This is a genomic window from Paraburkholderia sp. GAS82 (assembly GCF_050436285.1).
GTDB classification, from domain to species: Bacteria; Pseudomonadota; Gammaproteobacteria; order Burkholderiales; family Burkholderiaceae; genus Paraburkholderia; species Paraburkholderia phenazinium_B.
The window spans coordinates 229,601-287,271 of sequence record NZ_JBNDLX010000004.1; the positions used below are offsets into that span (position 1 = coordinate 229,601).

The following is a 57,671-nucleotide window of genomic DNA, read 5'->3' on the forward strand; positions in this document are numbered from 1 at the left end:
TGCGTCCGGCGGCGCCGCTCGCGCCGGCAGCGATCGAACGTTACGCGCGAGTCTGCGGTTTTATCCCCGAGCACGGCGTGCCCTTGACTTTCCCGCATCTGCTCGCCTTCCCGCTGCATCTGCTGATGCTGACCGATCCGGCCTTCCCATGGCCCGCGCTCGGGCTCGTGCATCTCGCCAATCACGTGCGGCTGCGCAGACCGCTCGCGTACAACGAGGCGTTGCGGGTCGAGGTCGAATTCGGCGCCTTGCTGCGTCACGACAAGGGTCAGGCGTTCGTACTGCATACGCGCCTGTACCGGCGCGGCGAAGCGGTGTGGGACGGCGACAGCGTCTATCTGAAGCGCGGTGCAGCCCCAATGGGCGATCCGCTAGCCGCACTCGAGATCGAACGCGACACGTTGCACCGAGTGGCACGCTGGCAGCTTCCTGCGCAACTCGGGCGGGACTACGCACATGCTTCCGGCGACTACAACCCGATTCATCTGACCACGCTGACGGCCAAGGCATTTGGTTTCCCACGCGCCATCGCACACGGCATGTGGACGCTCGCGCGCAGCGCCGCCGCGCTGCAGCCGCCCAAGCCGCTCGCCGAAGCGGTCATCAGCGCGGAATTCAAGCTGCCGATGCTGCTGCCCGGCGACGCCTCGTTATGGACCAGCTCACCCTCGCCCAGCACACGCGAACTGGAAGTGCGTGACGCGGCTGGTGACAAACCGCATTTGCGCGGCCGCTTTCAATGGACATCTCTATGAACCGGCCACCGTCATGACCCATCGTTCGCCCTTTTGAGCTCGCGGTGCGCCATACCCGCAAAGCTGCAAACGGCCCATCCACGCACCAGTCGCGGCCACCGCTCAACCCGATCAACCCGCCTTACCCTGCAAGGAGTCACGCATGTCCCACCCGCTTCCCGCTGTGCGACGCGTCGCCATCATCGGCGGCAACCGGATTCCGTTTGCGCGTTCGAACACCGCCTACGCGAGCGCCTCGAACCAGGACATGCTGACCTTCACGCTGCAAGGGCTGGTTGACCGCTTCAACCTGCACGGCGAGCGCCTCGGCGAAGTGGCAGCGGGCGCGGTCATCAAGCATTCGCGCGACTTCAACCTCACGCGCGAGTCGGTCCTCTCCACCACCCTCGCGAAAGAAACCCCAGCCTACGACGTACAGCAGGCCTGCGGCACCGGCCTGGAAGCTGCCATCCTCGTTGCCAACAAGATCGCGTTGGGACAGATTGAAGTGGGCATTGCAGGCGGCGTCGATACCACCTCGGACGCGCCGATCGGCGTCAACGAGCGGATGCGCAAGATCCTGCTCGAAGCGAATCGCGGCAAGACGCCTGGCCAACGGGTCGGCGCACTGACCAAACTAAGGCCCGGCATGTTCTTCAAACCGCTCCTGCCGCGCAATGGCGAACCGCGCACCGGCCTCTCGATGGGCGAGCACTGCGAGCTGATGGCCAAGCGCTGGAGCATTGCGCGCGAGGCGCAGGACGAACTGGCCTACGAGAGCCATCGCAAGCTCGCCGACGCCTACACACGTGGCTTTCTCAACGATCTGATGACGCCCTACAAAGGCCTCGCGCGCGATAACAACCTGCGCGCCGATCTGACGCTGGAAAAACTGGCCGGCCTGAAACCCGTGTTCGACCGCGATGCCGGCACACTAACTGCCGGCAATTCGACGCCGCTCACCGACGGCGCCTCCGCGGTGCTGCTCGCCAGCGAAGCGTGGGCTGCAGAACACGGCCTGCCGGTGCTCGCCTATCTGAGCTGGTCGGAGACCGCTGCGGTCGACTACTTCGACAAAAAAGAGGGCCTGCTGATGGCGCCCGCCTACGCCGTGCCACGCATGCTGGCCCGTGCCGGACTCAGCCTGCAGGACTTCGACCTGTACGAGATTCACGAAGCTTTTGCGGCCCAGGTGCTATGCACGCTCACAGCGTGGCAGGATGATGAGTACTGCCGCACACAACTGGGCTTATCCGGAACGCTCGGTGCGATCGACCGTGCGAAACTGAACGTCAATGGCAGCTCTCTCGCCACCGGTCATCCATTCGCCGCAACCGGTGGACGAATTGTCGCCGGCCTCGCGAAGATGCTTGCACAGCTCGACAAACCGGCTGGCACAGCGCGCGGTCTCATTTCGATTTGCGCAGCGGGCGGCCAGGGCGTTGTTGCGATTCTCGAACGCTAGCTCCCGCCATGCATTTTCACCGTACATAGCCAGCCATAGGCATACATAACGGACACAGACGAAGCGTTTCGCTTCAGGAGACAAAAGATGAACCAACCTATCCAGTCGGCGCCTACCGCGCCTCTCGATGCCAAACCGGCACCGCGCGCACCGAATACCGACGGCATCTGGTATGCGTCGTACCCAGCGGATGTGCCACACGAAATCGACGTGCGGCAGTACGAATCGATCGTGCAGTTCTTCGACGAATGCACCACGCAGTTCCGCGAACGGGTTGCGTATGTGAGTGTCGGCGCCAATCTGACCTATGGAGAACTGGCGCGCAAGGCCACGGCTTTCGCCGCATGGCTGCAGGACATCGGCGTCAAACCGGGCGAACGGGTCGCCATCATGCTTCCCAACACCTTCCAGTATCCGGTCGCATTGTTCGGCATCCTGAAGGCTGGTGCGGTGGTGGTCAACGTCAATCCGCTCTACACGGTGCGTGAACTGGCGCATCAGCTGAAAGACAGCGGCGCGCAGACCATCATCGTGTTCGAGAACTTCGCGAAGACCGTCGAACAGGCGCTGCCTGGCACACGCGTGCAGAACGTGGTGGTCACCGGTCTCGGCGACCTGCTCGCCGACGGCCTGAATCTCAAGGGACGGCTACTCAATTTCATGCTGCGGCACGTGAAAAAGATGGTGCCGAAGTATCACCTGCCAAAGGCGGTGCGTCTGCTCGACGTGCTCGCCATCGGTTATACAAAACCACTGACGCCAGTGCGTCTCACGCAAGGCGATCTGGCGTTCCTGCAATACACGGGCGGCACGACCGGCGTCGCCAAGGGGGCGATGCTCACGCATCAGAACATCATCGCCAACCTGCTGCAGGCGAAGGTCTGGTCGCAGGGGCAATTGAGCGGCGAGATCGAGACCGTGCTCACCCCGCTGCCGCTTTATCACATCTATTCGCTGACCGTGAATGCGATGATCTTCATGGGGCTCGGCGGGCGCAACATCCTGATCGCCAATCCGCGCGACACCAAACGCGTGATGATGATCATCCGTCACGAGAAATTCACCGGCATCACCGCCGTCAATACGCTCTACAGCGCGTTCCTCGAAAACGAGGAGTTCAGAAAGCGCGACTTCTCGAACCTGAAACTCGCCATGGCCGGCGGCATGGCGACGCAAAAGGCTGTCGCCGAGCGCTTCAAGGCGGTGACAGGCAAGCCGATCATCGAAGGCTATGGCCTCACCGAATGCTCGCCGATCGTCTCGATGAACCCGGTGGACCTGAAGAACCTGCGCGATTGCGAAGGCTCGATCGGCCTGCCGGCGCCCTCCACCCAGGTGCGCTTCAAGAAAGACGACGGTGCCTGGGCCAATATCGGCGAAGCGGGTGAACTGTGCGTCAAGGGTCCGCAGGTGATGAAAGGCTACTGGAACCGGCCCGACGAAACCGCCAAGGTCTTCGACGAAGATGGCTGGCTCGCTACCGGCGACATCGGTGTGATGGATTCACGCGGTTTCATGCGCCTGATCGACCGCAAGAAAGACATGATTCTCGTCTCCGGCTTCAACGTCTATCCGAACGAAATCGAGGATGTGATCGCCATGCACCCCGATGTACGCGAAGTGGCGGCTATCGGTATTCCCGACCCCGCGCAGGGAGAACGCGTCAAGGTGTTCATCGTTTCGCGCAATCCCGCGCTGACCGCTGAGAAGGTCATCGAGCACTGCCGCAAGAATCTGACCGGCTACAAGGTGCCGAAGGCCGTCGAGTTCCGCAGCGAACTCCCGCAGACCAATGTCGGCAAAATCTTGCGGCGGGCGCTACGCGACGAGGAACTCGCGAAAGAAAAGCGTGCCTGAGAGGAAGCACGCCTCGAACGGCATGACCGAGCGCGATTCCGCCAACACTGGATCTGGAGGGAGATGAATGAAGCACTGCCGCTCGTGCAGCCTGGATCGCCGTCTGGATTACCTTCCCCCCCTTGACGATGGGTGTCGCTTGCATCCATCGCTCAAGCCTGCTCCGGCCGCATCAGCACCGGCGCTCAGGCGCACCGCGCACCTGCTGCGGCGCGCACTGGCCTCCTCGTTGCTCGCCAGCGCGGCGCTGGGTTTGGCGCCTGCTGCGGCATTCGCGCAATCGGCCCCGCAACCCGCCAGCGCGCCGGCCTCGGCGGACGCCGGTGCTGCCAGCACCGCGCAGGCACCCTCCACGCCGCCATCGCAGGCCGGCAAGCTGACCCTCGACCAACAGGTGCACTGGTTGCGGCAGGCGCAGGAAAGCGGCGAACTGGAAAAGCTCGACGATGCGCAACTCACGTCGTTGTTCCAGTCGCTCGATCCGCTCACGCTGCCGCGTTTGATCAAGGACGGGCCGAACGGCTACCCATCGTACGAATTCACGATGCTGCGCTGGGAGCGTCTCAAGGGCGAGTGGCCCGACAAGCCCGATCACATGCTGGTGCGCATCGCTCACGACCCGCTGCGAATCTACGCGAAATGGTTGCCGGATGGCGCGCATGCAGGCCAGGAGATCATCTACGACGAGTCCAAACGGGCCGATGAAATGTATGGGCACCTGGGCGGCATACTGGGCGTGATGCCGTTGTGGACTTCGACGACAGGCGCATTGGCTCGCTCGCAATCGAACCACCAGGTGCGCGATCTCGGCACCGAATACATCGCCGGCCAGTATCTGGATGAAGGGAAAAAATACGTCGAGGCAGGCGTGCCGCGCTCTACCCACATCAGTGTGCAAACTATCGAAGGGGTACGGGTCGTTACCTTCACATACGAAACGCCGATCGGTCAGCCGCAGTTCTATGCGAAGAAAGAAACGCTCGGGCTCGATTTGCGGCATCCGTATTTCCGCACGGCCGAGTCCTACGCGAACGACGGGAAGATCTTCGAGAAGATCGTCTTCGAGAGCATTACGCCGAAGACCTTCGACGATGCGACGTTCGATCCGAAAAACCCGGCTTATAAGTTCTGAGCGATAACGGCGGTGCTGCCACCGGCACCACCACTTCAGCTTTCGCGCGGGCCCATCAGGAATGCAATCGCGGCGCTGCCTCTCGCGTACTGATGACGGGAGTGTTCGACCATCCGGCCCGAACGCAACGCAAGTTGTTCAAGCACGAAATGATCGGATGCGCGCGTGACGCCGACCAGCAAACCTGGCGTCGCAGCGAGCCGCGGTGCAAGTGTCGTGTACCAGAGCATGCCGATGTCGTCGCCGGTTTCGAAAACCGGCATCGCGCCGTGGCCCGCATCGACTGAGAACGCTCTCGCGTCCACGAGGCTGGCATCCACTACCGCGACTGTGGTGGGCGCGCTAGCGGCGCGAGCCATCCACGGCCAGGCAGAACCTGTCGTAGAGAGCCACGCGCCGGTCATCAAAAATGTACGCCTGTCCATCGTTCGTACCTGCGTGATTCACTCAGACGTAAGCCTTCATCGCATCCGCCGTTGCGCCTTTGCGCCGACATCTGTACATCACTCACGTATATCCACGCCGGTCACGCCACGCCGCCGGCCATACACCCTGTTTCCCAGGCGAAAGAATCCCGGCTGGATCCAGCGCGTCCTTGATCGTTTCCGACAAACGCAGCAAGGCGCCGTCGTTAAAGTTGTACTGCGCCGCTGCAAAATCCATATACGCAAGATGCGTTCGATACTCGCCATATCCGGCCGCGCGCGCGTCGCTGATCAGCACGCGCAGCAGATCGCCCGCGAGGTCCGCCTGCTGCGCGTCGTCGCGATCGAAAATCGCGGCAAAAATATGGTGCAAATGGCGCGTGCCCACCGTGAAGCCACCGTAGTAATCGAAGCCGTACTCGGTCGCGCGCGCCTTCGCCATCGTGTATTGACGCATCGCATCGCGCCCGGTCGCGGGACATATCGGCGAGAAGTCCACATGCGCACCCGCGCCGCCGCGCCAGTCGAGCATGCGGAACGCGGTCATCGCGGGAATGCCGGACATGTTGCGGTCACCGCCACCGGACGGCTGCGCATCCCCGCTATAGCGGCTCGCCAGAAAGCGGGCCTGCGGCACCTGTGCGAAGGCACGCTTCACAAGCGCGTACTGCGCGTCGATCACCTCCGGTGTGCCGTACAGCGCGAAGTGCAGATTCCACCGGCCGACCTTCAGGTGCTCGAGCATCGCCGCAAGCGCGCTTTCCGGCATCGCGCCCGGGCCGTCATACCACTGCGTCCGCGACGTGATACCCGCCGCGCGGCGCAGGCCGCCTTCGATCACCGCGTTATTGCGAATCGTCTCAGCGAGGCGCAGCGGCCGCAATATCTCGACAATCGCTTCGAGGTCCTGCTCATGTTGAAACTGGATTTCGCCGAGCAGATAAGCGGGCGGCGCGGGCATCAACCACACGCCCATTTTCGTGACCACACCGTAGTTGGACTGCATGAACATCGCGTCAAACGATGGTCCGTAGCCCGGCTGATAGGTCTGCCAGGAGGTGCCGATGTCGATCCCTCCCATTCCTGTGCGCACGACATCGCCGTTAGCCAGCACGATCTCCATGCCGCACTGGGTGGCAGCGTGATCGCCGTACGACGTGTAGCCGAAGCCGCGTTCCAGCGTGTTGCCGATCACGCTGCCCCAGCCGGCCGCCGGCGGATCGACCCACAGCCGGTAGCCCTTGCTGCGTAGCCAGGCGTACAGATCGAAGTAGCTGACGCCGGGCTCGACGAGCGCGTAAGCCAGCGTTTCGTTAACCTCAATAATGCGGTTCATCCGCTGCAGATCGAGCACCACTGAGCCCGTCAGCCGCGGCGCGGCGCCGCCATAGGCAAAGTTGCGGCCGGTGGACACAGTCCATAGCGGAATACGGTAGTGCGTCGCGATGCGCAGAATGGCCTGGATCGCTTCGACCGAATCCGGCCGCAGCGCGGCAGATGCAGAGAACGCCGCAGCCTGACCGGGCGCGAACGGATCGCGATACGACGCGAGGTCGATCCCGGAGGACACGACGTTCTCCTCGCCGACAATCGCCGTCCATTCGGCAAGCGCCCGGTCGAACTGGGCTTCCGCGATATTCGGCGGCAAGATGCGTGTCAAAACGTCTCCTTCACTGTCACTACCGGCGCATCCCGCCTCCGCCGCCCCAACCGCCATGCATGCCACCGCCACCGTGCCAGCCGCCGCCGTGCCAACCGCCGGCCGGCCTGCCGCCACGGAATCCCACCCGGCTGAAGTGAATATGATCCAGCGCATAGCGGTGATGAAACCGGTCGACGAAAATAAACGGCCCACCGAATCCGACGGTCACGACGCCGCTCCAATACCACGGATCGTAGTACGGATAGAGTCCCGCTGGATACAGCGCCACGGCATTGTCGTCGCCCTGCACGATCTGCCAGGTGCCGTCCGGTTGCTGGCACGCGAGTCCGGTGATCTGCTGCATGGAGCCATTGATTTCGGCCTGACCCGCGACCGTCTGGCATGGCGGGCCGTCCTCACTGGATTGCGCTGCTACCGGCCCCGCACACGCGACACACAAGGCTAATACCGCCCAACGTCCTTTGATATAACGCATGATTCCGTCCTGTCCCGACGCTTCGGTGTTGCGTCCGCACTCGCGGCCGTCGCCGTAAAGACCACGTCGTTTCGCCTCGCATCCGCCCATGCGGCTGTCTGCTCAAAACCGCGCAAGCGGCGCAAGCAGAAGCCGCATTAGCATGGGCTTGCAACGAGTAAACGAAATGCCGGACAACGCTATTCCGATGATGCGCCGGGCGCGCGGCCCGGTTGCGTTACATCATGTTTCAGCAGGCGTTGCCGCCAGGTGTCGGGCGGCGCGCCAGCCGCGCCGGTCTATTCTTTCCACGACGACGGTTTGCCGCCCAGCGAGCCGCACACGTCAATGGCGATCTCGCGTAGCTTGCCCTCCGAGATCGGCCCCGACAACGCGTAGCCCATGTGGCTGTTCACCCAGTAAAAGGTGCGCCGGTTGCCTTCGCGAAACAGGCGAAACGCAGTTTCATCGTCTGGAATCCCGGTCACATAAAGCGTGAGCCGCGCGCCGTCTGAATTCTCGTACATGAACTGCGCCGCCGGCCCCGCTTCGCCCGGCAGCAGGCGACCGCCCACCAACGAATAACCGTACTCCTGCAGCGACGGCACCGAGAGCGGCCTATTCAGCCGTTTCGAGAGCCAGCTAATCAGATGTTGTTCTTCGCTAGCCGCGACCTCGACCGGATGGCGCTGCTCGGGCGTATAGACCGCATAGGCGACGTCCGCGCGTCGGGCGAAGCTCAGCGGCTGCGCGCCGATCCAACCGCTCGGCAAGCGCGACGCGAGCGGTCCCGCTGCGAGCGCGAGGCCCGCGCCCGCAGCCAGCCAGCACGCCGCGAGACTGACGCGGCGCCACCACGGCGGCGGCACGCGCACGACTACGAACGACGGCGCGCCATCGCTCGCATCGCGCTGGGATACACCGCCGCACAAGGCCTGCAAGGCAGATTTCTGCGCCCGCCACGCTTCCACCCGCGCGGCCGCCTCCGGATCGTCGGCGAGATGTTCGAGAACGGCCGCGCGCGTGCCTTGCGGCAACTCACCGTCGATGAACGCCGAGAGCGCGCGCAAATCCGCCGGTTTCAGCGAATCGGGAAGAGCGGAATCGTGGTCGTCTTGGCTCATCACGGCGTTCTCACTACTTTCAACGGCGTGGGGATGCGCGCCGGCCCTTCGGTCAGCAGCACACGCATGTGCTCGCGGGCACGGGACAAGCGCGACATCACCGTGCCAATCGGCACGCCGAGCGCAATCGACGCCTCCTGATAAGTCAATTCCTCGACGCACACGAGCAGCAGCACTTCGCGCTGCTCGATCGGCAGACAATACAGTGCCCGTTGCAAATCGCGCAATACCAGCCCGTCTACTTCGCCGGGCGGCGCTGCGAGATCGCGCCACGGCGCGGTTTCCTCATCGACCGTGACCTCGCGGCGCACCCGCAACTGATCAATGTAGAGATGCCGCAGGATCGTCAACAACCATGCGCGCAGATTGCTGTTCGGCCGGAACGCCGCCCAGCGTGCAAGCGCGCGCTCGGCGGTGTCCTGCACCAGATCGTCTGCCCATGCGGTATCGCCCGTCAGTGCGCGCGCATAGCGGCGCAACTGCGGGAGCCATGAAATCACTTCCGCTTCGAACTTCACTCAGCGAACGGCGCGCGCGGGCTGTTAATAACCGCCAGTGCTGCTCGTGCTTCCGCCGCCGGACGAATCCGCTGTCGTGCAAGCCGTGGTGCCGAAGGCTGTTAGCGCGAGCGCCACGATGACGCACGCGGTTGAAACCAGTTGGGACAATTTCATATGCAGTCTCCTGACGACACCCGCTTTGGGCCCCGCGCCGGTTTGCGACCGGATGCCGGGATGTTGCGGTGTGTCATGCGTTGAATTGCCACGCGACGGGCGCAGCGGACCGTGACCGCCGGCGCGTCGAGACTGGCCCGCCTGCAGGGCCGTCCGGACGCGGGCTAAGTCGAAGCAGGGCGCCGCCGAACACGCCGCCCATGCAACGTTAACGCCGCGACAGCAGGTTTATTCCGCCCTCTTGCAGATAAAGCGCGGCAAGGCGGAGCGGCGGCAATGCCGGGAGCCGGGCCAGCCTTCCTCCGCCAGAGTCCTGCCAGATTGGTAACTCAACGTTACGAGGGTCAGTTATCAGATGCTTCTATCCGCGCAAGCCGTTATAGTGGACGCAGAGAACGCTCCCCCCGCGCGCTTTTCCCTGAAAAGGGTAGAATCGCGGCGAGCAACTGTCCTTCTTACCTGACTTGTCCATGGCATCCGCAGAATCGCATCCGCAAAACGACTTCATGAACGCAGCGCGCAAAGAAAGAAAGCGCGTCGAGATCTATCTTGTCAACGGCATTCGCCTGACGGGGTGTATTGAGTCGTTCGATCAATATCTGGTGATGCTGCGCACGCCGGTCGGCCTGCAAGGCATCTACAAGCGCGCCATTTCGACCATCCAGCTCGACACCGGCACGCGTCCCGCGCCGCGGGCCGGGCGGCCGTCGCACGGCGAGCACACCACGCGCGGCCCGCATGGCTCGCGCGAGCCGCGGGAACACCGCGAACCGCGTGAGCCGCGCGAATCGTATGGCGCCCAGCCGCCTGCCGAGCGCACGCCGTCTTCTGACCGGGCGCCTTCGGACGGCCCGGTAGTGGTCACGCGCCGCCGGCGCCTGTTCGGCACGGGCAATGGCGACGGTAACGGCAACAACAACGGTCAGGAATAGGTCGTGTTGCAGAGGCGGGCCGGCTGGTCCGCCTTGCTTGATCCGCTTGACTGGCCAGCTACGCTGGCCTGAGTGGCTCGCCCGGTTACCCCACCGCTTCAGCCGGCCGATTGCGCCGCATTCCCCAGACGCTGCAAGATCTGTTCAAGACGCACCCCCTGCTGGTGCGTCAGTTCGTACCCGGCTTTGACCGCGAGCACACGCCGGCGCCAATAGCCGGCGTTCAGGATGCGCTGCATGGGTTGCTGTGTGGCCCAGTCGAGGTGCTCCAGTTCCGCTTCCACGACATGCAGTGCGTTTAAGCGTTGCGCCTGCCGCGATCCGTTCGATTCCATAGCTGCGCCACCTCGTCTTTGAGCCGCCCGGATGCGACCGATGCCGGCCGTCTCTCGCGACACACCCAAGACGAGTCACAAGGCCCAAATTTCAAGCATTTTTGTGACGTTTTGTGGCTTCGTGCGGCGCATCGGCCCACAGAAAAGCCGTGGAACGCGGCGCCGGGTTTGCGCTATCCTGACTATTCGACACTCTTTGCGGAGCACGACATGTCCAAGCCGAAGCCACACGCGCCGCCGCCCGCCCAAACGGCCGAAGACCGTCTCGATGAGGCTCTCGACGAAACCTTCCCCGCGAGCGACCCGATCGCTGTCGATCCCACCGAGCGGCCGCATCCCACGCCTGTGCCTCCAGCAACCCCTCACCCCGACAAAGCAAAGAAACACCACTAGACACCGCGTCTGCGCGGTAAGCTGCCGCACGCCGCGCCTGTCTTTGACTTACTGCGCCCTACAGCTGCCCGCGCAATAGCACGCAGCATGAACGCCACCGAACCACCCTGCCCGCTCCCGCAAGAAGGAACGACAGCATGTCCAGCGACACCGCCCGCGGGCTCACCCGCGCCCCCGCGCGTTTCCTGCGCGAACGCGACGGGCACGAGGCCCACGTTACCAACGTCGAACTGTTTTTCGACCTGATCTACGCGTTTGCCGTCACGCAACTCTCGCATCGGCTGATGCATAACCTGAGCGCGTTCGGCGCGCTCGAAACGCTGGTCCTGTGGTTCGCGGTCTGGCTCGGCTGGCAGTACACCTGCTGGGTCACCAACTGGTTCGATCCCGAGCGCATCCAGGTCCGTCTGCTGCTGTTTGCGGTGATGGTGATCGGCATGGTCATGGCCGCGAGCCTGCCGCTCGCCTACGGCGAGCGCGGCCTCGTCTTCGCGATCAGTTACGTGGTGATCCAGGTGGGCCGTAGTCTGGTCGTGCTGGCGTTTCTGGGCCGCGACCATGCGCTCACCGCGAACTTCCGGCGCATCTGCGGATGGCTCGCGATTTCAGGCGTCGCATGGATCGCGGGAGGTCTGCTCGACGGCATGCCGCGCTTCGCCTGCTGGAGCGTAGCGGTGCTATGCGAGTACCTCTCGCCGATGTTCGGCTTCCCACTACCGGTGCTTGGCCGCTCGACCAGCGCGGATTGGCGAACCACCGAAGGCGGCCACATCGCCGAGCGCTGCCAGGCATTTGTGATTCTCGCGCTCGGCGAGTCGGTGGTGGTGACGGGCGGCACGCTGTCGGATCTGGCCACATGGACCGCGCCTTCGATCATCGCGTTTCTGGTGTGCTTTGCCGGCAGCGTCGCCATGTGGTGGATCTACTTCGACACCAGCAGCAGCGCCGGCAGCCGCGCCATCGCAAGCTCGCGCGAGCCTGGCCTGATGGCAGCCTATTTCCACTACGTGCACGTGATCCTGATAGCCGGCGTGATCGTGTCGGCCGCCGCCGACGACCTCATCATCCTGCATCCGCCCGAGCGTATCGACTGGCCGACGGCGTGGCTGCTGCTCGGCGGCCCGGCCATCTACGTGGCGGGCAACGGGTTGTACAAACGCGTTGTCTATGGCCTGTTTCCGCTATCGCACGTGGTGGGGCTGGTGCTGCTCGCGCTTCTCGCGCCATTCGCATTTCACACCGATCTGCTCATGACGGGCGGCCTCACGACTGTCGTGATGATCGTGGTAGCCGCCTGGGAGAGCGTATCGCGCCGCGGCTCGACGCAGGCTGAGGAGCCTGCTAGCGCGGAGTAACCGCGCGCGTCGCTCCCGACTGGCGGCTACCCTGCGGCAGACAGGCGAACGGCCGGCGCGTGGCACGCGACGAACGGCGCCGCAAAAGCAACAAAACCCCGCACGGCGAACCGGGCGAGGTCATGTTTTACTGCGACGGCGATGAACCTGGCGTTACGCTCAGTGCTGCGTCCCGGTCGTCGGCAAGCCGCTATCCAGTTGACGCTGCAGTTCCTGCACCTGACGCTGCGCATCGCGCAACTGGGCCTGGGCGGCACTCTTCTGCTGCGCAAGCGCCGTGGCTTCGGCACGCGTCTGCTGCTGCTGATTGTCGACGATGTTCTGTTGCTGACGCGCGACAGTAAGGTCGGCCTGCAGACGGTTGGCGCGGTCTTGGGACAACGCGATCATCCGGTCGGTGAAGGCCTTTTGCGCCTCCAGCCGGGTGCGGCGGATCTCGATATCGGACAGCTGCATGGTCTGACGGGCGAAGTCCTTGTAGATCATCTCGGCGCGCGTTTCGTCCCCGGTCTTGATGACTCGCCAGAAGGTTTTCTGCTGGAACAGCGCGACGTAGTACGTCATTTCCTGCGGGTAGAACAGCATGCTCGCGCCGTAGCTACCGTTGTACGTCGTGCGCAATTCCTTCAGATCCGAACCCCGGATCATCTGCTGCAATTCCGCGACGTTGCCGGCGGCGGATTGCTTTGCCTCGTCCGCTGTCAGCGCTGCGCTCTGCCCTTGCTGGTCCTGGGTCGTGGCGGGCAACGGCGCTGTCGTACCCGGCTGGGAAACGACCGCGGCGCTTGCTCCGCTATCCGGCAGAGACTGCGCATAGATGCCCTGCACAGTCCCGAGCGTTATCAGAGCGCCCAAGGCAATCTGTCGAAGTTTCGACTTGTGGTCCATGTAATTCCTGCTTGAACAGTTTTTGTTTTGTTACATCTTGTCTCATTATTACTCACTTTCGCGGGTTTCGGGCTCCTCGTCGAAAATTTGATACTTACGCATTTTCTCCCAAAGCACCTTGCGGCTGATGCCCAACGTGCCGGCCGTATCTTGCCTGCGCCAACCGTTTGCTTCAAGCGCCGCGAGCACGCGGTTGCGTTCGGCCATGTCCCATTTGCTGCGGTCCACCAGCACTTCTGCCGCGCTCTCCGCGGGCACCGGCTGGCTACTGCGCGCGAGCGCCAGCAGCCGATGCAGCCTGGCCGCATCCCACGCGCCGATCTGACGCACGGTCACGCCGATCCGCTCGGCGAGGTTGCGCAGTTCGCGCACATTACCGGGGAAATAAGTATCGGCTACTGCGTCGGCCAGCCAGTAAGGAATATCCGGCAGCGTGGCGAGCCGTTCGGCTCCCACTACCGAGGCGATAAACGCCTTGAAGATCGCGATCTTGTCGACCGCCCCGCGCTCTTCGAGCGAGGGGATTTTCAGTTCGATCACCGCAAGCCGGTAGTAAAGATCGGCGCGGAACGTGCCATCCTTGACGAGCTGCGGCAGGTGCTTGTTGGTGGCGGCGACGAGCCGGAAGTCAAGCTTGATGGGCGTCGCCGAACCGATTCGGGTGACCGCGCTGTCCTCGAGCACGCGCAGCAGCTTGACCTGTTGATAGAGCGGCAGGTCGCCGATTTCGTCGAGAAACAGGGTGCCGCCGTCAGCCTGCTCGAAGTAGCCTTTGTGGGCCACCACCGCGCCGGTAAACGAGCCTTTCGAATGTCCGAAGAAAAGCGATTCGAAGAGGCCATCAGGAATCGCGCCACAGTTCACCGGCACGAACGGGCCCTGTCCGTAGCGGCGGTGCTTTTCGTGCAGAAGCTGCGCGATGCGCTCCTTGCCGACGCCGGTCTCGCCATGCACGAGCACACTGGTGTCGCAGTCGGCGAACGTGTCGACTTCGTGCAGCAAGGCCTGCATGCATTCCGAATTGGCGACCAGCGCGCTCGACTCGAGCGTCTGCGCGGTATGGGCGCGTAATTGCAGCACGAGCTTGGTGACCATGCCGCGCAATTCGGCGCAAGTGAAGTCGAGCGGCAGGATGTGCGAATACTCGGACGGGTACATCGCGGGATCGTGATCGCGCGGCGCCGCGCCGACCCACACCACCGGCATGCCATGGGCGGCTTGCCAGTCGCGCAGGATCAGCGCGCCGCTGTCGATCACCGACACGCTGATGATGGCGAGCGACGGGCGCAGTGCAGTGCGTTCGGGGGAGATCGCGATATCGTCGGCGCGGATCACTTCGACATCGAAGCTCGCCATGCAGCGTGCGACCCGGTCGACGATGTCGGCCTTGCCTTCCCAGACGTAGATATCGAGTTCGTCGATTTTGGCGGTGGTTCTCATTGGCGAAGAATCAGTAAACCAGTTGGGCCTGGCCGCAGGCGAGTCCGAGGTCGTGGACCGTGCTTACGCCGATCTGGACACCCAGCAGTTGCAATAAGGGGACGAGGAGCGCGTCGAGCGAGGTCAGGATCGGATTGAGCACGGAGACAAGTGCACTAAGCAAAGGCGCTGCCGCCGCGCTGACGTCGCCCCCAAGCAGCGTTGCATGAATCGAAGTGGCCATCTGCGCTGCAAGTTGAGTCAGCAAGCCGGCAGCGGCCGAGCCGACCGCGTTGGTATTAGTGGACTGATATGCGGTGCTGCTGTTCGGCACGCCATTGAAGGTGAGCGTGGTCTGCGCCGGCTGCAAGGTGAGATTCAGGCCCGATGCCGGCGAGGACGATCCAACCGATACGTTGACAGCTGACATCCCCAGCGCGTTCACGGACGTGATCGTCGCCGGCTGCTTGCACTGCATCGCAGTGGTCGTATTCGTGAAGTTATTCAGCGCGTCCCCGCCGATGCATAGACCCGCGATGCCAGTGTTCGCGACAATGGTGCTTTGGCTCGTGGCCTGTTGAGTAGTACACATCGTATTTGTCAAAGTGGCGGTTCCATACCCCGCCTCGATGTAAATCGGCAGGTTCAAGGCACTCACGCTAACGAGATCCGGCAGTCCCAGAAAGGTCAAGCCTAAGCTCAAATTCAGCAGGTTGACGTTCAGATAGACCTGCACTTCCGCCGAACGCGCACTCGCGCGTGGGGTGCCGTTCGCATACGTCCCGGCTTCGCCCACTGCAATGACCGGTGGCTGGATGATCTTCGCCTGCGCCGAAATGTTCGCTAACGTACCTAGATTAAGCGCGGTGTTGAGGTTGATGGCCGAGTTGCCGTGGGCAATCTCGGCGGCCGCCATCAATACGTCGAGCGCATTCACGGTAGCGCTGACCGCCGCTTGCGGATCGTCGAGCGCTACGGCTAACAAACCGTTGGTGCCTGGCGTGTTGCCGAGCGCGACTTGCAGTCCGCCCGGAATGGCAGCCTGAATCGTACCCAGATCGGTAATAGCCGTCGCGCCCACCAACGTGCTCTTGCTCGCGGCCGTGACCATCGCTGAGACCAGGTTCGGAAGCGATATGTTGGTGTTGAGCAATTGAGTCATCGAACCGACACCGATCGCCGCAGCCAGGTCACCCAGCTTGATCTGAGTAGTAGCCAGTCCTTGATAAGACGCCACGCTCAGATTCAGGTTAGTGCCGAGCAGGCTGTTCAACAGGCCATTCACGAGTCCACCCGAGAGGGTCGCCACGGCGGAGGTGATCGAAAACGAACGAATGTTGGTCGCTTCCGCCGTGCTGACGGCCTGGACGTTGCGCGCCGGTCCCAGGAAAAAGTACGGCACCTTCTCGCTGACGGTGACCTGCACCGCATTCATCGGCGAACCAGAAGTCGAAAAATAGGATTGACCAGCATTGGCCGACGGATCCCAGCGGCCGCACACGACAGTCACGGTGGCACTCGTCGACAAATTGTTGCCCTTCACCGCATTGTTCTGCGCCGAAGTGGTGGCCGAGGCACATGCCCCACCGTTGCTGACGGTCTGCGCACCAGCCGTCGCCGCCATATCCGCGGTCCGCTGCATCTCCCGCCGCGCAAAGTAGAGGTTGCCGATATCGATCGCTCCCGCCGCTACCACCACCAAGCCGAGGCAAAGCGCGGCCACCAGCATTGTCACGCCGCGTTGGCGCCGCATCGACGCATAGCCCGCGCGGCGCCGGTGCGCAAAGCGCACACGCCGGACGAAACGGAGAGATGGTTCGGAGGCCGACATATCAGTTCTGCGGCAGCGTGCCGCCCTGTGAACCGCCTGCGCCCGCCTGACTGACTGAGGAACCGAAGAAATCGGGAATCTTCGAATTGAACGACTCGAGATACCGCTTGTAGGCAAGGTTAGCTTCCGCCCCGAGCATTGGACGTACGGGTGCAGCCGCTGTATTGCTACGCTGAAGCGCGAGCCACTCGTTGGTCGAATGATCGATTTCGCTAGCTCGCGGGGATTGCTGTGGCGCATCGCTCTGCGCAAAGACGAAATCTGTACCGCCGGCAGCCGCCAGCGCGACTATGGCTAACGCCGCCGTCAGCGCGAAACTCGTCGTGCGTGGCCTGCCTGCTTGTTTGCCCTTGTTTGTCATGTTTGCCCCCCTTCTGCCACCTGTTATTGTGAGAACCGCTGCAGCAAGCGCGGCGCGGGCTCGATGCCCTGCGCACCCGCAACTGGCGCAGCCCGCGCCATCTGCTGCGCTTGCGCCGCGCTTTCTTGCGCCCGTGCCGCCGTTGCCGCCATGGCCACCTTCGCCGCCTCGCGGCGAATCGCCAGGCGCACATCCGGTGAGAACTTCTCCTGGTCCATCAAGGCTGCAGCCTGCGTGTCGTTGCCATCCGCCAGCAAAAACAGCACGACGTTGCTGACGATTTTCGGATTGGCGTGATCGAGTTCCGCCGCTTTCATCAGCGGTACACGAGCGCCGTTGACATCCCCCTCGCGCAGCCTTGCGTAACCGAGATCCGAGAGTGTCGGGGCATCGGTCGGCGCGAGCCGGACCGCTTCCTGCAACTGTTGCGCGGCGCGGCCAAAGTCTCCCGACGCGCCAGCGATCAATCCAAGCCCGCGGTAGCCGCGCGCGGCAAGCGGCGTCTGCAGCAGTTTGGTGTAAGCGTCCGCCGCTGCCTGAGGTTGCTCGGTCATGCGTAGCGCGTCGGCGCGCATCAAGGTCGTCTCCGGCTTCACGCCATACTGCTTTTCGAACGCGTCGATGTGCGCGAGCGAGGCGTAGTAAAGCCCTTGTGTCTGCATGCGTTCGATCAGATTGAGGTATGTGCTCGCCGCGTCAGGTGCGGGATCGCGAGTCGCCTGGTCGATATCGGCCTGGCGTTCTGCTTGCGGCCCGACCCCGTAGCCGGACAGCTTCGACGCGCAGGCGCTGAGCAAGGCAAGCGTGAGCAGACAGGCAGTGTGCCGGGCCCAACTCCCGAACTGCCGGCTGTGTACATTGCGCCCGTTGCCCCCCGTTCGAGAAACATCTCCATGCGGTATCGCACGGGCCGTGTCGACAAAGCGCTTTGATGTCAAATTGTGAGTCATGGTCATTCCCTACCGTTGCATCGACTTGAGCGAATGCGTGACCGCTAGCACGCCCGGGCCAGCGGTCACAATCAGGAGCGCCGGCAACAGCGTCACGATCATCACGCCAGTCATCTTCACTGCGAGACGTCCGATCCGTTCGCGCAACATCGCGCGGCGGCTCTCTCGCAAGCGTTCGCCGAACTGCTTCAGGGGTTCCTGTACTGCGCCGCCGTGACGATCGACCTGTATCAGCAGGCGTACGATCGCGCGTAAATCCTCATTTCCGTAGCTCGAAGCGAGTCGTTGCAGCGATTGTTCACGCGTACGGCCCGTCGCGAACTGGCGCTGGGCGATTTCCAGTTCGCTCGACAGCACCGGCAGTACTCCGCGGAAATCGCCAACCATCACCTGCAGACTTTGATCGATCGACAAGCCGACCCCTTGAAGCAGACGCAGCAGGTCGACCAGCATCGGCAGCTCGTCTATCACACTACGCCGGCGAGCGGACGCGCGTCGCTGAATAAAGAGCTTTGGCACCATGAAACCGACGATCAACGCGCAGACCACGGCGGCCACATAACGCTGGCGGTCGAGATGGCCGCTTGCCAGCGTGCCGCAAAGAAGCGGCAAAACGATCGCGCCGCCGACCCGTGCAACGAGGAACAGTCCACGCGCACGCGTATCGACAAAGCCGCATTGCTCGAGCATGCGCCGGTCTTCGTCGGCGACCAGCTGACGTCCGAATGGCGTATCGAGCCATCGGATACCGGTATGCGCAAACTGCTCCAAAAGGGCTTTCAATCCAGTGGGGTGATTCGCCTTCGATGCCTTCCCGGCCGTATTCGATAACGCATCACCAGAGCGCGCTGCGGTGCCCGCGGCGGCGAGCGCGGCACTTTGCTGCGCGCGCTGATCGAGCGCGTGCGCAAGGTTCCGCTGACTGCGCCGCGCGGCCGCGAGCCTCGCCAGGATTAGCCCCGCAATCAATAGCAGCGCAAAGGCGGCGAGGGCCAGCGCAAGTGCGGCGACGAGATTAGCTCGCATCACGCCCTCTGCAACCGCGTCATGCGGTAGAGCAAATAGCCGCCGATCAGCTGCAGCCCGAACGCCAGGTATACCAACTGGCGTCCGCTCGGGTCGAACCACATCGCGCCGAAATAATGGGGGTTGGTCAGAATTAGAAAGCCGGCGATCCCGACCGGCAGCAGTGCGAGAATCCAGGCTGACAGGCGTGTTTCGGCAGACATCGCCGCCAGTTCGCGCTCGGCCTGCTCAAGATCGCGCATGAACGAGGCCATGCGATCCAGCATCACGTCCGCCCGGCCACCGTATTTCACCGAGAGTCGCAACACGGCGCCGACCAGATCGAGTTCGCGCGCGCCATACAGCACCGCGGCCTGCGAAAGTGCACGGTCAATTTCAACGCCGGTACGCAACATGCGTGAAACGTGATCGAGGCATTCGCGCAACGGCGTTTCGGTGGTTTGCATCGCACCCTGAAACGCCGCCGGTACGCTATTGCCCAGAATGATGAGACGCACGATGCCGTCCAGAAACGAGGGCACTTGCCGCACGATTTTCATCCGGCGCTTTTGCGTTCGCATCGACACGAGAAACGAGACGAAACACAGGCACGCGAGCAGCGTCACGCCTGCGGCCAGTGCACCGCCCTCACGGCCCGCCCAGAAGCAAAGCCACAGCGAGATCAGGGCAACGACGATGGCTGGCGTGCGGGCATGAGAAATGCCCGCACGGTTCATTGCGTTGTCGACGAGAAAGCGTAGCCGCGCCTTCAGATAAGCCACTTGCTCGCGCGTGCCGGAACCTGCCTCGGGCGCATGCGGCATCACGCCGCCATGTGCCGTCGACGCCTGGCGCACGGACGCCACTCGCGGACGCTGGACGTTCACGGGCGCCGTCGGCGCCATCCGGCTGTCGATAAAGCGCTCGGTGCTGACCTGCTCATCGCGTCGTGCCCCACGCTGCCACAACAGCAGCGCACCGGCCGCGCATAACAGCGCGATCGCCGCGAAGAGTATGGTGGCGCTAGACATTGAAGCCCCCGCCAAAACCACCGCCACTGCCACCAAAACCGCTGAATCGGCCAGATGGTTCAGGCGCGCCACCCAGCGCCTGTCTGAAGCGCACCAGCTTCGGCGAATGCGGATGGATGCCGAGCGAAGTCCAGTTATCGATCTCTTCGCCGTCCTGAGCGGTTATCGGCTCGTAGCGATACAGCTCCTGAGTAGCGATGATGTTGTCGGACAGACCCGTTACTTCGGTAACCGAAAGAATCCGTCGACGCCCATTCGAGAGGCGGCCGATCTGCACGATAAAGTCGATCGCATTGGCGATCTGCCGGCGCAGGCTCGACTCGGTGCCCTGAAAGCCCGCAAAACCCGCCAGCATTTCGAGCCGGTACAGACACTCGCGAGGCGAGCTCGCGTGCACCGTGCCCATCGAACCGTCGTGGCCCGTGTTCATCGCCTGCAGCATTTCGAGCACCTCGCCGCCGCGCACTTCGCCGACGATGATGCGGTCCGGACGCATCCGCAAGGTGTTACGCAGCAGGTCGCGAATCGACACCACGCCGGCGCCATCGAAGCCTCCCGGGCGGCTTTCGAGCCGCACCACATGCGGATGGTTCAGCGAGAGCTCTGCCGTGTCCTCGATCGTCACCACGCGCTCTGCTTCGGGAATGTGGAAGGCGAGCGCGTTGAGCAGCGAAGTCTTGCCCGAGCTCGTGCCGCCCGACACCAGCACGTTGCAGCGCGCGGCCACTGCCGCTTCGAGCAGCGCACCGATTTCCGGACTGTATGTGCCGTTGCCGAGCAGATCGTCGGGACGCAGCGGGTCCTTGCGGAATTTGCGGATCGAGACGATCGGCCCATCGATCGAAAGCGGTTCGATCACGACGTTCACGCGCCCGCCGTTGGGCAGGCGCGCGTCGACCATCGGATTCGATTCGTCGAGACGCCGCCCGATCGGCGCAAGAATGCGCCGCACGATGCGCAGCAGATGGGCGTTGTCGGCAAAGCGCACCGGAATTTTCGTCAGAATGCCGTGGCGCGACACATACACGTCGTTGTAGCCGTTGATCAGGATGTCTTCGACCGCTGCGTCGTTGAGCAGGTCCTCGATCGGGCCGAAGCCCGCGAGTTCCTTGGTCAGCGCTTCGGCAATCAGCCGCACCTCGCTCTCGTTGATCGGAATCCGGCGCAGCCGTACGAAGCTGTCCATTTCCAGATCGACGAACTGGTTGATCGCATTGCGCGACCAACGGCCGAACTCCGCGCCGAGTTCCTCGATACGCGTAAGCAGATGTTCGTGCGCCGCGTTCTTGATGTCCTGGAACTGCTGGCTATGCGCAAATGAAGGCGCGTCGTCGGCAAATTCGATGTCTTTAGCCATCGTCTATGACCGCTTGTTTGAGGTTGGAATGAAGCGCTTGAGCGCACCGAGTGCCGACTTGCCACGTGCCTGCGCTGCCGCTTTCGCCTCACCGCCGAGCCGCTCGACGAGCGGTTCGAGCGCGCGCACATACGGGTCGCGGGCGGATGCGTCGACTAGCAGATGTCCCTGGTTGACCGACTGCCCGAGCGCCACGCGGCGCTCCGGCAACGTACCGAGCAAGGGGATGTCGAGACGTTGGGCGATCTGCGTAGCCGAGAGGCCGAGATCCGGATCGAACTTGTTGACAAGCAGGTGCACCTGACTGACGTCCACGCCTTCTTCGCGCAACGCGTCGAGTACACCGACCGCCGAGACGATCGACGCCACGCCTTGATCGCAGAGCAGCCAGGTTTCATCCGCGGCCTGCACGACGTGTGCGATGAACTCGCTGTTGGTGAAGCCGCCCAGATCGATGATCTGCTGGTCGAAGAACGCGCGCAGGCGGTTCAGAAGACTGATTGAGCTCGAGTACGACACTTCGCGCATGTCGGCCAGGTTCGGCGGCAGCGACGTGAGTGCAAGACCGCTCGGATGATGCGATAGCGCCGTGTGGACGAAGGTCTGATCGAAGCGGCGCAGATTGCGCACGGCATCGACGAAATTGAATTCGCTGCGCGTGTTGAGCAGGAGCGAGCCGTCGCCGGCTGGCAGGCCGAGGTCGAATAACGCGGTCTGCCGCCCCTGCGCGGCGTCGCGCCGGTGCAACAAGGCCGAGAGGTTGGCTGCGAGCGTGCTGACGCCCATGCCAACTCGCGCGCCGAGCAGGACCGTCACATGGCCATGCCGGCTGACCGGCTCGACCAGGTTGTCGAGCACCTGGCGCGTGATGCGCAACGCGTCTTCCGCGGGTGCCGACAGATCGATGAAATCGCGCACGCCCACGCGCAGCGCGGCGAGCGCACCCTCAGGTTCGCCAAGCGAGCCCACGGCGACAATCTGCAGCCCCGGATAGGCCGCCCGCGCCGCACTGGTCGCGGCGCTTGCGGCGGCAGCGCGGCCGCCCGAAAAATCGACAAACACCACCGACGGATTGAGCGTCGCGATGCGTTGCGTGAGCATCGACGGGTCGAGCGACACCCGTTCGACCGCACCCGCCGCCACGAGGGTATCGGTCAACCATTGGACGTGCTCGTCGGCCAGCGATGCGAACACGAAATAATCGGTGATCACCCGTTCAGTCAATGAATGCGTTCTCGCGTTCATGTTGGACATCCTTTTACGGCATCGGCCAGACAGCGGCCGATTCGTACTGCGCACTGCCACGGTTGAACGGCAACGATGTACCGCCCTGCCCGTCCTTCCGGTTCGTCACATCGCACGGCACGCACCGCGCGACGCTTCGAACCACGTTCACTTCGAGAACCCCGGCGCCGCGTCCGGCGACGCCACACCGCCGAGCAACACACGCCAGACCGGCCCGTCGCGCTGCTCCGACAGCTCGCCAGGCGTCGATGGGAGTGCTGCTCCTTTCGCGATCGGCGAGACCAGATGCGGGGTCACGATGATTACCAGTTCCTCGTCGTTCTGCGAGTAGCTCATGTTCTTGAAGAACGCGCCGATGATCGGCAGATCGCCGAGCAACGGCACTTTCGACACATTCGAGACCGTCTGGCGATCGATCAGGCCACCGATCACAAAGCTCTCACCGTCCCCCAGTTCCACCGTGGTATCCGCGCGCCGCGTCGTGATGGCCGGCACCGAGACGCTGTCGATCGTGATCGCGTTCGTAAAGTCCAGCGCACTCGCTTCCGGGGCCACCTTCAATGCGATCCGGTCCGGGCTCAGGACAGTCGGCGTCAACGTCAGGCCGACGCCATACGGCTTGTATTCGATCGACACGGTCCCAAGTCCTTGCGGCACCGGAACGGGAATCTCGCCGCCCGCAAGAAAGCTCGCGCTCTGGCCTGACAAGGCGACGAGCGTCGGCTCCGCAAGCACGCGCGCAAGGTTGTTGCTCTCCATCAGGCTCAGGTCGGCGCCGATACCGTGCGTGACCGAGTTGAACACCAGATTGAAGGCCGATGAGATCGGCGTGGTCGAGTTAAACGAAGGTGACGAGCCGAACGTTGCCGATGTCAGCGACGACGGAGCAAACGAGCCAAACGTGAAGCCGTTGTTCTGCTTCAGGATGTTCAGACCGATCTCCTTGAGCACAGAACGGCTGAATTCGACCACCCGTACATCGACCTGCACGACCGAGCGTGTCGCTACCGTCGAAGCGTCTACCACGTTCGCACCACCTCCGCCCGCTGCGCCGGCAGCAGATCCACCGCTCCTGCCGTAGCTGCCGCCCTTACCTCCCGCGCCCGCGTCGGCCCTGCCGTTCAGGCCACTGCCAAGAGACGCAGCACGAGCGCGCGCTTCGGCTTCAGCGACCGCAACCGCGCGCTGATGTTGTTCCATCGACGCAGCCGAGCCGGAAATCACCGCCGTATCGCCCGACGTCTTCACGTTCGGCGAGCCGGGCCCCAACAGTGCGCCCGAGGCCGTCGTGCTCACGTTGACCGTATAGGTCATTGGCGCGTCCTGGTTGCGCTCCCACAACATTACGTTGGTGGTGCCTGGAGACTTGCCGATCAGCAGCACGCCCCCGCGCTTGTCGCCTTTGATGATCAGCACATCCGCCACGCTAGGGTCGCCGATCGCGATCCTCTGCAAACTGTGGCCAAGCGCCAGCGACTGCTGCGAGCCCACTGTGATATCGACTGTCCGCGCGCCGTTCTCCGCATGACCAGCCGGCGATATGACAAGCGACGCCGCGCAGAGCCACGCCGCGATCCCACCTGCAAAAATCCGTTTTTTCATATTCTTATGGACGCGACTGGCCGCCCGCTCCCTGAAACCTTTATCGGGCGACCGTTTCGGCACGCCCACCCCGAATGACCTCAATATTGTCGACCGGCGCGGCGGCGACCCGCGTGACCGGGCGGGCAATGTGCGGCGCAGCTTGTGGCCGCGCTGCTACGTTGCCCCCAGCGCCGGACAATTCATCGAGCGCCACGCCCGCTGCAGCGCGCGTGGAATCCTGTGTCGCATCCCCGGCTGGCGCATTGGCGGAGATTTTCACCACGCCTGTGGGCGACGCAAAAGCATTCGGATCGACTACTTCGTCATCCTTCGGATTGCGTAGTGCGAAGATGAGACGTCCGGAGGTTTCGGCCAGCGAAAGTTTGTCGATATCGGCGACCGGTACCGCAAGTACTGCGGTGCGCACCATGCCGTTCGCGTCACCCGGGTTGTCGGCTCCCGGCGTCGCGTTGCCGAATGCAAGCACACGCACCTTGGACATCAGGAGTCGTGCCTGGCTCCGGTCGATTTCAGCACCACCACCATTGCCGTTACCCGCATTGCTGTCACGTTTCAGCGTGAAGAACACGTCGACGAAATTGCCTGGTCGCAGGCGGTTGCCAACTGCGTTGCTTTCATCGACGCGCACCGCTACCGCGCGCTGCCCCGGGTCGATCCGCTCGGCAAGTCCCGACGACAGCTGAGCTTCGAGTACCGGCGACTCAGGACCGATATCCGACGTCGGCACACGTCCGGCCAGCATCGACGGATCGACGAACGCTCCATTCGGATTGATCGGCAGCGACTGGACGCGCAACGCATCGACGGTGATTGGCTTGCCAGCGGGCAGCACGCGTGTCGCCACCACGACGGGGAACGTCGCTTGTGCGGTCTGCGCAACCGGATGCGATACAGGCCGGCGTGACAGGGTCCACGCAAAAATGCCGAGCAGCAGTGCGAGCGCAATCAGGACACCTGCCAGGATTCGAGTCAGATTCGGCATGAGGAGCTGCCTGATTGTTCGGGTTCGAACCCGCCTGAGCGCAGCTCAGGCAGCCGAGACGACGCCGGAAAAAAAAGAGCAAGCGCGTACATCACAGTATGTTTTCCGGGTTGAGTTGCACCATCGCACTGCTTACCAATGAAGCAGGCAACACAAAGCCTGTCAGCGGCAGGTTCGGCACCAGTGGACTGCTCGCGTAGTTGTAGGTGAGCGTCACGTTGACGCAATCCATCGTTGCGTCGTAACTACACGTCGCCCAGGTCGACACACACGTTGCCGTGCTGATCAATGACGCAACCATATTGCTCGCCGCGGTGCACGCCGCGGCCGTACGCGCCGCCAGCGCGTTGCCGGTACTGGTCGCCGTCTGGTAGTTCAGCGCGGCACGCGCGCCCTCTTCCGCGGCCAATGTCAGGTTCTGTTGCGCAACGAAAATCAGGCTGAAAGTGACGATGCCGTAAAGAATCACGAAGAACAGCGGGAAAATCATTGCGAATTCCACTGCTGCGGTGCCGCGTTGACGGCGTGGACGCAGCGGTGCCGATCGCGCAGCGAGGTACGAAGCCGATTTATAAGTAATCCTTTTCATTTGACACCCGCAGCGAACACCTGCAAGCCCATCCAGGCCATCGCCGGCACCGTCAGGCAGGCTGCATACGGCGTAGCGCGTTTACCGCCCAACTCGAAAGTCGGCTCACCCGAGCGGCCTATCGCGGCGAGCCGAGTGCGGGTCGAGACTAGCAACCAGACTGCATGACAGCCTGCTATGAGGCTCGCGGCAATCCACAGTCCAGGCAGCGCATGCATTCCGCACCAGGCGCCGAGCACGGCGAAGACCTTCACGTCGGCCGCGCCCATCACACCGAGCGCGAAGAACGGCATCAGCGCACATAGGCCGACGAGTGCACCCAGCGAGGCTTGAGAAAGGGTAATGCCGAATGGACCGTGCCTTAATGAGGCGCACGCCAACGCCGCTGCCAGTCCGGCAACGACAAGTGCATTCGAGACGCGTCGACTACGGCAATCGCATATAGCAACGACCGAGGCCCACACAACGAATAACCAATGACTGAGCGTATTCATATCGGACTCGACGGGCGAAACAAACCGATGCGGGCTGCTTTCGCAACCCGCATCCGGCTCTGTTCTTAAGACGCGTGAAATCAGCGGCCACGCGGGCCGATACCTACAGAGGTTGCGCCTACAAGAACTGCCACCGTCAAAACTTCCGAACTACAGAGCAGCACCTATCTTGACGAACACGCCTGCCAGCGTCCCCTCAAAGGTGGTCAGAGTGCCTGCAAGGGCAACTGCGATCAAAGAGGCGATGAGTGCATACTCAATCGCCGTAACCCCGTTGTTTTCTCTCAGGAATTTCGTTGTGAACTTTTTCATTTCCGCCCTCGGAACTTCAGTATTTCGTTTGTATTCACGCTGCACGTGATGAAGGTCCGGTCAGTGCCGTGGCCGATGATTCTCTCGTTCATCGACACCGGGTCTTTTGCACTGCCACACCATTTTCATCGCAGCCGGCTTCAAAGGATCAGGTTTCGTTTGGCCGTCTGTTCGATATCGCACCTCCCTCGTCAAACTTCGATGCTCCTGGCTTTTATAGCGTACCAATCGTATTAAAGCAATTGTCCGTTGCGCGCTTGGTACTATTTTGTTTTAAGCCGGGTGTCCATCTAGATTAACGGCACTTCGTGCGTTGCAGCACATAGGACTAACCATAGGTTAGATTCGCTGCACTAAATATCTGTTTGAACAGGTCGTTTCAAGCAACGTCACTGCTCTCACGTTACGCATCCCACCGTAACGTCGAATCCGGATCGTTACGTTACGCGAGTTCCGAAACCGATTTACTAAAGCGCGCATCCCGCGTCATTTCGATTCGACAAACACTCCATCAACCACAAGCAAGCCCGCGCTGCGCCTTGCTCGCAGCGATTAAAACAAAATCCCCCACGCATTGTGCAGTTGAAATGGCACGGCTGTTGCAGAGGTAGGCACGCAGCACTACCCAACAACACATGCGATCCGAGGGCGACATGAACATTCAAACGAACAACATCACGGTACGGGCAACATTAATCGCGGCAACGGTGGCAGCCATGCTGTCACTGAGCGCCTGCGGGGGCTCGGGAACCTTGAGTACGGGGACGGGGAGCAGCGGTAGCGGCAGTGCCGGGGGCACACTGTCGACGACCAGCGGCAGCGGTTCAACAGGGGCAAACGGTTCAGGTTCGGACACAGGCGCAGCCGGCGGTTCGGGCTCGGCCAGCACGGGAACAGGAACGACCGGTACGGGCAGTGGCTCGAGCACCACGACCGCACAGGCGAACGCACTCGGGACGGTGGCCGGCAACGCGGGCAACGTCGTCAGCAGCGTGGGCTCCACGGTCTCGGGCATCGGCTCGGTGATCGGTTCGCAATCGCTCCCGGGCGTCAGCTCGTCGACGACGCAATCGGCCGGCGGCATCGTCGAGAACGTGGGTGCAGCCGTCTCGACACTCGGCAACGGTGTCACCAATGGGCTTGGTCAACTCGGCACCGGCGGCAACGCGGTTGGCACCACCGTATCGAGCCTGGGCGGTGTGGTCGGCAATGTCGGCGGTGCGGTCACTAGCACCGGCAATCTCGTGACGAGCTTGGGCAGCGGCCCGCTCGCTCCGCTCGCAGCCGTTACGTCACCGCTCGGCGGTGTGATCGATACCCTTGGCGGCGCTGTCACCAACGGCGGCAGCACGCTGACAACGGCGCTCTCGACGGGTCCGGTCGAGCAGGTCACGCAAACGCTCAGCACGGCAATCACACCGATCACCACGATGGTTGCGTCCACAACTCAAACGGTCGGCACGGCAACCGGTCTCGGCGCACCGCTCAATGGCCTGCTGTCGACGATCGGTGGCGGACTCGGCAAGGCCGGCACGCTGCTCGCCGCGACCGGCGGTAACCCGATCACCACGGGCCTCGGCAACGTCGTGACCAGCACCGGCACTACGGTCTCTTCGGTAGGCGGTCTGTTGACGGGCGGCACCACGAATCCGCTGGCACCGCTCACCGGTTTGCTCGGTGGGCTGGGTTCGGCCGCCGGCGGCACGACAGGCAGTGGTCCGCTCGCTCCGTTGACAGGCTTGCTCGGCGGTCTGGGTTCAGCCGCAGGTGGCACCACCGGCAGCGGTCCGCTCGCCCCCGTCACCGGCCTGCTTGGCAACATCACCGGCGCCGCAGGCGGCACGTCGGGCAGCAACCCTCTCGCGCCTGTCACGACGCTCGTCTCGAGCCTCACGGGTTCCTTGAGCAGCGCGACCGGCGGCAGCAGCAGCCCGCTTGCACCGGTCACGGGTCTGCTGACGACTGTCACCAGCACGCTCACCACCGCCACCACGACCGCCACTACGGCGGCCAACAGCACGACCAAGAGCGTTACCACCACCGCATCGAACAGCCCGATCGGCGGCCTGAGCTCGACGACCGGCAGCGGCACGACGGGCAACCTGCTGTCGCCTGTGACGTCGCTCGTCGGCAGCCTGCTCGGCAGCGTGACGAAGAAGTAATCGATAACCGGTACGCAGGTGGTCGCAAAAGCGCGGACACCTGCTTCGACTGAGCTGAGCGGCGCCGCTCGGAAATAGCTGCACAGGCGCGCGGAGACCATCCAGCAGGACCCTAAAGAGATCGAGGAGCACCCCATGTCCACAGCACGTTTTTTTGTTTCCGATGCGGCCCGCGTGAGATTGTCGATGCTGCGCGTACCGCTCACCGCAGTCGCAGTCGCGTGCCTGCTCGCCGCTTGCGGCGGCAGCGACGTCACCGCCCCGCCAACCTCCAGCAACGGTGGCGGTAGCGGCGCAGGCGGCACGACGACAACCACCGGTTCGGGTGGCGGCAGCACCAGCACGGGCGGCGGCACGACGACCACGACCGGTTCGACCGGCACTGCAGGGACCGTGACGACCGCAGCCAAAACCGTCAACGACCTCGGCAATACGATCTCGTCGCAGTCGATTCCCGGTGTGAGCTCGCAGGTGACGCAGGGCCTGGGCAACACCGTGTCGGCCGCGAGCAATCCGCTGACGGCACTTGCCAACGCGGTCAGCACCGGCGTCGGCCAGACCGGCTCGATTGCGAATCCGGTCGGCACGACGGTCGCCGGACTCGGGTCGGTGGTCTCCTCGACGAGCGGAGTCGTGCAGGGCTTGAGCACGACGGTCGGCGGCCTCGGTACCGGCACGCTCGCACCGCTAGCGCCGGTCACGACGCCACTTGCCAGCACGCTGACCACCGTCGCCAACGCGCTCAATGCCGGCGGCACGACGCTCGGCAACACGTTGTCGTCAGCACCTGTGCAGCAGATCACGCAACCGGTCAGCACCGCCATCACGCCGCTCGTGCAGACCGTGGGCATCCTGACGCAGACAGTAGGCACGACGACCGGTCTGGGCGCGCCGGTGTCGGGCGTGCTGGCGCAAGTGGGTGGTGCGCTCGGCACGGCCGGTTCGAAGGTCGCCTCGACGACACAGAATCCGCTCGGCACCGACGTGGGTAACCTGGTCGGCTCGCTCGGCAATACCGTCACCAATGCGGGTGGTCTCGTCAATCCGAATGGCCCGAATGGCGCAGCGCCGATTCCCGGTCTGATCACGAGCCTCGTCGGCAGCACCACGGTGGTCGTGGCGAATGGGCCGCCGAGCGGCGCCGCCGCCAACGGTCTGCTCGGACCGTTGAACGCGACGCTGACCAGCCTCGGGCTCGGCACGAGTCCGCTCAGCTCGGTGACGTCGCTGCTCGGCAACACGCCGCTATCCGCCCTCTCAGGTGCGACTGCCGGCACGCCCCTGGCATCGGTCACCGGCTTGCTCGGCAATCTGCCGCTGAATTCGGTCACATCGGCACTGGGCGGCGCAACGAGCAGCTCCAACCCGCTCGGAGCAGTCACCGGTGTGCTGGGGACCGCCACCAGCGCTACCAGCACGACGCCGGCCGGCTCGCTGTTGGCGCCGGTCACGGGCCTGCTCACAACGGTAACCGGCGCACTCGGTTCGGCGACAGGCGCTGCGACCAGCTCGACGGGCGGCACTACTTCGCTGCTGAGCGGATTGCTCCCCGCGCAACATAAGTAGTCCGCAGCACCGATGACACGCCCGCCTCTCGCGGTCGCACCATGCAATGGAAATAGCACTTCGTACAGGCAGTTCGCATGAGTCACGTGCTCCGCATCGCACGGAGCACGTGGCATAACACGCGCAGGCATGGCAGTATGCGCGAAGCAACACACAGGCGTCCACGATCAGCCAGGCCAGGCAGTGGGTTCGCTCAATAAGAAAGACATACGAGGGAAGATCCGATGAAACTCGGGTACAGCAGATGGACACTCCTGCTCGCGGTCATGGCCGCGAGCGCGGTGCAGGCGCAATCGCGCCCGGCAGTCGGCAGCAACCCCGTGGGGGGTAATCCGATGGAGTCGATACCGCAAATCAACGCGCCCGACAAAGGGCCCAACGTCACGTTGCAGGTGCAACAGCAGGCGCCGCAATTGCAGGCGTTGCTCGCAACCCACCTGACGCCCACCAAGTTTCAGGTCGAAGGCGTGAAATCGATTTCGTTCGACGAAGTCGCGCAACGCTTCACTCCGCTCGTCGGCAAGGACATCACCATCGGCGATCTGATCCAGGTTGCCGACGGCGTCACCAAGCTGTATCAGGCGCGCGGCTACGCGTTGTCGTTCGCTTTCGTGCCGGCGCAGACTTTTGAAAACGGCGTGGTGCGCGTGACGGTCGTGGAAGGTTATGTGTCGGAGGTGAAGATCACCGGCAATCCTGGCAACGAGGAAGACAAGATCCGCGCGATCGCGGAACACATCCGCGCCGACCGGCCTCTGCGGCACGCCACGTTCGAACGCTACATCAATGTGCTGGGCCTGCTGCCGGGCATCAAGGTCGCCGCCAACGTGCCGGCCCCGCAGAATACCGACGGCGCCACCACGCTCGAGCTGAAAGTCGAACACCACCCGGTCAACGTCAGTACCGGCATCGCCACTACTCAACCCGGCGTACAGGGGCTGCTGACTGCAACCGAGAACGGCCTGACCTCGCTCGGCGAGCAATTGAGCGTCTCGGCGCTGCTGCCCAAAGGCCCCAACAATGTGACTTACCTCGCCGCTCATCTTGCGGTGCCGATCGGCAGCGACGGCCTGACGGGGAAGATCGATGCAACGCACTATCGCGGCAATCCGACGGACAATCCCGGCCTGCCCGGCTACGTGCAGCGCACCGTGATCAACGACAAGATCGGCGGCTCGCTCTCCTATCCGCTGCTGCTGAGCAACAGTCAGAGCTTGATGGGCACCGTATCGACGTACGCGTCGCACGACGAAGACGACTATCACAACACGATCAACGGCGCGCAGATCGGGCTGCGCTCGCAAATCCGCGTACTGCAGTTGCAGGCCGACTACACAAGCGTGGCGACAGGCCAGGTGCGCAAGGCGAGCGTCAATGTCGGGCAGGCGTTCAACATCCTGGGCGCCTCGAAGGCTGGTGACTCGAACATACCGGGGCTGGTGGAAACCAATCCCGTGTCGCTGACCTTTACGCGCTTCGGCGCGAGCTTCTCGCAAACCAATGAATGGCCGCTCAAGATCGGTACGGCGGTGGCGATGACAAGCCAGTACAGTCCCGACTCGCTGCCCACGTCGGAACAGATCTCGTTTGGCGCGCAGCATTTCGCGCAAGGCTACGAGCCGGGCGAAGCATCGGGAGATTCAGGCTGGGGAGCATCAGTCGAGATCAATCGTGGCTTCACGCCAGGCTTCACCTATCTGCAGTCGTTCACGCCGTATATATCGTTCGACATGGCGCGCGTGTATCTGCATTCGGGCACGCCGTCGCCGTCGAAGCTCTCGTCGGTCTCGTTCGGCTTCCGCATCTCCGATTCGAAGTACTACACGCTCGACCTCTCGGTGGGCAAGGCGCTCGGCGATGCTCCAGTGGAAAGCCCGTCGCGCAGCCCGCGTATCAACGCCACGTTCTCGTATTCGCTGAATTGAGCGATGTGGCGATTCAGGGTGTAGCGGGTGCACTTGGCGGGCCTGAGCTGCCGTTTTGATTAGAGGGTCCACTATCAAACGGCGGGCGCACTTTCACGTATTCTGCGCTGACCAGGACCGAAGCAATCAGCAGGCATCTTGCCGCCTGCCCTGTCAATAATGCCGCGCGACCACGATCGCGCCGACTTTTATCAAGGAGGAAGACAATGACGCTATTCACCCAACGCACGCGCACCATCATGACGCGCACCGCCAGACACGCAGCCCTCGCCGGCGTGCTGCTCGCCAGCGCCGTCACCGCAATGGCGCAAGCCGACAGTCCGATCGGCACGTGGCAAACCATCGACGATCACACGGGCCAGCCTAAAGCGCTCGTACAGATCACCCAGGAAAACGACGGTGCGCTGGATGGCAAAGTCATCAAGGGACTCGGGCCGAACGACCAGCCCGATCGCCGCTGCACGGCGTGCACGGATGATCGTAAAGACCAGTTGATTCTCGGCATGACGATCATCCACGACATGAAGAAAGTTGATGACGGCTGGGACGGCGGTCAGATTCTCGACCCCGAAAACGGCAAGGTCTACAAGTGCAAGATGCACCTGGAAGACGGTGGACAGAAACTGGTGGTGCGGGGATATATTGGCGTGTCGCTGCTGGGCCGCTCGCAAACCTGGATTCGCCAGCAATAAGGCTTATCAGGTCACTGCATGCGAGGCAAGCGAACGCGCCACACCACCATGCACTCAAACTTCGCAGTCCAATGAAAAAACCGGCCGACGATCTTTTCGTGCGGCCGGTTTTTTTGATTAAGCAGATTCAATTGGTTGGACTCGTCATGCAGCGCGCTTGTAGGATCCTGCGATGCCGAATACCGAAGGCAGCGCCGGTTGAGAGCCTGCCTGACCGTAGAGCGCGGGGCGTGCCGGCACCATAGGTACCGCTTCGGCACGTGCAGCCTTTTCTTCGGGGCTCACGTGGATACGCATGCGCGTCTCCATCATGCTGCACAACTCACCGGCCGCTTCGCCGAACAACTCGTCCATCACACGCTTGAGGACGCCTGATTCATGCCAGGCCTTAAAACGGCGATGGCACGTTTGATACGACGGGTATTTGCGCGGCATGGCGGACCAGGTGGCGCCGCTGTACATCACCCACAACACGCCATTGAGCACGGAGCGTGTGTTGGCGAGCGGGCGGCCACGCAGTTCGGAGCGCGGGCGCAGTTCGGGAAGCAACGGAGTCACACGTTGCCATTCTTCATCGTTGATATCGCGGTAGGGTGTCATGGATTTCTCCTTCGTCAAAATCTATGACTAAGAAGATATCCGCTCGCCTCTGGACGGAATATAAGACCAATCCGAATCTTGAAAATACGACTCGGGGCCGCCGGGGAAGTCGGCCGGCAGAGCACGCTCTATCGGAAATACAGCGCGCGTCTGTAGGAACCCGCGCCGAATCTTAAGAATCGCTGGGGTGTGTTCAGGTATCGCTCAGGTCAGCGATGTATCGACAATCCGGCGCGGCGCATCGAGATATTCCTTCGACTGCATCTCGACGATACGAGACACCGTGCGGGCAAATTCGTTAGCCATCGGGCCATCCGTGTACAACTGCTCGGGCGCTACCGCGGCGGACATCAGCAGCTTGACCTTGTGATCGTAGAACACATCGATCAGCCACGTGAAGCGTCTCGCTTCCGAGGCCATGCGCGCGCTCATCTGCGGCACGCCCGAGAGGATTACCGCGTGAAAGCGGCTCGCCAGTTCCAGATAGTCGTTCTGTGAACGCGGACCGCCGCAGAGCGTTGCAAAGTCGAACCAGACCACACCATCTGCACGTCGCAACGCTTTGAGCTCGCGCTTTTCGATGCGCAGAATCGGGCTTTCGTCGGGCACGGCGGCCAGACGCGCGAAAGCGTCGCGCAACGCCTTGTCCGAGGCTGCGCCTAGCGGCGTGTGATACACCTCGACCTGGGCCAGCGTACGCTGCCGGTAGTCGACGCCCGCGTCGACGTTGATCACATCGAGCTTGGCTTTAATCAGTTCGATCGCGGGCAGCATGCGGTCTCGATGCAAGCCGTCCGGATACAGCAGATCTGGGTCGTAGTTGGACGTCATCACGAACTGCACGCGGTTCTCGAACAGCTTGTCGAGCAGACGGTACAGGATCATCGCGTCAGCGATGTCGGAGACGTGGAATTCGTCGAAACAGATCAGGCGGTAGCGCTTGCCGATGCGGCGCGCCAGTTCGTCGAGCGGATCGGCCTGACCTTTCAGCTCCTCGAGTTCACGGTGCACTTCGCGCATGAACTCGTGAAAGTGCAAACGCGTCTTGCGCTGCACCGGCACGACCGTAAAAAAGCTGTCCATCAGGAAGCTCTTGCCGCGCCCCACCCCGCCCCACATGTAGACGCCGCGCGGCAGATCAGGGTGAATCAGCAGTTTCGTGAAAGCGTTCGAGCGGCGTGACTTGTAGTCTACCCACTCTTCGTAGCACCGCTGCAGACGGTCCACGGCCGCGCGTTGCGCCGGGTCCGATTGATAACCCCGGGTCTGCAGTTCTTTTTCGTAGTATTCGGTGACGTTCATTTTCTGGCTGCAAAAAAGAAGGCGGGAGGGATTGAACCCGCCCGCCTTCGTCGTGATGCAAAGGTGCTGCGATCAGTCAGGCGTGCGCGTGATTACATGTTCAGCGCGCGCTTGTCGACGGCCAATGCCGCTTCGCGCATTACTTCGGACAACGACGGGTGCGGATGGCAAATGCGGCCGATGTCTTCCGAAGCCGCTTTGAATTCCATCGCCACCACGGCTTCCGCGATCAGGTCCGATGCGTTGGCCGAGATGATGTGCACGCCGAGCAGTTCGTCGGTCTTCGCGTCGGCGATCATCTTGACGAAACCATCCGCCTTGTTGATGCCGAGCGCACGGCCGTTGGCCATGAACGGGAACTGGCCGGTCTTGACCTCGCGGCCTTCCGCCTTCAGTTGCTGCTCCGTCTTACCGACCCACGCGATTTCCGGCTCGGTGTAAATCACCCACGGAATGCAGTTGTAGTCGATATGCGGCTTCTGACCGTCGATAATCTCGGCCACCAGCACACCTTCGTCTTCAGCCTTGTGCGCGAGCATCGGGCCACGCACCACGTCGCCGATCGCGTAGACGTTCGGCACTGCGGTTGCGCAATGATCGTCCACGTCGATGAAGCCACGCTCGTTGGCCTTCAGGCCGATAGCTTCGAGACCGAGGTTGTCGGTGTTCGGCACGCGGCCGATCGACACGATCAGGCGGTCCGCTTCCAGCTTCTGCGCGTTGCCGTCCTTGTCCGTGTAGTTCAGCGTGACGCTGTTGTCGGTCGTCGTGACTTCGCCGACCTTCACGCCCACGTGAATATCCAGACCTTGCTTCTTGAACTGCTTGGCCGCTTCCTTCGCGAGTGCCTGGTCAGCCGCGCCGAGGAATTCCGGCAGCGCTTCGAGCACCGTTACGTCAGAACCCAGACGACGCCACACCGAACCCAATTCCAGACCGATTACGCCGGCGCCGATCACGGCCAGCTTCTTCGGCACGGAGTCGAAGCTCAATGCGCCTTCGTTGTCGGCCACGATCTTGTTGTCGACCGGGATGTTCGGCAGATGACGCGCCTTCGAACCCGTAGCGATGATCACGTTCTTGGCCGTGACCGTTTCCGTTTCGCCTTCGCCGCTCACTTCGATCTGCACGCCGGCGTCCGTCTTGCCGGTGAACTTGCCATGGCCCTTCAGCCAGGTGATCTTGTTCTTGCGGAACAGGAATTCGATGCCCTTGGTCATCTTCTCGACGATGCCTTCCTTGCGGGCCAGCATCTTCGTGATATCGACCGAGACGTTTTCCACGCTGATACCGTGGTCCGCGAGGTGATGCGATGCGTTTTCAAACTCTTCCGACGACGCGAGCAGCGCCTTTGACGGAATGCAACCCACGTTCAGGCACGTGCCGCCGAGCTTCAGCGCGCCGGCCGGGTTCTTCCACTTCTCGATACAGGCCACGCTCTTGCCGAGCTGCGCAGCGCGGATAGCTGCGATATAGCCGCCGGGACCGGCACCGATCACGACGACGTCAAATTCTTTGGACATGACAATCCTTTTGATGACGGGACGACGCGCTGCCACGCTTCGAGGCGCGCGCGTTCCAGTACTGCGGAATGCTAAAGACGTGCTGCTTGCGCTTTACTTATATGGCGCCGACTCGTGCGATCACAAGCCGGCGCCCAGGCCGTCGCGCTGCTTACAGGTCGAGCAGCAGGCGCGCCGGGTCTTCCAGCGCATCCTTCATGGCGACCAGCGACAGCACTGCTTCGCGACCGTCGATGATGCGGTGGTCGTACGACAGCGCCAGGTAGTTCATCGGGCGGATCACGATCTGGCCGTTTTCGACCACAGCGCGTTCCTTGGTGGCGTGCACGCCGAGGATCGCCGATTGCGGCGGGTTGATAATCGGCGTCGAGAGCATCGAGCCGAACACACCGCCGTTCGAGATCGAGAACGTACCACCGGTCATTTCTTCGATCGACAGCTTGCCGTCCTTCGCCTTCTGGCCGAATTCCGCAATCTTCTTTTCGATGTCAGCGAGGCTCAGCTGATCTGCGTTGCGCAGGATCGGCACCACCAGGCCGCGCGGCGAACCGACCGCGATACCGATGTCGAAGTAGCCGTGATAGACGATGTCGTTACCGTCGATCGACGCGTTCACCAGCGGGAACTTCTTCAGCGCGTGAACCGCCGCCTTCACGAAGAACGACATGAAGCCGAGCTTCACGCCATGTTCCTTCTCGAAGCGATCCTTGTACTTGTTGCGCAGGTCCATCACCGGCGCCATGTTCACTTCGTTGAACGTCGTGAGGATGGCGTTGGTTTGCTGCGACTCGAGCAGACGCTCGGCGATACGCGCACGCAGACGCGACATCGGCACGCGCTGTTCCGGGCGATCCTTGAGCCATGCTTCGGCGGAGGCCGGAGCCTTCACGTCCGGCAGCGACGGCTTGGCAGCCTTCGGTGCAGCGGCCGGAGCCGGTGCCGGGGCGGCCTTGGCAGCCGGAGCGCCAGCGGTCAGGACATCACCCTTGGTGATGCGGCCATCGCGGCCCGTGCCCGACACGTCGCCTGCGCCCAGACCCTTCTCGGCCATCAGCTTGCCGGCGGCCGGCGAGGCTGCGGTGTTTGCACCCGTTGCGGATGCAGCTTGAGCGGCCGGAGCAGGCGCTGCGGCGGCAGCCGGTGCGGCTTGCGGAGCCGGCTTCACTTCGGCTTCGACGGCAGCGGCGCCAGCCTTGCCTTCCGTGTCGATCTTCGCGATCACCTGATCAGCGGTGACGGTATCGCCGTCGTTGGCGATGACCTGTGCGAGCACGCCAGCCGAAGGGGCCGGCACTTCCAGCACGACCTTGTCGGTCTCGATTTCGATGAGGATCTCGTCTTGCGCGACAGCCTCGCCGGGTTTCTTCTTCCACTGCAGCATGGTGGCTTCCGAAACCGACTCCGAAAGCTGGGGAACTTTGACTTCTACAATAGCCATTATGATTTTCCTGAATACGTATCTGGTGACAACGAACCGTCTGCGAACCCTGTTCTGCGGCGTATCAGCCGTCAGATGCGGCGCGGGAAAGCGCACTGCGCTTCCCCGGTTCGGTTCAATAAGTTATTTAGCGATCGACGCGCTCTTCAGACGGCCGAATGCACCTTCGACCAGCGCCTTCTGCTGCTCGTAATGCTTCGCGTAGTACCCAACTGCAGGCGATGCCGAAGCAGGACGGCCGCTATACGCCAGCTTCTGTCCGTCCTTCATGCCTTCCTTCAGGTGATGCTCGATGTAGAACCACGGACCTTGATTCTGCGGCTCGTCCTGCACCCAGACCACTTCGGTCGCATTGTCGTACTTCTTCATTTCCGCTTCGAACTGCTTGTGCGCGAACGGATAAAGCTGTTCGATACGGATGATCGCGACGTCGTTCGCCTTCGCTTCGCGGCGATGAGCGAGCAGGTCGTAGTACACGCGGCCCGAGCAGACCACGACGCGCTTGACCTTCTTCGCTTCGATGGCTTCGTCGATTTCGCCGAGGATCGGCTGGAACGCACCCTTCGCCAGTTCGGACAGATCCGACACGGCTTCCTTGTGACGCAGCAGCGACTTCGGCGTAGCGACGATCAGCGGCTTGCGGAACAGGCGGATCATCTGACGGCGCAGCAGGTGGAAAATCTGCGCCGGCGTGGTCGGCTGAACGACCTGCATGTTGTGGTCTGCGCACAGTTGCAGGAAACGTTCGATACGGGTCGACGAGTGCTCCGGACCCTGGCCTTCGTAGCCGTGCGGCAGCAGCATCGTGAGACCGGAAACACGGCCCCACTTCACTTCGCCCGACGAGATGAACTGGTCGATCACAACTTGCGCGCCGTTCACGAAGTCGCCGAACTGCGCTTCCCATGCGACGAACGTGTTCGGTTCAGCGGTCGAGTAGCCGTATTCGAAGCCGAGCACCGCTTCTTCCGACAGCACCGAGTCGATCACCGTGAACTTCGCCTGACCTTCGGCGATGTTCTGCAGCGGCACGTACGTGCCGTCGTTCCAGCGTTCGCGATTCTGATCGTGCAGCACCGCATGACGGTGCGTGAACGTGCCGCGGCCCGAGTCCTGACCGGTCAGGCGCACGGCATAGCCCGATGCGACCAGCGACGCGAAGGCCAGGTGTTCGCCCATGCCCCAGTCGAGCTTCGCTTCGCCACGGCCCATCGCGCGACGGTCGTTGATGACGCGTTCGACGAGCGGGTGAACCTTGAAGTTTTCCGGCACCGTGGTGATGCGCTCAGCGAGGCGCTTCAGTTCAGCCAGCGGCACTGCGGTATCCGCTGCGTCGGTCCACTTGCGATTCAGGAACGGCACCCAGTCCACCGCGTACTTGCTCTTGTAGTTCGAGAGCACCGGGTCGACCGTGTGATGACCTTCGTCCATCGCCTTGCGGTAGGCCTTGACGAATTCGTCGGCTTCTTCCGCGGTGATCACGCCTTGTTGCACGAGCTTTTCAGCGTACAGCGCGCGCGTGCCCGGGTGCTTCGCAATCGTCTTGTACATCAGCGGCTGGGTGACAGCCGGCGTGTCCTGCTCGTTGTGGCCCAGCTTGCGGAAGCAGACGATGTCGACCACGACGTCTTTATGGAACTGCATCCGGAAGTCGATGGCGATCTGCGTAGCCAGCACCACCGCTTCGGGATCGTCACCGTTCACGTGCAGCACCGGTGCTTCGATCATCTTGACGACGTCCGAGCAGTAGAGCGTCGAGCGCGAGTCGCGCGGATCCGACGTGGTGAAGCCGATCTGGTTGTTGATGACGATGTGCAGCGTGCCGTGCGTGCCGTAACCACGCGTTTGCGCGAGGTTCAGCGTTTCCATCACGACGCCCTGACCGGCGAAAGCCGCGTCGCCGTGAATCTGCACCGGCAGCACTTGCAGGCCGCTGTCGTCGCCGCGACGGTCCATCCGGGCCTTGGCCGAGCCTTCGACCACCGGGTTGACGATTTCAAGGTGCGACGGGTTGAACGCGAGCGAGAGGTGAACCGGGCCGCCTTCGGTCGAAACGTCCGACGAGAAGCCCTTGTGGTACTTGACGTCGCCGGCCGGCAGATCGTCGACGTGCTTGCCTTCGAACTCGGCAAACAGGTCAGCCGGCATCTTGCCGAGCGTATTGACCAGCACGTTCAGACGGCCGCGGTGGGCCATGCCGATGACGATTTCCTGCACGCCGCGGGCACCGCCGTGACGCACGACTTCGTCCATCGAGGCGATAAAGCTTTCGCCGCCTTCGAGCGAGAAACGCTTCTGGCCGACGTACTTGGTGTGCAGGAAGCGCTCGAGGCCTTCAGAGGCGGTCAAGCGATTCAGAATGTGTTTCTTCTTCTCATTGGAGAAGTTCGGCGTCGAACGGATCGATTCGAGCTTTTCTTTCCACCAGCGCTTCTGTTCCGGATCGCTGAGGTACATGTACTCGGCGCCGATCGTGCCGCAGTACGTGTCACGCAGTGCCTTGACGATCTCACGCAGCGATGCGCGTTCAAACCCGAAGTACAGGTTAGTTGCGCTGAACTCCTGGTCCATGTCGGCTTCAGTGAAGTCGTAGAACGCGGGTTCAAGTTCGGGGATCGCGGGACGTTCGCGGCGCTTCAGCGGGTCGAGGTTGGCCCATTGCGTGCCGAGGAAGCGGTACGCGCCGATAAGGGACTGCACGTAGACTTGCTTGCGCGCGGTAGCGAGGTCTTCGCCGCCAGTTGCGGTGCGCGGGATGAAGGCGTTCGCCTTGGCCCGTTGTGCAAATGATTCGACGATCGGGCCATGGGCCACGTCGTTGGCATTGCTGCCATCCGATGCAGGAACGTTCTGCAACGCGTCGAAATACACACGCCAGTTCTCGGGCACTGACGCCGGATTATCGAGATACGCTTCGTACATTTCTTCTACGTACGGAGCATTGCCGCCGAACAGATAGGAGTTCGACTGGAATTGCTTCATCATTTTTACGCTCACCTTTCTTCGAGTTTCTCGAGAAATAGCGGGTTACCGAAACCTTCCGCGACACGGCCTGACCGTTTGGCGGATTGCGCGAATCAAGTCTTGCTTGGAAGGACCTTAACTTGCATCCGCGGAAGCATATCACATAACAGATACTGCAGATAGCAGACGCACTGGCGCAAAACCCTTTCCTGACGGGCTTTTGCGGACATTTTCGGGATACACAACAGTGTCCTGCAATTTACCGTAACGACAAACAACACTTGATCGCGCCATAAACGGCAAAAGCCACCCGAGGGTGGCTTTTGCATTGCATCAATTGACCGACTATTGATCTGCTATTGGCCGGCATTAGCCGGCATTGACCCGCTATTGCCGGGCCAACACAGGCCCTCGGCCCTGCTGCTTTAGTCCACTGCGCCCTTACGGCTGGCGCTGCGGCGCTCGTGTTCCTTCAGGTAACGCTTGCGCAGACGAATGGATTGCGGCGTGACTTCGACCAGCTCGTCGTCGTCGATGAATTCCACCGCGTATTCCAGCGACATCTGGATCGGCGGCACGAGGCGCACGGCTTCGTCGGTGCCCGACGAACGCACGTTGGTCAACTGCTTGCCCTTGATCGGGTTGACGACCAGGTCGTTGTCGCGGCTGTGAATGCCGATGATCATGCCTTCATACAGCGGCTCACCCGGCGACACGAACATGCGGCCGCGATCCTGCAGCTTCCACAGTGCATAAGCAACCGCAGCACCGTCGTCCTGCGAAATCAGCACGCCATTGCGACGCTCGCCGACGCCGCCTTCCTTGACCGGCTGATACGAATCGAACGTATGGCTCATCAGGCCCGTGCCGCGCGTAAGCGTCAGGAATTCACCCTGGAAGCCGATCAGACCACGCGCCGAAATGCGGTACTCGAGACGCGTACGGCCACGGCCGTCCGACGCCATGTCGAGCATTTCGCCCTTGCGGCGGCCCAGTTCTTCCATCACGCCACCCTGGTGGGCATCCTCCATGTCGACGGTCAGGTTTTCGTACGGCTCGTGCTTCACGCCGTCCACTTCCGTCATCACCACGCGCGGACGCGACACGGCGAGTTCGTAACCTTCACGACGCATGTTTTCCACGAGAATGGTCAGGTGCAGTTCGCCGCGGCCCATCACTTCAAACGTGGTTTCGTCGCCGGTTTCATTCACACGCAACGCCACGTTGTGGTTCAGCTCCTTGAACAGACGGTCGCGAATCTGACGGCTCGTCACAAACTTGCCTTCACGGCCAGCCAGCGGCGACGAATTGACGAGGAAGTTCATCGTCAGCGTCGGCTCGTCGACCGTGATCATCGGCAGCGCTTCCGGTTGTTCCGGCGAGCAGATGGTCACGCCAATGCCGATTTCTTCGATACCGTTGATCAGCACGATGTCGCCGGCTTCAGCCGACTCCACCTGCACGCGCTCAAGACCCTTGAACGACAGCACCTGGTTGATCTTGCGGTTCAGGATCGCGCCGTCCGGACCCGAGCGCACGGCAACCTGCATACCCGGCTTGATACGGCCACGCGTGATGCGGCCCACACCGATACGGCCCACGTACGACGAATAGTCGAGCGACGTGATCTGCAGTTGCAGCGGGCCTTCCGGATCGGCCGGGCGAACCGGAACGTGTTCCAGCACGGCGTCGAACAGCGGGCGCATGTCGCCCGAACGCACGTCCGGGGTCAAACCGGCATAACCATTGAGACCCGACGCATAGACGATCGGGAAATCGAGCTGCTCATCTGTTGCGCCAAGCTTGTCGAACAGATCGAACGTCTGGTTGATCACCCAGTCGATCCGCGCGCCCGGACGGTCAACCTTGTTGACCACCACGATCGGCTTGAGACCGAGCGCCAGCGCCTTCTTCGTGACGAAGCGCGTTTGCGGCATCGGACCTTCCACGGCGTCGACCAGCAGCAGCACCGAGTCGACCATCGACAGCACGCGCTCCACTTCACCGCCGAAGTCGGCGTGGCCCGGCGTGTCGACGATGTTGATGTGGGTGCCTTCGTACTCGACCGCGCAGTTCTTCGACAGGATCGTGATGCCACGTTCCTTTTCGATGTCGTTCGAGTCCATCACACGCTCGACCATCTGCTGGTTGTCGCGGAACGTGGCGGTCTGACGGAGGAGCTGGTCGACGAGCGTAGTCTTGCCGTGGTCGACGTGGGCAATAATGGCGATGTTGCGTAGGGCGCGGGTCATAGGAACCTGGGGACAGTTGAGTGCGCCAGCAGCAGCATTGTGTACAAAGCCAACAAAGCCCAAAGCGCACTTTTGGGAACCCAAAATTATAGCACGCGCAAGTTAAGGTTTTCTGGTATTCCCTTAGTTGCAACGCGCGCATGGGCCGTACGACTTCCATGCTGCCGACGGCCGGCCTCATATTTCCTTACATCGCATTTCGCGAATCACCCAGCCGCAACGCCTTGGCCGACGGCCCTTGCGCGCCCGATTCTCCTCCATCGCCCCTGGTCTTTTAAGCGCTTGAGACGCTAGAGATCGTTGCCTAAGCTGTAATAACGCTTGCCGGGTCAATTAATGACAATTTATAATCCTGCATAGTCAACCATTGCAGTCGCATGAGAATCATGACCGATCAGATCCCCACGCCGCCGCCGGAAATCAGTTCCTATCAGCTCGGCGAAAGCGTCGGCTATCTGATTTCCCGCGTGAGATCGACCATGTCGAACGAGATCACGCAACGCACGATGGCCGAACTCGGCATCACCAGCCAGCAAGGCAGCATCCTGTTCATGGTGGCCAGCGGCAAGTGTCTGCTGGCGGCGGAACTGGCCCGCGAATACGGCATCGATGCAAGCGCAGTCACGCGTCTGGTCGACCGGCTCGAAAAACGCGGCCTGCTCACCCGGGTTCGCAGCAGTGAAGACCGGCGCGTCGTGCGGCTCGCGCTAACACCGGAAGGCCAAAGCGTGGCCGCCCGCATGCCGGCGATTTTCAACAGCGTCGTGGATGGCTTTCTGGCTGGCTTTACGGCCGAGGAAGTCGGTTTCCTGAAGAGCATGCTGCGCCGCGTGCTGATCAATAGCGGTTGCGATCTAACGGGCATAACCCGTGACGTAGCAAGCAATTCTGACGTCAAATCGTCATAAGCTGGTTGCACTGTCCATCATTACAATTCACTGACCATGAGTGCAGCGATGAAATCCCTTTCCCTGTCCGCGCCCGCCGTCTCGTGCCGGGCCGCTGTCGCCGCTGCGGTGACGGCGCTGGCCCTCGCGGGGTGCGCGAACTACAGCGGTATCAAGAGCGACAAGCAGATCGCGCCGGCGACGCAGTACGAATCGAGCCAGAGCCTGCCGGCGCAGGGCGGCCAGTGGCCGTCGCTCGACTGGGCCAATCAGTTCGGCGACCCGCAACTGCCACAGTTGATCGCAGAAGCGCTCGAAGGCAGTCCGTCGATCGCCCAGGCTCAGGCGCGGCTCGCAAAGGCTTCGTCTTATATCGAATCCACGCGCTCGGCGCTGTACCCAAAGGTCAACGGCAGCTATTCGTGGAACCGCGAGATTTTCTCGCAAAACTCGATCTACCCGCCGCCCTACGGTGGCACCTGGTACAGCGAAAACAACGTGCTGGCGAGCGCCTCCTGGGATCTGGACCTGTGGGGCAAGAACCGTCAGCGCCTCGGTCAGGCGGTCTCGCAGGAGAAAGCGGCGGAAGCCGACGTGCAGCAGGCGCGTGTGACGCTCGCCGCGTCGGTAGCGAGTACGTATAACCAGCTTGCCCAGCTGTACGCGCTGCGCGATATCGCCGCGCGCGAAATCGCCAATCGTCAGGATATTGGCCGTATCACCCACGGCCGCGTTGTCGCTGGTCTCGACACCAACGTCGAGCAGCAGACCGCCAACGGCAACATCGCGACGAGCCAGACCAACCTGAGCGATCTCGATGGCCAGATCGCCAACGTGCGCTATCAGCTGGGTGCGCTGCTTGGCAAGGGACCGGATCGCGGCTTGCAGATCGCCAAGCCGGTCCTGACGGTGGGCAACCCCGTCATCCTGCCGGATAACGTGCCTGCCGATCTGGTCTCGCGCCGCCCCGATATCGTCGCCGCACGCTGGCAGGTCGAAGCCGAGATGCACGACGTGAAGGAAGCGAAAGCAGAGTTCTTCCCGGACATCAATCTGTCCGCCGCTGCGGGCTTCGATGCGTTCGGCTGGGGCAAATTCCTGACCTCGTCGAGCCGCAACATGCAGTTCGGGCCGGCCATCCACCTGCCGATCTTCGACGCCGGCGCCTTGCGCTCGCAGTTGAAAGGCCGCTACGCCGACTTCGACCTGGACGTCGCCAACTACAACCAGACGCTGATCAGCGCGCTGTCGGATGTCGCCACGCAGATCACAACGATCCGTTCGATCGATCAGCAATCGGGTGACGCACAGCGCGCGCTCGACGCCTCGACCAAGGCATACCAGCTGGCCGTGATCCGCTACAAGGCGGGTCTGTCGGAACAACTGCAGGTGCTGACCGCCGACCAGAACCGCCTCGCCGCCGAACAGACGGTGACGAATCTGAAGATGCGCCGCCGCGACATGCAGATCGGTCTCATCAAGGCGCTCGGCGGCGGTTTCGACGCGACCCAGACTGGTCTCGTGGTACCGGCCGATGCACCGGACGGCGCGTCCGCCTCACACGCGGCACAAGCGGCCCCGGCAGCGCAGACGACACCGGCCACGCCAGCAGCTCAAGCGACCAGCACGGCACAAACAGCAGCACCGGCAGCGAACTGAATCCGAATGCCCACCCGAATAAACGACGCAGATTGAGAGAATACGGAGCATATCAATGAGCACCCCCCAGCAACCTGCTGCCAACGCACAACCGGCGAACAACAGCAAACGCAAGCGCATGATGGCGTTGCTCGTCATCGTGATCCTGATTGCCGCGATCGCCTACGGGTTTTACTACTTCCTCGTCGCGCGCTTCCACGAGTCGACTGACGACGCGTATGTGAACGGCAACGTCGTGCAGATCACGCCGCAAGTGACCGGTACGGTCATCGCGGTCAATGCCGACGATACGCAGACCGTCAAGGCCGGCGACCCGGTCGTCGTGCTGGACCCGGCGGATGCACGCGTCGCGCTGGAACAGTCCGAGGCCAATCTCGGCCAGGTGGTACGCCAGGTGCGCGGCCTGTTCGCCGACGACAACCAGTACCAGGCCCAGGTGGAAGTCCGTGAAGCGGATCTCTCACGCGCCCAGGACGACCTGCGCCGCCGCATGCTGGTCGCCCAGACCGGCGCCGTGTCGCAGGAAGAAATCTCGCACGCCCGTGATGCCGTGAAGAGCGCCCAGGCCGCACTCGACGCCGCAAAGCAACAGCTCGCATCGAACCGCGCGCTGACCGCCAACACGACGATTGCCGACCACCCGAACGTGGAAGCCGCCGCTGCCAAGGTGCGCGACGCCTATCTGGCGAGCGCCCGCAACACGCTGCCGGCGCCGGTCACCGGTTACGTTGCGAAGCGCTCGGTGCAGGTCGGCCAGCGCGTCTCGCCGGGCAATCCGCTGATGGCGATCGTGCCGCTGAACGGCGTGTGGGTCGACGCGAACTTCAAGGAAGTTCAGCTGAAGCATATGCGCATCGGCCAGCCGGTCGAACTGACGGCCGACGTGTACGGCTCGTCGGTGGTGTTCCACGGCAAGGTGGTCGGCTTCTCGGCTGGCACGGGCTCGGCGTTCTCGCTGCTGCCGGCACAGAACGCCACGGGCAACTGGATCAAGGTGGTGCAGCGTCTGCCGGTGCGGATCGCGCTCGACCCGCAGGAACTTGAAAAGCATCCGCTGCGTATCGGCCTGTCGATGGACGCCGACGTCAGCATCAAGGACGAAAACGGCGGTCAGCTGGGCGAAGCACCGAACACGATCTATCAGACCAACGTGTTCGACAAGTACGGCGATCAGGCCGACGCCGAAATCGCCCGCATCATTGCTGAAAACGCGGGTCAAGGCGGCGGTGGACAGAAGTCGGCTGCCCGCGATACCAACGCACCCGCCAAGGCAATGTAACGCTGCGCCACATTAAAACAAGGTTTCTGATACATGGCTCAGTCTCAAGCGCCCATTCCTCATCCGCCGTTAGAGGGGGCGCAGTTGGTGATCGGCACCATCGCGGTGTCGCTCGCCGTTTTCATGAACGTGCTCGACACCTCGATTGCAAACGTGTCGATCCCGTCCATCTCCGGGGATCTCGGCGTCTCGTCCGATCAAGGCACGTGGGTGATCACCTCGTTCGCGGTGGCGAACGCGATCTCCGTGCCCTTGACCGGCTGGCTCACCGAGCGCATCGGCCAGGTGCGCCTGTTCATGGCGTCGATCATCCTGTTCGTGATCTCGTCGTGGATGTGCGGTCTTGCGCCGACGCTGCCCTTCCTGCTCGCCTCGCGCGTGCTGCAAGGCGCTGTCGCCGGGCCGATGATCCCGCTGTCTCAAACACTTTTGCTGGCCAGCTATCCACGCGCGAAGGCGCCCATGGCGCTTTCCATGTGGGCGATGACCACACTGATTGCACCGGTGGCCGGCCCGATTCTGGGCGGCTGGATCTCGGACAACATCTCATGGCCGTGGATCTTCTACGTCAACATTCCGGTCGGCACAATTGCCGCCATCGCCACGTGGACGATCTTCCGCAATCGCGATTCGGCAATCCGTAAGGCGCCGATCGACGGCGTGGGACTCGCCTTGCTGATCATCTGGGTCGGCTCGCTGCAGGTGATGCTCGACAAGGGTAAAGACCTCGACTGGTTCGCCTCCACCACGGTCGTGGTGCTAGCGCTGACCGCGGTGATCGCGCTCGCGTTCTTCATTGTCTGGGAACTGACGGCGGAGCATCCGGTGGTGGACCTGTCGCTGTTCAGCAAGCGCAATTTCACCGGCGGCACGGTGGCGCTATCGATCGGCTATGGGCTCTACTTCGGCAACCTCGTGTTGTTGCCGCTGTGGTTGCAAACCGATCTGGGCTACACCGCTACCAACGCCGGTCTCGTCATGGCGCCGGTCGGCTTCTTCGCGGTGCTGCTCTCGCCGATCACCGGCAAGATTTTGCCGCGTACCGATCCGCGCTACATCGCCACGGCGTCGTTCCTGGTGTTCGCGCTGTGTTTCTGGATGCGTTCGCGCTATACGACCGGCGTCGACACGTTTTCGCTGCTGGTTCCCACGCTGATTCAGGGCATCGGCATGGCGGGGTTCTTTATTCCGCTGGTGTCGATCACGTTGTCAGGTCTGCCAGGCAACCGGATTCCGGCGGCATCGGGATTGTCGAACTTCGTGCGGATCATGTGCGGCGGTATCGGCACGTCGATTTTCCAGACTGCCTGGGATCACCGCACGATCCTGCATCACGCACGCCTGAGTGCCCAGGCCAACCTGTATAACCCGGTGTTCGATCAGTCGATACGTCAGATGGGCGCGGCCGGCTTCAGTCAGCCGCAGGCATATGGTCTCTTCAACAATATGGTGACGCAGCAGGCGGCGCAGTTGGGGGTGAACGATCTGTTCTACGTCTCGGCGGGGATCTTCGTCGCGTTGATTGCGCTGATCTGGATCACGAAGCCTGAGCGAGCAGGTGGCGATGCCGGTGCAGCGGCGGCAGCGGCGCATTGACGGTTGATGTGGCTTTGAAGGCGGAACTCGAGCAGGTTTGGCTCAGCGTGATTGACTCAACGTCTTCGAAGTAAGCGCAGCAATGAAAAAGGCGGTACCGCAATGACGGTGCCGCCTTTTTTGTTTGTTGCGAATCGCGCCTTAGCTTGCCGCGGTCACCACGAGTCGCTCCGGCGCCAGCACGCCCTCGCCTAGCTTCGCGACGCCAAGCAGCTTGCTTTCCGCAGCGTAGACGCGCACACGCTCCGCAGCAGCAGCCTCTTTGCTCAACGTGAGATCGGCCAGACGCAGGCGCTGACCGTGCAGAAAGCGGCGTGCGCCTTCTTCATCGAGCTGCACTGCCGGGAAAGTCGAAAGCAGAGCGTCGACCGGCTGCAGCCACTTATCGCGCTCGGCTTCGGCCGCGTCGGACAACGCATCGAGCGTCACCGAATGTTCCAGCGTCAACGCGCCGACGCCCGTGCGCCGCAAAGCAACCAGATGCGCGCCACAGCCAAGCGCCTCACCGATATCCTCGGCCAGCGTGCGCACGTACGTTCCCTTGCTGCAAGTCACGCGGAACGTCACATCAGGCAGCGAGCAAGCCAGCATCTCAAGCGCATGAATCGTCACCGGACGCCCTTCCCGCTCCACCACCTGACCCGCCCGTGCGTATTCGTACAGCGGTTTGCCGTCGCGCTTGAGCGCCGAATACATTGGCGGCACCTGCACGATGTCGCCGCGAAAGCGCTCCATCGCAGCAACGACCGCCGGCTGATCGCAGGCCACTTCGCGCGTTTCGATCGCCTCGCCTTCCGCGTCGCCGGTAGCCGTGCGGACACCGAGGCGCATGGTGGCCTCGTAGGTCTTGTCGGCTTCGAGCAGATCCTGCGAGAACTTGGTCGCCTCGCCGAAACACAGCGGCAGCAAACCGGTGGCGAGGGGATCGAGCGTACCGGTATGGCCAGCCTTCTTCGCCAGGTAAAGGCGCTTCACCCGGATCAGCGCGTCGTTGCTCGACAGGCCAATAGGCTTGTCGAGCAATAACACACCATCGAGCGCGCGACGCGGCACACGGGGCCGTTGAGGTGCGGTCATATCAAAACGATGAGGACGAACGGGAAGTCAGCATGAGCAATATGCGGCCAACGGTGAGCATCGAGGAAGCTGAAACACCGCGCGCAATCACTCGTCTTTCGCGCGGCTAGCGTTCGCCTCGTCGATCAGACGCGACATTTCCACGGCACGTTCGATGGTTTTGTCGTAGTGGAAATGCAGCGTCGGCACCGTGTGGATATGCAGGCGCTTGAACAACTGATTGTGCAGATGGCCAGCCGCATGAATCAGGCCTTGCAGCGTCTGTTGCGGGTCGCCGGTCAGCGTCGTGAAGTAGACCTTCGCGTGCGCGTAGTCCGGCGTCAGTTCGACGCTCTGAATCGTGACCATACCGATGCGCGGGTCTTTGATCTCGCGCAGCAGCTCGGACAGGTCGCGCTGGATCTGATCGGCGATCTGCACGTTGCGATTGGGAGAAGTACGTTTCTTAGGCATGGTGAATCCGTGATCCGCTCTGGCGGATAGCAATGGGGTTCGCGTCTCCCTGGCGGGGCCGCGAACGCACGCGAGCACAAAATGCACGCGCACAAAAACAAGGGGCGGAGGGGCGCAAGCGCCCGCCCCGCCCCTTCAGCGTTGCGCCTGAATTACAGCGAACGCGCGACTTCAGTGACTTCGAAGACTTCGAACTGGTCGCCTTCGATAATGTCGTTGAAGTTCTTGATCGACATACCGCACTCGAAGCCCTGACGCACTTCCTTAACGTCGTCTTTGAAGCGCTTGAGCGAATCGAGCTCGCCCGTATGAATCACGACGTTGTTGCGCAGCACGCGCACCGACGACGAGCGCTTGACGAAGCCGTCCGTGACCATACAACCGGCCACCGCGCCGACCTTCGGCACCTTGAAGACCTGACGCACTTCGACCATACCGGTGACGACTTCGCGTTTCTCCGGCGCCAGCATGCCCGACATCGCAGCCTTCACTTCATCCACAGCGTCATAGATGATGTTGTAGTAGCGAATGTCGATACCGTTGGACTCCGCCAGCTTGCGCGCCTGTGCATCCGCACGGGTGTTGAAGCCGATGATGACCGCCTTCGAAGCCGTTGCCAGGTTGACGTCGTTTTCGCTGATGCCGCCCACCGCGCCGTGCACAATCTGCACGCGGACTTCGTCGGTAGAGAGCTTTTGCAGCGATTGCACCAGCGCTTCCTGCGAACCCTGCACGTCGGCCTTGACGATAAGCGGCAGGTACTGCACTTCGCCTTCGCCCATCTGTTCCAGCATGTTCTCGAGCTTCGCGGCCTGTTGCTTGGCCAGCTTGACGTCGCGGAACTTGCCTTGACGGAACAGTGCGACTTCACGCGCCTTGCGGTCGTCCGGCATGACGATGACTTCTTCGCCAGCCTGCGGCACTTCCGACAAACCTTGAATCTCAACCGGGATCGACGGACCAGCCGACTTGGTCGGCTTGCCGGTCTCGTCGAGCATGGCGCGCACGCGGCCATAGGCGCTGCCTGCCAGCACGACGTCACCACGGTTCAACGTACCCGACTGAACCAGGATCGTTGCAACCGGGCCCTTACCCTTATCCAGCTTCGCTTCGATGACCAGACCCTTGGCCGGCGCTTCGACCGGTGCCTTCAATTCCAGCACTTCGGCCTGCAGCAGCACGTTTTCGAGCAGGTCGTCGATGCCTGCGCCGGTCTTGGCCGACACCGACACGAACGGCGAATCGCCACCGTATTCTTCCGGCACGACGCCTTCCGCGACGAGTTCCTGCTTCACGCGCTCCGGATTCGCATCCGGCTTGTCGATCTTGTTGATCGCGACGACGAGCGGCACGCCGCCTGCCTTCGCGTGGGCAATCGCTTCCTTCGTCTGCGGCATCACGCCGTCGTCGGCTGCAACCACCAGAATCACAATGTCCGTTGCCTTCGCACCGCGAGCACGCATGGCCGTGAAGGCCTCGTGACCCGGCGTGTCGAGGAACGTGATCACGCCGCGCGGCGTTTCCACGTGGTATGCGCCAATGTGCTGCGTAATCCCGCCCGCTTCACCCGCTGCCACCTTGGCGCGGCGGATGTAGTCGAGCAGCGACGTCTTGCCGTGGTCGACGTGACCCATGACCGTGACGACCGGCGGACGCGGCAGCGATTCTGCATCGGAGCTGACCTCGCCTTCGACCAGCATCGCTTCCGGATCGTCCAGCTTGGCCGCAACCGCGTGATGGCCCAGTTCTTCGACGATGATCATCGCCGTTTCCTGGTCCAGCATCTGGTTGATCGTGACCATCTGGCCGAGCTTCATCATCGACTTGATGACTTCGGACGCCTTGACGGCCATCTTGTGCGCCAGATCGGCCACCGTAATCGTTTCCGGCACGTGCACTTCGCGCACGATCGGTTCGGTCGGCGCCTGGAACGTGGTGTTCTGGTCCTGATGCTTGCCGCGACCCTTCGGGCCGCCGCGCCAGCCGCGATCGACACCGCCGCTCGTATCGCCACGCGTCTTGATGCCGCGGCGCTTCGCTGCGTCGTCCTGCCAGCCGCCCTTGCCTGCGCCCGGCTTCTTCTTGTCGCCAGCCGACGGTGCAGGAGTCGCAGACGGCGTTGCCGCCACCGGCTTCTTGGCAGCAGGACGCGCCGGCGCTTCGCCTGCCGGACGAGCCGGCTTGTGCAACGTGCCCTTGGCTTCCGCAGCCTTCGGCGCTTCAGCGGGCTTGGCCGCCGCAGCCGGAGCAGCAGCAGGCTCAGGCGCCTTGGGCTGGGCTGCCTTGCGCGGCGTGCTCATCATTTCGCGAATCGCACGCGCTTCGGCTTCTGCCTTCGCACGGCGCTTGCTGATTTCTTCCTGCTCGGCGCGCGTCTTTTCCGCGGCCAGACGCGCTGCGTCCTCCGCCTTCTTCGCGGCTTCGCGTTGCGCCGCGCGTTCCGCTGCGGCGCGTTCGTCGTCCTGTTCGGTCGCCGCAGCCGGTGCTGCTGCTTCGGGCTGCGCAGCTTGCACAACCTGCTCGACCTTCTTCTGCGTGGCAGTTTCGGCGGCGGCAGCAGCGCGCTTCTTCGCCGCTTCCTCTTCCGCACGACGCCGCTCGGCTTCGGCAGCCTGCTCACGCGCCTGACGCTCGGCTTCTTCGCGTTCGAGCTGTTCCTGACGCGCTTTCAGTTCCTGAGCCTGCTTTTCGAGCAGCTCGGCTTCGTGACGCGCTTCTTCTTCGCGACGCTGAAGTTCGAGGTCATCCGTATCGACGTCGGCCTCAGCCACATGATTCGATGCATCGCCGCCTTCGCCACCCGCTTCGTCGCGGCGGACGAACGTGCGCTTCTTGCGCACTTCGACCTGAATGGTACGAGCCTTACCCGTCGAATCAGACTGCTTGATTTCCGACGTATGCCGTTTCGTCAGCGTGATCTTGCGCTTGTCCGCATCAGTCGAGCCGTGAGACTTGCGCAAGTGGTCGAGCAGACGCGCCTTGTCCGCTTCGGACAGGGTGTCGTCTTCGCTCGCTTTAGTGACGCCTGCTGCCTGCAGCTGCTCAAGCAGCACGCCTGCAGGCATTTTCAGTTCCGCGGCAAATTGGGCTACGTTGTTACTCGCCATTCATTCCTCTTAATGCAAGGACCGATTCCTTGCGGTTAGCATCGTGTCATGCGGCCTGGGGCCGCTTCAATTTAGTGCGCCATGGTCATTTCTCACTGGAACCAATGTTCACGTGCTTTCATGATCAACGCCTTAGCGGCATCCTCTTCCATCGCGGTCATCTCGACCAATTCATCTACAGCCAGCTCGGCCAGATCGTCACGTGTGTGAATCTGATGTTCGGCCAGCTTCGCGAGCAGGTCGGCGTCGATGCCGTCCAGGCTCTTCAGGTCGAGTGCAACATTTTCGACCTTTTCTTCATTTGCGATTGCCATCGTCAGCAACGCATCGCGTGAGCGATTGCGCAGCTCGTGCACAGTGTCTTCGTCGAACGCTTCGATCTCGAGCATCTCGTTGAGCGGCACATAGGCGATCTCTTCGAGGCTGGTAAAGCCTTCGTCGATCAGGATGTCAGCCACTTCCTCGTCGACATCGAGACGCGCCATGAACAGGTCACGCAGAACACCGCGTTCCTGATTCTGCTTTTGCGCAGATTCGTCCGGCGTCATGATATTGATCTGCCAGCCGGTGAGTTCGCTGGCAAGACGCACGTTCTGGCCGCTACGGCCGATTGCGACCGCCAGTTCGTTCTCGTCGACGACGACGTCCATCGAATGCTTTTCTTCATCGACGACGATCGACTGCACGGCTGCCGGCGCGAGAGCGCCGATCACAAACTGGGCGGGATCTTCCGACCATAGCACGATGTCGACGTTTTCGCCACCGAGCTCGTTGCGCACAGCCTGCACGCGCGAACCGCGGATACCGACACAGGTGCCGATCGGATCGATCCGCTTGTCGTAAGCGATCACGCCGATCTTGGCGCGCACGCCAGGATCGCGCGCCGCTGCCTTGATCTCGAGCAGGCCTTGCTCGATTTCCGGCACTTCCATTTCGAACAGCTTCATCAGGAACTCGGGTGCCGTACGCGAGAGTTCGATCTGCGGACCGCGAGCGGTGCGATCGACCTTGGCGATATAGGCGCGCACGCGGTCGCCCACGCGCAGGTTTTCCTTCGGAATCAGCTGGTCGCGGCGCAGCAGCGCTTCGACACGACCCGATTCGACGATGAAATTGCCCTTGTCGAGGCGCTTGACCGTACCGGTCATGATGTTCTCGCCGCGTTCCAGGAAGTCGTTCAGGATCTGCTCGCGCTCGGCGTCGCGCACCTTCTGCAGGATCACCTGCTTGGCGGCCTGCGCGCCGATACGGCCAAATTCGATCGACGGCACCGGTTCTTCGATGAACTCGTCGAGCTGCGCATCGGCCTTCTGCTCACGTGCTTCGAACAGCAGGATCTCCTGATCCGGCTCCTGCAGACCGGCTTCGTCCGGCACCACGCGCCAGCGGCGATACGTTTCGTGCTCGCCGCTTTCACGGTCGATATGGACGCGGATGTCCGCATCTTCTTCGAAGAGTTTTTTGGAGGCCGAAGCGAGAGCCGCTTCAAGCGCGGCAAATACCACGTCTTTGTCGACGTTCTTCTCGCGTGCCAGCGCATCCACCAGCATCAACACTTCGCGACTCATTGTTTGCGGCTCCTAAAGTCAAACTTTGGAACGAGGCGTGCTTTATCGATGTCCGCGAGCGTGAAATCGAGCATCGCGGCGCCTTCCTTCCCTTCAAATTCCAGACCGATCGTCTCGCCTTGCGGAGCATGCAGGATGCCCCGGTACGATTTCCGTCCGTCCAATGGCTTTTTCAATGTAATTGCCACTTCGCTGCCTGCGAAGCGTTCGAAATCCGCCAGTTTCTTCAGCGGGCGGTCGAGACCCGGCGACGATACTTCAAGCCGCTCATAATCGATATTTTCGACCGTCAGAACGTGCTGGAGCTGACGCGTGACCTTTTCGCAATCTTCGATTGCGATGCCGGCCGGCTGGTCAATGAAAATACACAGCATGCCGCGCCCGGTGCGCTCCAGATCGACGAGCTCGTAGCCGAGACCCACGACCGTGGTTTCAATCAGTTCCGTCAGTTGCACAGTGCCCTCTAAGATGTTCGCGCGGCAAGCCTGCCGGTTTTACCTGCAAACAACCTGCGGGCCGCGCGCCAAGCTGGCGCACGTTCGTGCTACCCGAGATGCCGAACCACAAACTAAAGCGGCAAAAAAAAAATGGGCGAAACGCCCATCATCTTATTGCCGGTGGTCGCACCTGAGCCGCACATGAAAAGCCGCACGCCCAGCGACTCTGCGATTGTAGCCATTTTTCAGGACAAACGCAAACCGGCGCAGGGCATGAAACACGCATTTCCGCTTGATTTCACTGCGATCTTGGCTCAGATGGGGGCGAAAAGCGCATTGCGCAAGGTGTTCGGCGCAGCTTACGGGGTTAGATCGCCAGTGGATCTCGCCCCGAATTTTGCATTCTGATTTTGCGGCCCGAATTTACGTTTTGTGGCGTGCTCGCTTTTTGCACGACGCAGGCGTGCCCGACACGCCTGTCGAAACCCTTGCGCGGGCCGTATCCAGCCCTGCTGTCCTAGCGACCGCGCGAGCGTCCGCGAGGACCGCCGCCGCGATTCGCTCCGGCGTTCGGATTGCCGCCGCCCGAGCGGTTCGCATTGCCGCCGCGGTTGCCCGGGCCTGCACCCGGTCCGCGACCGCCGCCGTTGCCCGGGTTGCCACCCGCAGCGCCAGCGCGCTTGCCGCCGCCCGCAGCGCGATTGCCGTTGCCCGACGGCGCACGGTTGCCATCGACTTCGCGGCCACCGCGCGGCACATTCGCCCCGCCACCGCTGCTCATCGGACCGGTGAAACCACCGCCGCTCGCACCCCGTCCAGCACCGCGACCGTAACCGCCGCCAAAGCCGGAACCGGCGCCACCGCCGAAACCACCACCTGCCGCACCGCGACGCTGACCACCGCCACGCGGCGGTTGCTGATCGAAACGGCCATGCGACATCAGCACCGGCTCGCGATTAATGAAGCCCATCGAGGTTTGCATCGGATCCGGCTGCTTGCGCTCAGGCGCCGCGCTGCGGCCACCCTTTTCTTCGCTGGTGGCCTTCAGCCCCACCGATGCCATCAGGCTGCGCACCTGGTTGTCTTCGAGTTCTTCCCAACGGCCGCGCTTCAGACCCTTCGGCAGCGAGATCGGGCCGTGGCGGGTACGGATCAGGCGGCTGACCATCAGGCCGGCTGCTTCGAACATGCGGCGCACCTCGCGATTGCGGCCTTCGGCCAGCGCGACGTGATACCAGTGATTGGTGCCTTCGCCGCCACCGTCGCGGATACGCAGGAAGTTCGCCGGGCCGTCTTCGAGTTCGACGCCGTGCAACAGTTTCTGACGCATCCCTTCGGCCAGCTCACCGACCACGCGTACCGCGTACTCGCGCTCGACGCTGTAACGCGGATGCATGAAGCGGTTTGCCAGATCGCCCGACGTGGTCAGCATCAGCAGACCTTCGGTGTTGAAGTCGAGACGGCCGACCGCCAGCCACTTGGCGGTTTTCATCGGCGGCAGCTTGTCGAACACCGACGGACGGCCTTCCGGATCGGCGTGACTGACAATTTCGCCAGTCGGCTTGTGGTACAGCAGCACGCGCGGCGGCTTGTTTTGCAGCTTGCGCTTGACCGGCTTGCCGTTAATGCGAACCTGATCGGTCGGCATGATGCGTTGACCGATGTGAGCCGGCTCGCCGTTGACCGAAACGCGGCCGGCGATGATCAGCTCTTCCATATCGCGGCGCGAACCCATGCCCGCTTCGGCGAGCACCTTGTGCAGCTTCGGTGCGTCGTCGTCCGGGGACAGCACACGCTTCGGCGCAGCCGGCTTGCCACGACGCAGCATCGGGGCGCGCACGCCGCCGGTGGTGCTGTTGTCCGCGTCGAACGCGGGCGAGGTCACGTAAGAAAACAGATCGTCCGGGTTCGCGTCCGACGCGGCCGCGGCCACGACCGGCGCTTCGCCGCCACGGCGATTCTGACGCGGGCGGCCGCCTTCGCGAGGACCGCCTTCACGGGGTTGGCCGCCTTCGCGCGGACCACCCTCACGGTTCGCCGCGCCTTCGCGCTTGCCACCTGCATTGCGGCGCGGACCCTGCCCCTTGGAGCCCGGCTCCTTGCGCGGCATGCGAACCTGTGCGACTACTTCGCCGTCCGGCGGCGCTTCCGTCACGACCGGTTCGGCCGCACCTTCCGCAGTCTTGTTCTTCGCCCCCGCGCGACGTCGCGCGATCAGGCTACGCGGCCCGCGGCGCAGTCCGCGGCGCGGACGTTCTTCGCCCTCGGCGCCTTCGGCGTTCGCCGGGCGATCGGACTCGCCTCCCGGTGCCTGCGAAGTACGCGTTTCGCCGGCGCGCGTGGCATGCACAGCGTGCTCGGATTCGGACGAATCGGTATCGTGGGTATCTGTCAAAACAACCTCAAAATGTCAGGTCGCGCGCGCCCGTTGCGGGCGCGGCAAAAAGTTCGGTTACGTCAGGCGCTGCGCGACTCGTTTTCGTCGTCGGTCAGTACGCCCGCGTCCTGTGCGACATCGTGGCGATCTTCTGGATCGCCATGCGCCACACGTGTCGGGTTCGACTCGACGGCG

The 57,671-nt window shown here is 62.6% G+C and carries 50 protein-coding genes (2 of these 50 running past the window's edge); 16 read left to right on the plus strand and 34 right to left on the minus strand.

Annotation, left to right across the window (positions count from 1 at the left end; genetic code table 11):
* The 4 genes from P3T17_RS14500 to P3T17_RS14515 form a co-directional block, all read left to right on the plus strand.
* Positions 1-755: the 3' portion of a MaoC/PaaZ C-terminal domain-containing protein gene (locus tag P3T17_RS14500; protein WP_429407446.1), read on the plus strand. 163 nt of this gene lie to the left of the window's left edge; the window shows 755 of its 918 coding nt (coding positions 164-918); the start codon falls outside the window, past its left edge; its stop codon occupies positions 753-755.
* A 142-nt stretch (positions 756-897) separates the two neighbouring features.
* The gene (locus tag P3T17_RS14505) at positions 898-2,199 is read left to right on the plus strand and encodes an acetyl-CoA C-acetyltransferase (protein WP_074264946.1); all 1,302 of its coding nucleotides are present in this window, start codon (positions 898-900) and stop codon (positions 2,197-2,199) included.
* An 87-nt stretch (positions 2,200-2,286) separates the two neighbouring features.
* Positions 2,287-4,056 carry an AMP-binding protein gene (locus P3T17_RS14510; RefSeq protein ID WP_074264947.1) on the plus strand — a complete coding sequence of 590 codons (1,770 nt, stop codon included), beginning with the start codon at positions 2,287-2,289 and terminating at the stop codon, positions 4,054-4,056.
* A gap of 67 nt (positions 4,057-4,123) precedes the next feature.
* Positions 4,124-5,188: a DUF1571 domain-containing protein gene (locus P3T17_RS14515; protein WP_429407448.1), complete on the plus strand. Its 1,065-nt coding sequence runs from the start codon at positions 4,124-4,126 to the stop codon at positions 5,186-5,188.
* Between the two features lie 35 nt (positions 5,189-5,223).
* Here the strand turns inward: P3T17_RS14515 and P3T17_RS14520 are convergent, their stop codons facing one another.
* The 6 genes from P3T17_RS14520 to P3T17_RS14545 all read right to left on the minus strand — a co-directional run bounded on the left by P3T17_RS14520 (position 5,224) and on the right by P3T17_RS14545 (position 9,528).
* The gene (locus P3T17_RS14520) at positions 5,224-5,613 is read right to left on the minus strand and encodes a hypothetical protein (protein ID WP_429407450.1); all 390 of its coding nucleotides are present in this window, start codon (positions 5,611-5,613) and stop codon (positions 5,224-5,226) included.
* Between the two features lie 82 nt (positions 5,614-5,695).
* The gene (locus P3T17_RS14525; protein WP_429407452.1) at positions 5,696-7,273 is read right to left on the minus strand and encodes an FAD-binding protein; all 1,578 of its coding nucleotides are present in this window, start codon (positions 7,271-7,273) and stop codon (positions 5,696-5,698) included.
* Positions 7,274-7,292: 19 nt separating this feature from the next.
* Entirely contained in the window at positions 7,293-7,751 is a 459-nt protein-coding gene (locus P3T17_RS14530; protein ID WP_074266102.1) for a hypothetical protein, read from the minus strand.
* A gap of 278 nt (positions 7,752-8,029) precedes the next feature.
* On the minus strand, positions 8,030-8,854 hold the full coding sequence (locus P3T17_RS14535) for an anti-sigma factor family protein (RefSeq protein WP_074264951.1): 825 nt from the start codon (positions 8,852-8,854) through the stop codon (positions 8,030-8,032).
* Positions 8,854-9,372 (minus strand): sigma-70 family RNA polymerase sigma factor, encoded by a 519-nt coding sequence (locus P3T17_RS14540; protein ID WP_074264952.1) that lies wholly within the window; start codon positions 9,370-9,372, stop codon positions 8,854-8,856. Before P3T17_RS14540 ends, P3T17_RS14535 begins: the two co-directional genes overlap by 1 nt.
* A gap of 24 nt (positions 9,373-9,396) precedes the next feature.
* Positions 9,397-9,528: a hypothetical protein gene (locus P3T17_RS14545; RefSeq protein WP_302050853.1), complete on the minus strand. Its 132-nt coding sequence runs from the start codon at positions 9,526-9,528 to the stop codon at positions 9,397-9,399.
* Between the two features lie 470 nt (positions 9,529-9,998).
* Between P3T17_RS14545 and hfq the strand changes: the two genes are divergently transcribed.
* On the plus strand, positions 9,999-10,460 hold the full coding sequence (hfq, locus tag P3T17_RS14550; protein WP_074264953.1) for an RNA chaperone Hfq: 462 nt from the start codon (positions 9,999-10,001) through the stop codon (positions 10,458-10,460).
* Positions 10,461-10,558: 98 nt separating this feature from the next.
* On the opposite strand, the gene P3T17_RS14555 is transcribed toward hfq, so the two are convergent.
* Positions 10,559-10,795, minus strand: a complete 237-nt coding sequence (locus P3T17_RS14555) for a hypothetical protein (RefSeq protein ID WP_074264954.1) — start codon at positions 10,793-10,795, stop codon at positions 10,559-10,561.
* A 210-nt stretch (positions 10,796-11,005) separates the two neighbouring features.
* Between P3T17_RS14555 and P3T17_RS14560 the strand changes: the two genes are divergently transcribed.
* Complete coding sequence (locus P3T17_RS14560) at positions 11,006-11,188, plus strand: hypothetical protein (protein WP_429407453.1); 183 nt, start codon at positions 11,006-11,008, stop codon at positions 11,186-11,188.
* A 137-nt stretch (positions 11,189-11,325) separates the two neighbouring features.
* Positions 11,326-12,543: a low temperature requirement protein A gene (locus tag P3T17_RS14565; protein WP_429407455.1), complete on the plus strand. Its 1,218-nt coding sequence runs from the start codon at positions 11,326-11,328 to the stop codon at positions 12,541-12,543.
* A gap of 159 nt (positions 12,544-12,702) precedes the next feature.
* Here P3T17_RS14565 and P3T17_RS14570 read toward each other — a convergent pair whose 3' ends face one another.
* From P3T17_RS14570 to P3T17_RS14635, 14 genes are all read right to left on the minus strand, one after another.
* Positions 12,703-13,431, minus strand: coding sequence for a DUF2968 domain-containing protein (locus P3T17_RS14570; RefSeq protein ID WP_429407457.1), 729 nt, complete (start codon positions 13,429-13,431; stop codon positions 12,703-12,705).
* A gap of 48 nt (positions 13,432-13,479) precedes the next feature.
* Positions 13,480-14,871, minus strand: a complete 1,392-nt coding sequence (locus P3T17_RS14575) for a sigma 54-interacting transcriptional regulator (protein ID WP_074264958.1) — start codon at positions 14,869-14,871, stop codon at positions 13,480-13,482.
* Between the two features lie 10 nt (positions 14,872-14,881).
* On the minus strand, positions 14,882-16,681 hold the full coding sequence (locus tag P3T17_RS14580; RefSeq protein ID WP_429407459.1) for a TadG family pilus assembly protein: 1,800 nt from the start codon (positions 16,679-16,681) through the stop codon (positions 14,882-14,884).
* Between the two features lies 1 nt (position 16,682).
* On the minus strand, positions 16,683-17,042 hold the full coding sequence (locus P3T17_RS14585; RefSeq protein WP_429407461.1) for a DUF3613 domain-containing protein: 360 nt from the start codon (positions 17,040-17,042) through the stop codon (positions 16,683-16,685).
* 23 nt (positions 17,043-17,065) lie between these two features.
* Positions 17,066-17,992: a tetratricopeptide repeat protein gene (locus P3T17_RS14590; protein WP_429407463.1), complete on the minus strand. Its 927-nt coding sequence runs from the start codon at positions 17,990-17,992 to the stop codon at positions 17,066-17,068.
* Positions 17,993-18,001: 9 nt separating this feature from the next.
* On the minus strand, positions 18,002-19,018 hold the full coding sequence (locus P3T17_RS14595) for a type II secretion system F family protein (RefSeq protein WP_429407465.1): 1,017 nt from the start codon (positions 19,016-19,018) through the stop codon (positions 18,002-18,004).
* On the minus strand, positions 19,018-20,028 hold the full coding sequence (locus tag P3T17_RS14600; RefSeq protein ID WP_429407467.1) for a type II secretion system F family protein: 1,011 nt from the start codon (positions 20,026-20,028) through the stop codon (positions 19,018-19,020). Before P3T17_RS14600 ends, P3T17_RS14595 begins: the two co-directional genes overlap by 1 nt.
* Complete coding sequence (locus P3T17_RS14605; RefSeq protein ID WP_429407469.1) at positions 20,021-21,385, minus strand: CpaF family protein; 1,365 nt, start codon at positions 21,383-21,385, stop codon at positions 20,021-20,023. The genes P3T17_RS14600 and P3T17_RS14605 overlap by 8 nt, the downstream gene beginning before the upstream one ends.
* Before the next feature lie 3 nt (positions 21,386-21,388).
* Positions 21,389-22,630: a fimbrial protein gene (locus P3T17_RS14610; RefSeq protein ID WP_429407471.1), complete on the minus strand. Its 1,242-nt coding sequence runs from the start codon at positions 22,628-22,630 to the stop codon at positions 21,389-21,391.
* A 147-nt stretch (positions 22,631-22,777) separates the two neighbouring features.
* Positions 22,778-24,232 carry a type II and III secretion system protein family protein gene (locus P3T17_RS14615; RefSeq protein WP_429407473.1) on the minus strand — a complete coding sequence of 485 codons (1,455 nt, stop codon included), beginning with the start codon at positions 24,230-24,232 and terminating at the stop codon, positions 22,778-22,780.
* A 40-nt stretch (positions 24,233-24,272) separates the two neighbouring features.
* Entirely contained in the window at positions 24,273-25,217 is a 945-nt protein-coding gene (gene cpaB, locus P3T17_RS14620) for a Flp pilus assembly protein CpaB (protein ID WP_429407475.1), read from the minus strand.
* A gap of 91 nt (positions 25,218-25,308) precedes the next feature.
* Complete coding sequence (locus P3T17_RS14625; protein WP_429407476.1) at positions 25,309-25,806, minus strand: TadE/TadG family type IV pilus assembly protein; 498 nt, start codon at positions 25,804-25,806, stop codon at positions 25,309-25,311.
* Positions 25,803-26,300 (minus strand): A24 family peptidase, encoded by a 498-nt coding sequence (locus P3T17_RS14630; RefSeq protein ID WP_429407478.1) that lies wholly within the window; start codon positions 26,298-26,300, stop codon positions 25,803-25,805. The genes P3T17_RS14625 and P3T17_RS14630 overlap by 4 nt, the downstream gene beginning before the upstream one ends.
* 150 nt (positions 26,301-26,450) lie before the next feature.
* On the minus strand, positions 26,451-26,612 hold the full coding sequence (locus P3T17_RS14635) for a Flp family type IVb pilin (protein ID WP_429407480.1): 162 nt from the start codon (positions 26,610-26,612) through the stop codon (positions 26,451-26,453).
* A 653-nt stretch (positions 26,613-27,265) separates the two neighbouring features.
* Here P3T17_RS14635 and P3T17_RS14640 point away from each other — a divergent pair.
* From P3T17_RS14640 to P3T17_RS14655, 4 genes are all read left to right on the plus strand, one after another.
* Positions 27,266-28,774, plus strand: coding sequence for a collagen-like triple helix repeat-containing protein (locus tag P3T17_RS14640; RefSeq protein WP_429407481.1), 1,509 nt, complete (start codon positions 27,266-27,268; stop codon positions 28,772-28,774).
* A gap of 135 nt (positions 28,775-28,909) precedes the next feature.
* Complete coding sequence (locus P3T17_RS14645; RefSeq protein ID WP_429407483.1) at positions 28,910-30,340, plus strand: collagen-like triple helix repeat-containing protein; 1,431 nt, start codon at positions 28,910-28,912, stop codon at positions 30,338-30,340.
* 224 nt (positions 30,341-30,564) lie between these two features.
* A complete protein-coding gene (locus tag P3T17_RS14650) occupies positions 30,565-32,265 on the plus strand; it encodes a ShlB/FhaC/HecB family hemolysin secretion/activation protein (RefSeq protein WP_429407484.1) in 1,701 nt (566 codons plus the stop codon).
* Positions 32,266-32,471: 206 nt separating this feature from the next.
* Positions 32,472-32,957 (plus strand): DUF2147 domain-containing protein, encoded by a 486-nt coding sequence (locus tag P3T17_RS14655; RefSeq protein WP_429407486.1) that lies wholly within the window; start codon positions 32,472-32,474, stop codon positions 32,955-32,957.
* Between the two features lie 144 nt (positions 32,958-33,101).
* Here the strand turns inward: P3T17_RS14655 and P3T17_RS14660 are convergent, their stop codons facing one another.
* The 6 genes from P3T17_RS14660 to typA all read right to left on the minus strand — a co-directional run bounded on the left by P3T17_RS14660 (position 33,102) and on the right by typA (position 43,036).
* Positions 33,102-33,557: a transposase gene (locus tag P3T17_RS14660; RefSeq protein ID WP_074264973.1), complete on the minus strand. Its 456-nt coding sequence runs from the start codon at positions 33,555-33,557 to the stop codon at positions 33,102-33,104.
* 204 nt (positions 33,558-33,761) lie between these two features.
* Entirely contained in the window at positions 33,762-34,859 is a 1,098-nt protein-coding gene (gene zapE, locus P3T17_RS14665) for a cell division protein ZapE (protein WP_429407488.1), read from the minus strand.
* A gap of 92 nt (positions 34,860-34,951) precedes the next feature.
* Positions 34,952-36,382 (minus strand): dihydrolipoyl dehydrogenase, encoded by a 1,431-nt coding sequence (gene lpdA, locus P3T17_RS14670; RefSeq protein ID WP_429407490.1) that lies wholly within the window; start codon positions 36,380-36,382, stop codon positions 34,952-34,954.
* Between the two features lie 151 nt (positions 36,383-36,533).
* On the minus strand, positions 36,534-37,820 hold the full coding sequence (gene odhB, locus P3T17_RS14675) for a 2-oxoglutarate dehydrogenase complex dihydrolipoyllysine-residue succinyltransferase (protein WP_429407491.1): 1,287 nt from the start codon (positions 37,818-37,820) through the stop codon (positions 36,534-36,536).
* A 123-nt stretch (positions 37,821-37,943) separates the two neighbouring features.
* Complete coding sequence (locus P3T17_RS14680; protein ID WP_074264977.1) at positions 37,944-40,805, minus strand: 2-oxoglutarate dehydrogenase E1 component; 2,862 nt, start codon at positions 40,803-40,805, stop codon at positions 37,944-37,946.
* Between the two features lie 404 nt (positions 40,806-41,209).
* Complete coding sequence (gene typA / locus P3T17_RS14685; RefSeq protein WP_429407493.1) at positions 41,210-43,036, minus strand: translational GTPase TypA; 1,827 nt, start codon at positions 43,034-43,036, stop codon at positions 41,210-41,212.
* Positions 43,037-43,422: 386 nt separating this feature from the next.
* Between typA and P3T17_RS14690 the strand changes: the two genes are divergently transcribed.
* Genes P3T17_RS14690 through P3T17_RS14705 form a run of 4 tightly spaced genes read left to right on the plus strand, consistent with a single transcriptional unit; the run spans position 43,423 to position 48,457 of the window.
* Positions 43,423-43,944: a MarR family winged helix-turn-helix transcriptional regulator gene (locus P3T17_RS14690; RefSeq protein ID WP_429407495.1), complete on the plus strand. Its 522-nt coding sequence runs from the start codon at positions 43,423-43,425 to the stop codon at positions 43,942-43,944.
* Between the two features lie 48 nt (positions 43,945-43,992).
* On the plus strand, positions 43,993-45,582 hold the full coding sequence (locus tag P3T17_RS14695) for an efflux transporter outer membrane subunit (protein WP_429407497.1): 1,590 nt from the start codon (positions 43,993-43,995) through the stop codon (positions 45,580-45,582).
* 55 nt (positions 45,583-45,637) lie between these two features.
* Positions 45,638-46,861: an EmrA/EmrK family multidrug efflux transporter periplasmic adaptor subunit gene (locus tag P3T17_RS14700; RefSeq protein ID WP_074264981.1), complete on the plus strand. Its 1,224-nt coding sequence runs from the start codon at positions 45,638-45,640 to the stop codon at positions 46,859-46,861.
* 33 nt (positions 46,862-46,894) lie between these two features.
* Positions 46,895-48,457 (plus strand): DHA2 family efflux MFS transporter permease subunit, encoded by a 1,563-nt coding sequence (locus P3T17_RS14705; RefSeq protein ID WP_074264982.1) that lies wholly within the window; start codon positions 46,895-46,897, stop codon positions 48,455-48,457.
* 141 nt (positions 48,458-48,598) lie between these two features.
* Here the strand turns inward: P3T17_RS14705 and truB are convergent, their stop codons facing one another.
* The 5 genes from truB to rimP all read right to left on the minus strand — a co-directional run bounded on the left by truB (position 48,599) and on the right by rimP (position 55,117).
* Positions 48,599-49,534: a tRNA pseudouridine(55) synthase TruB gene (gene truB, locus P3T17_RS14710; RefSeq protein ID WP_429407499.1), complete on the minus strand. Its 936-nt coding sequence runs from the start codon at positions 49,532-49,534 to the stop codon at positions 48,599-48,601.
* 87 nt (positions 49,535-49,621) lie between these two features.
* Positions 49,622-49,987, minus strand: a complete 366-nt coding sequence (rbfA, locus tag P3T17_RS14715) for a 30S ribosome-binding factor RbfA (RefSeq protein WP_074264984.1) — start codon at positions 49,985-49,987, stop codon at positions 49,622-49,624.
* 152 nt (positions 49,988-50,139) lie between these two features.
* Positions 50,140-53,094: a translation initiation factor IF-2 gene (infB, locus tag P3T17_RS14720; RefSeq protein ID WP_429407500.1), complete on the minus strand. Its 2,955-nt coding sequence runs from the start codon at positions 53,092-53,094 to the stop codon at positions 50,140-50,142.
* A 92-nt stretch (positions 53,095-53,186) separates the two neighbouring features.
* Positions 53,187-54,662, minus strand: coding sequence for a transcription termination factor NusA (nusA, locus tag P3T17_RS14725; RefSeq protein ID WP_074264986.1), 1,476 nt, complete (start codon positions 54,660-54,662; stop codon positions 53,187-53,189).
* Positions 54,659-55,117 carry a ribosome maturation factor RimP gene (gene rimP, locus P3T17_RS14730; protein WP_074264987.1) on the minus strand — a complete coding sequence of 153 codons (459 nt, stop codon included), beginning with the start codon at positions 55,115-55,117 and terminating at the stop codon, positions 54,659-54,661. Before rimP ends, nusA begins: the two co-directional genes overlap by 4 nt.
* A gap of 132 nt (positions 55,118-55,249) precedes the next feature.
* Here rimP and P3T17_RS14735 point away from each other — a divergent pair, with 132 nt between their 5' ends.
* Positions 55,250-55,507 (plus strand): hypothetical protein, encoded by a 258-nt coding sequence (locus tag P3T17_RS14735; protein WP_429407502.1) that lies wholly within the window; start codon positions 55,250-55,252, stop codon positions 55,505-55,507.
* A gap of 109 nt (positions 55,508-55,616) precedes the next feature.
* On the opposite strand, the gene rluB is transcribed toward P3T17_RS14735, so the two are convergent.
* Together rluB and scpB are read right to left on the minus strand one after the other, a co-directional pair.
* Positions 55,617-57,494 carry a 23S rRNA pseudouridine(2605) synthase RluB gene (gene rluB, locus P3T17_RS14740; RefSeq protein ID WP_429287541.1) on the minus strand — a complete coding sequence of 626 codons (1,878 nt, stop codon included), beginning with the start codon at positions 57,492-57,494 and terminating at the stop codon, positions 55,617-55,619.
* A gap of 62 nt (positions 57,495-57,556) precedes the next feature.
* A protein-coding gene (gene scpB, locus P3T17_RS14745; RefSeq protein ID WP_429407504.1) for an SMC-Scp complex subunit ScpB crosses the window boundary here: on the minus strand, positions 57,557-57,671 show its final stretch. It continues 965 nt past the right edge of the window; the window shows 115 of its 1,080 coding nt (coding positions 966-1,080); its start codon lies off the right edge, out of view; it ends in the stop codon at positions 57,557-57,559.

Bases quoted from the DNA above. Each gene is read 5' to 3' on its own strand.
- P3T17_RS14505 (WP_074264946.1), top strand. From the start codon at position 898: ATGTCCCACCCGCTTCCCGCTGTGCGACGCGTCGCCATCATCGGCGGC.
- rbfA (WP_074264984.1), bottom strand. From the start codon at position 49,987: ATGCCTAAGAAACGTACTTCTCCCAATCGCAACGTGCAGATCGCCGAT.
- P3T17_RS14695 (WP_429407497.1), top strand. From the start codon at position 43,993: ATGAAATCCCTTTCCCTGTCCGCGCCCGCCGTCTCGTGCCGGGCCGCT.
- P3T17_RS14645 (WP_429407483.1), top strand. From the start codon at position 28,910: ATGTCCACAGCACGTTTTTTTGTTTCCGATGCGGCCCGCGTGAGATTG.
- P3T17_RS14655 (WP_429407486.1), top strand. From the start codon at position 32,472: ATGACGCTATTCACCCAACGCACGCGCACCATCATGACGCGCACCGCC.
- P3T17_RS14575 (WP_074264958.1), bottom strand. From the start codon at position 14,871: ATGAGAACCACCGCCAAAATCGACGAACTCGATATCTACGTCTGGGAA.
- P3T17_RS14590 (WP_429407463.1), bottom strand. From the start codon at position 17,992: ATGACTCACAATTTGACATCAAAGCGCTTTGTCGACACGGCCCGTGCG.
- P3T17_RS14595 (WP_429407465.1), bottom strand. From the start codon at position 19,018: ATGCGAGCTAATCTCGTCGCCGCACTTGCGCTGGCCCTCGCCGCCTTT.
- P3T17_RS14650 (WP_429407484.1), top strand. From the start codon at position 30,565: ATGAAACTCGGGTACAGCAGATGGACACTCCTGCTCGCGGTCATGGCC.
- P3T17_RS14630 (WP_429407478.1), bottom strand. From the start codon at position 26,300: ATGAATACGCTCAGTCATTGGTTATTCGTTGTGTGGGCCTCGGTCGTT.
- P3T17_RS14680 (WP_074264977.1), bottom strand. From the start codon at position 40,805: ATGATGAAGCAATTCCAGTCGAACTCCTATCTGTTCGGCGGCAATGCT.
- P3T17_RS14545 (WP_302050853.1), bottom strand. From the start codon at position 9,528: ATGAAATTGTCCCAACTGGTTTCAACCGCGTGCGTCATCGTGGCGCTC.
- typA (WP_429407493.1), bottom strand. From the start codon at position 43,036: ATGACCCGCGCCCTACGCAACATCGCCATTATTGCCCACGTCGACCAC.
- P3T17_RS14570 (WP_429407457.1), bottom strand. From the start codon at position 13,431: ATGGACCACAAGTCGAAACTTCGACAGATTGCCTTGGGCGCTCTGATA.
- P3T17_RS14615 (WP_429407473.1), bottom strand. From the start codon at position 24,232: ATGAAAAAACGGATTTTTGCAGGTGGGATCGCGGCGTGGCTCTGCGCG.
- hfq (WP_074264953.1), top strand. From the start codon at position 9,999: ATGGCATCCGCAGAATCGCATCCGCAAAACGACTTCATGAACGCAGCG.
- truB (WP_429407499.1), bottom strand. From the start codon at position 49,534: ATGACCGCACCTCAACGGCCCCGTGTGCCGCGTCGCGCGCTCGATGGT.
- infB (WP_429407500.1), bottom strand. From the start codon at position 53,094: ATGGCGAGTAACAACGTAGCCCAATTTGCCGCGGAACTGAAAATGCCT.
- P3T17_RS14515 (WP_429407448.1), top strand. From the start codon at position 4,124: ATGAAGCACTGCCGCTCGTGCAGCCTGGATCGCCGTCTGGATTACCTT.
- P3T17_RS14565 (WP_429407455.1), top strand. From the start codon at position 11,326: ATGTCCAGCGACACCGCCCGCGGGCTCACCCGCGCCCCCGCGCGTTTC.
- nusA (WP_074264986.1), bottom strand. From the start codon at position 54,662: ATGAGTCGCGAAGTGTTGATGCTGGTGGATGCGCTGGCACGCGAGAAG.
- P3T17_RS14610 (WP_429407471.1), bottom strand. From the start codon at position 22,630: ATGAACGCGAGAACGCATTCATTGACTGAACGGGTGATCACCGATTAT.
- odhB (WP_429407491.1), bottom strand. From the start codon at position 37,820: ATGGCTATTGTAGAAGTCAAAGTTCCCCAGCTTTCGGAGTCGGTTTCG.
- lpdA (WP_429407490.1), bottom strand. From the start codon at position 36,382: ATGTCCAAAGAATTTGACGTCGTCGTGATCGGTGCCGGTCCCGGCGGC.
- P3T17_RS14705 (WP_074264982.1), top strand. From the start codon at position 46,895: ATGGCTCAGTCTCAAGCGCCCATTCCTCATCCGCCGTTAGAGGGGGCG.
- cpaB (WP_429407475.1), bottom strand. From the start codon at position 25,217: ATGCCGAATCTGACTCGAATCCTGGCAGGTGTCCTGATTGCGCTCGCA.
- P3T17_RS14555 (WP_074264954.1), bottom strand. From the start codon at position 10,795: ATGGAATCGAACGGATCGCGGCAGGCGCAACGCTTAAACGCACTGCAT.
- P3T17_RS14580 (WP_429407459.1), bottom strand. From the start codon at position 16,681: ATGTCGGCCTCCGAACCATCTCTCCGTTTCGTCCGGCGTGTGCGCTTT.
- P3T17_RS14530 (WP_074266102.1), bottom strand. From the start codon at position 7,751: ATGCGTTATATCAAAGGACGTTGGGCGGTATTAGCCTTGTGTGTCGCG.
- P3T17_RS14635 (WP_429407480.1), bottom strand. From the start codon at position 26,612: ATGAAAAAGTTCACAACGAAATTCCTGAGAGAAAACAACGGGGTTACG.
- P3T17_RS14600 (WP_429407467.1), bottom strand. From the start codon at position 20,028: ATGTCTAGCGCCACCATACTCTTCGCGGCGATCGCGCTGTTATGCGCG.
- P3T17_RS14585 (WP_429407461.1), bottom strand. From the start codon at position 17,042: ATGACAAACAAGGGCAAACAAGCAGGCAGGCCACGCACGACGAGTTTC.
- P3T17_RS14700 (WP_074264981.1), top strand. From the start codon at position 45,638: ATGAGCACCCCCCAGCAACCTGCTGCCAACGCACAACCGGCGAACAAC.
- P3T17_RS14735 (WP_429407502.1), top strand. From the start codon at position 55,250: ATGGGCGAAACGCCCATCATCTTATTGCCGGTGGTCGCACCTGAGCCG.
- P3T17_RS14535 (WP_074264951.1), bottom strand. From the start codon at position 8,854: ATGAGCCAAGACGACCACGATTCCGCTCTTCCCGATTCGCTGAAACCG.
- P3T17_RS14625 (WP_429407476.1), bottom strand. From the start codon at position 25,806: ATGAAAAGGATTACTTATAAATCGGCTTCGTACCTCGCTGCGCGATCG.
- P3T17_RS14690 (WP_429407495.1), top strand. From the start codon at position 43,423: ATGACCGATCAGATCCCCACGCCGCCGCCGGAAATCAGTTCCTATCAG.
- P3T17_RS14560 (WP_429407453.1), top strand. From the start codon at position 11,006: ATGTCCAAGCCGAAGCCACACGCGCCGCCGCCCGCCCAAACGGCCGAA.
- P3T17_RS14520 (WP_429407450.1), bottom strand. From the start codon at position 5,613: ATGGACAGGCGTACATTTTTGATGACCGGCGCGTGGCTCTCTACGACA.
- zapE (WP_429407488.1), bottom strand. From the start codon at position 34,859: ATGAACGTCACCGAATACTACGAAAAAGAACTGCAGACCCGGGGTTAT.
- P3T17_RS14660 (WP_074264973.1), bottom strand. From the start codon at position 33,557: ATGACACCCTACCGCGATATCAACGATGAAGAATGGCAACGTGTGACT.
- P3T17_RS14605 (WP_429407469.1), bottom strand. From the start codon at position 21,385: ATGGCTAAAGACATCGAATTTGCCGACGACGCGCCTTCATTTGCGCAT.
- P3T17_RS14640 (WP_429407481.1), top strand. From the start codon at position 27,266: ATGAACATTCAAACGAACAACATCACGGTACGGGCAACATTAATCGCG.
- P3T17_RS14510 (WP_074264947.1), top strand. From the start codon at position 2,287: ATGAACCAACCTATCCAGTCGGCGCCTACCGCGCCTCTCGATGCCAAA.